Origin of the sequence: Microbacterium oleivorans, assembly GCF_023715745.1 — a bacterium.
Taxonomy (GTDB): domain Bacteria; phylum Actinomycetota; class Actinomycetes; order Actinomycetales; family Microbacteriaceae; genus Microbacterium; species Microbacterium oleivorans_D.
This window is the reverse complement of record NZ_JAMBOV010000001.1, coordinates 225,862-280,407: the sequence shown is the minus strand read 5'-3', so window position 1 is coordinate 280,407 and position 54,546 is coordinate 225,862. Positions and strand designations below refer to the sequence as shown.

The window sequence follows — 54,546 nt, the reverse complement described above, 5'->3', positions numbered from 1 at the left end:
AAGCGGTCGCCGAGACGGCCGGTGACCAGCAGCGGCACGGCGTACGCCAGCAGGTAGGCAGAGGTGACCCACACGACGTTGTCGAGGTTGCCGGTCGAGGGATCGAGCGCGGCTTTGATCGCGGGGTTCGCGACGGAGACGATCGTCGTGTCGACGAGGATCATGAAGAACCCGATGACGAGCGCCCAGAGGGCGGGCCAGGGGTTCGTGGGGGCGGCGGATGCGCCCGGGGCGCGGACGGTGGACGTGCTCTCGCTCATGCGCGTGCGGCTTCTCTCTGTGCCAGATAGCGGTCGGTGGCGGGGATGTCGATGACTCCCCAGACGGTGTCGGGACGACGGATGAACTCGACCGCTTCGTCGAGCCAGGTGATGTCGGCGTCGAGGACGGCCGCCTGGCGGTGGACCTCGATGAGGAACTGGGGGTGCGATCCGTGCGCGATCGCGTGTTCGTGGGCGCTCCGGTGCGTGTCCCGGGATGCCGCGAGCAGCTCCCGGCGCTGTGCGAAGAGCGCGAGCACCTCGTCGCGGGGCAGGTTGTGCGCCTCGGTGAGGGCGATGCGGAACCGATCCGGGTCGTCGATCGACACCAGTTCGCGGCGGATCCATGAGATGAGGTCGGCGGCACCGGCATCCGTCAACGCGTACGTCGTGCGCTCAGGACGATTACCATCGCGGTCGCTCCCGACCTGGGCGATGCGGCCCTGCCGTTCGAGTCGGGCCACCGTGTGATAGATCGTGCCGTGGGTGAGGGCGATCAATCGGTCCGCGCGACGATCGCGGAGCAGGCGCACCATCTCATACGCGTGCATGTCGTCCTCGTGCAGGAGCGCGAGGAGCATGACGGCGGTCGGCGTCAGCGTCGCCGTCTTCTGCGCCATGTGTCCTCCCCGCCGCGAATTAGTCCATGTGGACTATACGCCGCTTCGTCGACACCCGGATCACTCGGCCGGACGCAGCACCGCCCACGCCCGCGCGACGTCGTCGCCGCTCATCGAGATCTGGACGCCGACCATCCGGTCGACGCGGATTCCCGTCGCCCCGCCCGGGGCGCTGCACCCCTGCGTGACCGCGATCGGCCCACTGAAGTTCACGGGCGGCTCGTCCTCTCCGACGGCCGGCGAGAGGGACAAGGTGATGGTGGCGTCCCGGGGGATGCAGTCGAACTCGAGGACGTACTCCTGGTCCCTCACCGCACTGGCCGACACGCTCACGACGGACACGGGGTCGACGCCGACCGCATCGCTCTCGAAGACGAGGCGCGATGCCTCGAGCGGGTCCTGCTCCGGGACGGCGTAGGACGGGTCCGCCGACACCTCGGGCTCAGGTGTCGGCGTCGGGGTCGAAGTCGGCGCGGGCTCCGCAGACGAGGTCGCGGACGTCGACGGCGACGGGGCGGCATCATCCACCGCGGCCGTCGAGACGCAGCCGCTAAGTCCGATCGACACCGCGAGGGCGGTCAGGGTGAGCAGTCTGCGACGCATCCCGCCACGGTACGCGGTCGGCGCGCCCGACATAATGGGCTGGTGACGGATGCCGCGATCCCCCTGCCCGGATGGACCCACGTGTACTCGGGCAAGGTCCGCGACCTCTACCGGCCCGCCGACGGCGCCGATGACGGCCGCCTCCTCGTCGTCGCGAGCGATCGCGTGAGCGCGTTCGACCACGTCCTCGAGCCGGCCATCCCGGGCAAGGGCGCCCTGCTCACCGCGCTGTCGCTGTGGTGGTTCGATCAGCTCGCCGGCGCCGACGGCGGCCGCGCGGTCGCCAACCATCTGCTGCCCGGGCAGACGCCGCCGGCCGAGACGGAGGGCCGGGGAATGGTCGTGCAGTCACTCGAGATGCTCCCGATCGAGTGCGTCGTCCGCGGCTATCTGACCGGTTCGGGATGGGTCGAATACCAGGCCGACGGCACGGTCTGCGGCATCCCGCTGCCGGCGGGCCTCGGCAACGGCGACCGTCTGCCGGAACCGATCTTCACCCCCGCCTACAAGGCCCCGCTCGGCGAGCACGACGAGAACATCTCATTCGAGCGCACCGTCGAGCTCGTCGGGGCAGAGCGCGCCGCCCAGCTGCGCGACGCCTCGCTCGAGATCTACCGGCGAGCTGCGGCCCTCGCCGAGGCGAAGGGACTGATCCTCGCCGACACGAAGTTCGAGTTCGGCCTCGACGCGGATGGCGTCCTCACCCTCGCCGATGAAGTGCTGACGAGCGATTCGTCGCGGTACTGGGATGCCGAGACCTGGCGCACCGGCGAGAGCCCCGCCGCCCGCATGGCGAGCTTCGACAAGCAGATCGTCCGCGACTGGCTGGCCGCGAACTGGGACAAGCAGGGCACGCCGCCCGTCGTCCCCGACGAGATCGTCGCGCAGACAGCGGCCAAGTACCGCGAGCTGCTCAGACGCCTCACCTCCTGACGGCGTCGCTCCCGCGCACTCAGCCGACTCCCAGGTAGCCTGACCCAGGCCACCCCTGATCTGAGGAGTACGCGCATGCCCATCTGGACCCTGCACGGCGACGGACGTCGCGTCGCCCCCGGTGCCGTCGTCACCCCCCGCGAGCGCCTCGGCTGGGGCACCACGATCGCGATCGGAGCCCAGCACGTCGTCGCGATGTTCGGCGCGACGTTCCTCGTCCCTCTGCTGACCGGGTTCCCCGTCAGCACGACACTGCTCTTCTCGGGTCTCGGGACGCTCCTGTTCCTCCTCCTGACCCGGAACCGCCTCCCCAGCTACCTCGGGTCGTCGTTCGCCTTCATCGCCCCGATCACCGCCTTCGGGCCGGGCGAGGGCCAGCCGCTCGACAGCCCCGAGCAGATAGGGCAGGCACTGGTCGGAGTGTTCATCGCGGGCATCCTGCTCGCCGGCGTCGGCTTCCTCGTGCAGGCCACCGGGACGCGCTGGCTCGAGAAGCTCATGCCGCCGGTCGTGTCGGGGGCGATCGTCGCCCTCATCGGTCTCAACCTCGCACCGGCGGCCTGGAACAACTTCAGAACCGATGCAGTGCTGGCGACGATCACGCTCGTCGCGTGCATCCTCTTCGCCGTCCTGTTCCGCGGCATCCTCGGTCGCGTGTCGATCTTCCTCGGCGTCGTCGTGGGGTACGTCGCCGCGCTGATCATGGGGCGGGTCGACTTCTCCGGTGTGGCGGCGCTCATCGAGGACGGCGCCTGGATCGGGCTGCCCGCCTTCCACCTGCCCTCGTTCGGCGACCCGGTGGCGTGGAGTCTGCTCCCCATGTTCCTGCCGGTCGTCCTCGTGCTCGTCGCCGAGAACGTCGGGCACGTGCGCGGCGTCGCCACCATGACCGCGGACCCGACGGTGAACCACCGCACCGGTCGCGCGCTCCTCGCCGACGGCCTCGCCACCACCCTCGCGGGCGCCTTCGGGGGCTCGGGGACGACGACCTACGGCGAGAACATCGGCGTCATGGCGGCCACCCGCATCTACTCCACGGCGGCGTACTGGGTGGCGGGCATCATCGCCGTCCTGCTGTCCTTCTCACCCGTCGTGGGCGCTGTGCTCTTCACGATCCCGAACGGCGTGATCGGCGGCGTGACGACCGCGCTGTACGGCCTCATCGGCGTCATCGGGATCAAGATCTGGGTCGACAACCAGGTCGACTTCTCCCGCCCGGTCAACCAGTACACGGTCGCGGTCGCCTTCGTCATCGCGATCGCGAACTTCACGATGGACCTCGGGGTCCTCCAGTTCGGCGGCATCGTCCTCGGCACCCTCGCCGCGCTCGCGATCTACCACGGCGGCAACGCCATCGCCCGGGCGCGCAAGACCGGGGCGGATGACGGGGGCCCGATCGTCCCGATCGGCCAGCTGGGCGGCGACCCGGACTGAGCTCCGGCACCGCGAGCGCGGGAACAATCACGATGCGGCGGCGTTACTCATTCACATGAATGCGCCCGGACCGGACCGACTCGCGCCCGCGACCTCGATGGGCGCGGTGACCCTCCTCGTCGGAGACCTCGACGGGATGACTCGGTTCTACCGCGACGTGGTCACCCTGACGGTGCTGAGTGCGGAGGGCGACTCGGTGACGCTCGGTCGCGCGAACCGCCCCATCGTCGTGCTCCGCGCCGAGCCGGCGCTGCGTCACGCGCCCGCCGGAGCAGCCGGCCTCTTCCACACGGCGATCCTCTTCGAATCGCAGACCGCGCTGGCGGCGGCACTGTATTCGCTCGCCCGCCACGCGCCGCAGACCTTCACAGGCAGCGCGGACCACCTCGTCAGTCAGGCCTTCTACGCCACCGACCCCGAAGGCAACGGCATCGAACTCTACTGGGACCGCGATCGCAGCGCCTGGTCCTGGACCCACGGTCGGGTCGAGATGGCGACGCTCTTCCTCGACCCGAACAGCTTCATCCGCGAGCACCTGACCGACGCCGCAGCAGACGGCGCGACCGCCGACGACGCGGCATCCGTCGGTCACGTCCACCTGTCGGTGGGGGATGTCGAGACCGCCCGCTCCTTCTACGTCGACGCGCTCGGATTCGACGTCACGGCTGAGCTCGGCGGATCGGCGCTGTTCGTGAGTGCGGGCGGCTACCACCACCACATGGCGATGAACGTCTGGAACTCGCGGGGCGCCGGACCCCGCATGCCGGCGCTCGGCCTCGGCCGCGTCGACCTCGCGCTGCCCGACGGCGACAGTCTCGGCGAACTGGGTGAACGCCTACGGCACCACGGCGTCCAGGTCGCCGACGACGGTCGCACGATGACCTTCGCCGATCCCTGGCGGAACACCCTGCACGCGACCGCCCCGTGACGCCCGTCAGGCGGACTCGCGCACGACCAGCTGCGTGTCGAGCAGGGTCTCGCGCGGCGGGTATCCGCCCGACAGGAGGGTGAGCAGGGTGTCCGCCATCACCTCGCCCTGCTCGAGCGACGGCTGACGCACCGTCGTCAGCGCGGGGGAGACAGAGGTGGCGACGGGCGAATCGTCGTACCCGACGATCGCGACGTCGTCGGGAACGCGCATGCCGGCGCGCGTCAGCTCGGTCAGGACGGCTCCCGCCATCAGATCGCTCGCGACGAACAGCCCGTCGAATCGGGCGCCCGATCGGAGGATCCGCGTGACCGCGGCAGCGCCGCCCGCGGCGGTGAAGTCGCCGTCCTCGACCGCGACGGGCGACAGGCCCGCAGCATCCAGCGCCTCGTGGAATCCGGTCAGGCGGTCGATACCGCCCGGCATCGTCGTCGGGCCCGTGACCATGGCGAGCCGGCGCCGACCCCGGTCGAGCAGATGCTGCGTCGCCACACGGCCCCCCTCGACGTTGTCGACGTCGACGTAGAAGTCGCGCTCGCGCTGCCGGACGGGGCGACCGCCGTAGACGACCGGCATCGCGGCCGCGATGCGGTCGATGAACGCGTCGCTCGTGTGGTGCGACACGATGATCGCGCCATCGACCGCTCCGCTGCGCAGGTACTCGGTCGCCTTGTCGTTCGGGTCGTCGCTCGCGATGATCAGGTTGAGGACGTAGTCGGACTTCGAGATCCGCTTGTTGATGCCGCTGACGATCGCCGCGAAGAACGGGTCGCCGAAGAAGCGGGTCGTGTCCTCGGGGACGACGAGCGCGACGGCCATCGTCGCGCGACTGGCGAGCGAACGCGCGGCCCGGTTGGGGACGTAGTTGAGCTCGTCGATCGCGCGGCGGACGGCGGCGAGGGCGCCCGGACTGACCGCGGTCGATCCGTTCACGACGCGCGAGACCGTGGAGCGGGACACCCCCGCCGCCGAGGCGACCTCTTCGATCGTCACCGGGGGGTGGAGGACATCGGACACGGTCACCTCGCGGAGTGCAGTCATTCCATCGCTCGGGCGGCGATGACCCGACGATACTCCAGGGCGCTGTCTTTGAAGGTCCGTTCCTGCGTGGCGTAATCGACCCGGATGAGACCGAAGCGCTTGTCGTATCCCCACGCCCACTCGAAGTTGTCCATGAGTGACCAGTAGAAGTAGCCGCGGACGTCGACACCGGCGTCGGCGGCATCCAGGATCGCGGCGAGGTGACCGCGCAGGAACCCGACCCGGTCCTCGTCGCGGACCCGGAGGGCGCCATCCTGTTCGACGGTCTCGTCGTCGTACGCCGCGCCGTTCTCGGTCACGAACAGCGCCGTCCCGGCATCCTTCGCGTACTCGTCCCAGACCCGCTCGAGCAGGACGGTCAGCGCCTCGGGCTGCACCTCCCAGTGCATCGCCGTCCGCGGCAGTCCGCGCTCGTACCAATGGATGTCGTGGCCCGCCGGCCAGGGCGATCCCACCGCACGGTCGGTCGGGGCGTCGCCGGGCAGCGGAGGGTCTGCGGGAGCCGTGCCGCCGACGAACTCGCCGTGGTAGTAGTTCACGCCCAGGACGTCGAGCGACTGCGAGATGGTGTCGAGGTCTCCGGGCCGGACCGCGGCCTCGAAGCGGGAGACGGCGTCGGCGTCCACTGCGCGGATGTCCGCCACGATGTCCTCGGGGTAGCTCGCCCGGAAGATCGGGTCCAGGAACCAGCGGTTGAACTGCCCGTCGATGCGCCGGGCGGCGTCGACGTCCTCGGGCCTGGCCGGATCCGCAGCCTCGGCGACGGTGAGGTTCAGCGTGATGCCCAGGTTCAGCGCCGGATCGCGCCGACGCAGCTCGTCGACGACGAGACCGTGCCCCCGCAGCAGGTGGTGGGATGCCAGCATCCCGTCGGCGATGCTGAACCGCCCCGGAGCGTGGATGCCGCCGGTGTAGCTGAGGAAGGACGAGCACCACGGCTCGTTCAGCGTCGTCCAGTCCGCGACCCGGTCACCCAGAGAGTCATGGACCGAGAGTGCGTACTCGGCGAACCGCTCGCTGGTCTCGCGCGCCGTCCACCCGCCGCGCTCCTCGAGAGCCTGCGGGAGGTCCCAGTGGTAGAGCGTGAGCCAGGGGCGGATGCCGGCGCCCAGCAGCTCGTCGACGAGACGCTCGTAGAAGTCGATGCCCTTCGCGTTCACCGGCCCGCCGTCGGGTCGCACACGCGACCACGAGGTGGAGAACCGGTAGGTGTCGAGGCCGAGCTCCTTCATCAGGGCGACGTCGCCGCGGTAGCGGTGATAGTGGTCGCACGCGACGTCGCCGTTGTCCGCGTTGATCACGGCACCGGGGACGCGGCTGAACGCATCCCAGATGGACGCGGTGCGACCGTCTTCGAACGCGGCGCCCTCGATCTGGTAGGCGGCGGTCGCGGCGCCGAAGAGGAAGCCGGTCGGGAACGGGCGGAGGGTGGGGGCGGGCACGGGGGCAGAGTACTCCTGCGAAAGGACGTTCACCGGGAGCCCGTCAGCCCTTGACCGCGCCGGCCATGATGCCGCTGACCAGCTGCCTGCCCGCGAAGACGAAAAGCAGGATCAGCGGAACCGTCGCCAGGAGCACCCCTGCGAGCACCTTGCTGTAGTCGACGAAGTAGTTCGCCTGCAGCAGCGACAACGCCACCGGCAGGGTGGGGCTCTCGCGGTCGAGCACGATGAAGGGCCAGAAGAACTGGTTCCACGCGCCGACGAAGGTGAACAGGAACAGCATGGCGGCCGCTGGCCGAGCCGCCGTGACCCCGACGGTCCAGAAGGTGCGGATCTGGCTCGCGCCGTCGACACGAGCGGCCTCGATGAGCTCGTCCGGAACCGTCTGACCGATGTACTGCGTCATCCAGAACACCCCGAAAGCGCTCGTGAGGGCGGGGATGATGATGGCGCCGATCGTGCCGGTCCAGCCGAGGTCGGCGAACAGGATGTACAGCGGCACGACACCCAGCTGCATCGGGACGGCCATGGTGGCCACCACGAACGCGAGCAGCACCTTGCTGCCGCGGAACCGCAGCTTCGCGAAGGCCCACCCGGCGAGGGTCGAGAAGACGACGACGGATGCCGCGATCAGAGTCGAGCTGAGGACCGAGTTCCAGAGGGCGAGCCAGAAGTTGACGGCCGGGTCGTTCACGACCGACAGCGCGTTGGTGACGAAGTTCGCACCGGGGATCCACGACATCTGGGGGTCGTTGATCGTGAACTGGTCGCCGGATCCGATCAGGAACGACCAGTAGTAGGGGAAGATCGCCGAGACGGCGACGACGCCCAGCCCGACATAGACCCAGAAGCCGGCGCGGACGCCCCGGATGCGGGTGGTCCGCTCCCCGCGCCGACGTCGCGCGGCGTTCGGGATGTTCTCCTCGACGATGGCCAGGGGCGGTTCGCTGACGGTGGTCATCGCGCGGTGTCCTTTCGTGCGCGTCGCGGCATCTTGACGCCGCGGCCGCCCTCGTCCCGGACGAGACGGCGGGTGATGAGGAGGTTCAGGAGGCCGATCACCACGATGATGATGAAGAGGATCCAGGCGAGCGCCGCGGCGCGGCCGAAATTGAACTCGCCCCAGCCGATGTTGTAGAGGTACAGCGTGATCGTCAGCCACTGCTGCGCGGGACCGCCTTCGCCCGTGTTGTCGAACATCCGCGGCTCGTCGAAGATCTGCAGGCCGCCGATCGTCGAGGTGATGATGACGAAGATCAGCGTCGGACGCAGCGACGGCAGCGTGATGCTGAAGAACTGACGGAACGCCCCGGCACCGTCGACGGTCGCCGCCTCGTAGTACTCGCGGGGGACGGCCTGCATCGCGGCGAGCAGGATCAGGGCGTTGTAGCCGGTCCAGCGGAAGTTCACCATCGTGGCGATCGCGACGTGGCTCCAGAACGGGTCCTTGTGCCAGGCGATGGGGTCGAGCCCGACGGCGCTCAGGGCGTTGTTCACGAGTCCGTGGACGTCGCCGAACATGTTGCTGAAGATGAGGGCGACGGCGACGGGGGCCATCACGAAGGGCAGCAGGACGCTCATGCGCCAGAAGGTCTTGGCCCGGATGTTGCGATCGAGCATCGCCGCGATGAAGACGGCCAGGATCAGCTGCGGCACCGTCGAGAGCAGGAAGATGCTGAAGGTGTTGCGCAGCGCGACCCAGAACTTCGGGTCGTTAAGGATCCACGTGTACTGCTCGAACCCGACGAAGGTGCCGGAGTTGCGGATCAGGTCCCACTCCTGGAACGAGATGACCGCGGTGAAGGCGATCGGGAACAGGCCGACGATCGCGAAGAGGATGAAGAAGGGCGAGATGTAGAGGTACGGCGAGACCTTGACGTCCCACCGGCTCAGGCGCTGCCGGAACGAGAGCACACGGACTGGGCGATCCGCGGGCGCGGGCCGATCCTCCAGCGGGGTCCGGGGGCGGATGTCTGTGGTCGTCACGTGTCGTCTCCGTTGTCGGCGTGGATGGTGGGGAGACCGGCCGCTGCAGGGACGGCCGGCCTCCCGGTCAGGGACGGGTCAGAAGGCCTCGACCTCGGCCACCCAGGTGTCCCAGGCGGCGGACTCGGATTCCGAGCCGTCGAAGACGCGGTTGACCGCGTTCTGGAGCGCGTCGTGGTACTTGAAGTAGTTCGCGCTCTTGTAGGGCTGCACGGTGACCGCCTCGGCGCGGTCGGCGCCGATCTCGCCGGTCTTGGCGCCGCCGAAGTAGTCGTTGACGTATGCCGTCAGATCGGCGTTCTCGTACGCCTCGACCTGGCTGGGGAACGCGCCGACGTTGAGGAAGGCCTCGACCTGCTGCTCGGGAGCCGACAGCCAGTCCGCGAGCTTCTGAGCCTCGGCCACGTTCTTGCCGTTGGCGGGGATCGTCAGGTACGACCCGCCCCAGTTGCCGCCGCCGTTCGGGAACACGTTCGCGATCTTCCAGTTCGCCTGGTCGGGCGCGTAGCCGGAGATGATGCCCTGCATCCACCCGGGGCACAGCACCGTCGCGAAGTCGTCCCCCTGGAAGGAGGCCACCCAGTCGTCGCCCCACTGCGCCGAGTAGGCCGCGTTGGGGACGGCGCGCTCGACGACGCTCTTGTACGCGTCGGCGATCTCGGGGTTCGAGGTCGCGATGACGGTGCCGTCGGGCTCGTCGTAGGTGTACTCGATCTGGTTCACGATGCCCTGCAGGACCGAGTTCGCCGAGTCGATCATCGCCTTGCCAGAACCCTCGCGGTACTGGTCGGCGACGTCGAAGTAGTTGTCCCAGTCGCCGTCGAACAGCGCCTCGACCTCGGCCGGCTCGGACGGCAGGCCGGCCGCCTCGAAGAGGTCCGCGCGATAGCAGATCGCCTGCGGGCCAATGTCCGTGCCGTAGCCGATGAGGTTGCCGTCGGCGTCCGTCGCCGCCGCTTCCTTCCAGTCGAGCCAGCGTCCCTTGAGGTCGTCGGGCACCGGCGCGAGCAGGTCCGAGTACTGCATGGCCTCGGACAGCCAGTCGACCTCGACGGCCTCGATGTCGGCGAGTCCGCCCTTGCCGAGCTTCTGGAAGAAGTTCTTGCGGGCGTCGCCCGACTCGGCCGCCTTGTTGTGGACGATCGTGACGTTCGGGTTCTCGTCCTCGTACTTCTGGAGGAACTCGTCGGTGTAGCCGAAGTTGTTGAAGGTGGCGATGGTCAGCGTGACCTTCTCGCCGCTGTTCGCGGCAGGCTCGCCGCCACCGGCACAACCGGCGAGGACGATGGCGGACGTCGACGCGACGGCGGCGAGGACGCCGACGCGTCGCAGGGCGCGTGAGTTCACAGGACACTCCTTTGTGGTGTGGTGAGAGCGAGGTGGTGCACGATTTGGGAGCGCTCTCAGGGGTTGCGTGAGACGCTATGGGATCGCTCCCACGAGTGTCAAGAGAGCGCTCCCAGCGCGCGGGTCACGGTTTGGTCACGAGCCCGCGCCGGGAGACGCGACGGCGGCGCGCTGCGGGCTCTAGACTGGTCGCGCACCCCTGCCCGCGACATCCCGGAGCTTTCTGATGCCCACCATCGTCGTCGACGTCATGCCCAAGGCCGAGCTCCTGGACCCGCAGGGGAAGGCCGTCGCCGGCGCGCTGCAGCGACTCGGGCACGCCGGATTCGGCGACGTCCGCATCGGCAAGCGGTTCGAGCTGACGGTCGAGAGCGCCGATGAGCAGACCCTCGCCGCGGTCACGACGATCGCCGAGGAGATCCTGTCGAACTCGGTCATCGAGGACGTCGTGGGCATCGAGGTCGTCGAGTGACCGTCCGCATCGGCGTCATCACCTTCCCCGGCTCGCTCGACGACGGCGACGCGCGCCGAGCCGTCCGACTCGCCGGCGCCGAGCCCGTTGCGCTCTGGCACGGGTCGCACGACCTCGAGGGCGTCGACGCCCTCGTCCTGCCGGGCGGCTTCAGCTACGGCGACTACCTGCGTGCCGGCGCGATCGCCGCGCTCGCGCCGATCATGTCCGAAGTGAAGGATGCCGCCGCCAAGGGCATGCCCGTCCTCGGCATCTGCAACGGCTTCCAGATGCTCGTCGAGGCGCATCTGCTGCCCGGTGGCCTGATCCGCAACGCGCACCAGCAGTTCATCCGCCGCGACCAGCGCCTGACCGTCGAGAACGCCGACACGGCGTGGACGAGCGAGTTCCGCCGCGGCCAAGAGATCGTCATCCCGCTGAAGAACGCCGACGGCGGGTACATCGCCTCCGACGAGACCCTCAAGCGGGTCGAGGGCGAAGGCCTCGTCGCCTTCCGCTACGCGGGCGTCAACCCGAACGGCTCGATGGACGACATCGCCGGACTCACCAACGAGCACGGGAACGTCGTGGGACTCATGCCCCACCCCGAGCACGCGATCGAGCCCGGTTTCGGCCCCGACACCGCCGCTGCCATGCGGTCGGGAGTCGACGGTCTGCGCTTCTTCACCGCCGCGGTCTCGGCGGTCGTGCACACCGCCGCCTGATACCTCAGACGGTTCCGGCGGGGGGCCACAGGCCGATGATCACGGCCATCACCACCGCGACGGTCAGCTCGTAGCCGATCGTGATCACCGTGAGCGACGACGGCCGTCCCTCGAAGCCGTCGTGCGTGATGACCCGCGCGGCGGTGAACCCCGCCCAGAGCAGCACCGCCGTCACGATCGCCGCCCACAGGTACGACCCCGAGTAGAAGTGCCAGGCGATCGTCGTGGCGCCCGCCAGCACCCAGGCCGTCGCGAAGGTGACCGCCGTCGAGACACCGATCGCGATGGCGGCGGACCCCTTCGGGCGATCGGTCACCACGCGAGCCAGGCGCGCCCATCGCGGACCGAAGGTCTTCGGGCCGTACCAGACCGCACCGACCACCGTGCCCGCGACGGTGGCGAGGATGACGCTCCAGTAGTTGATCTCGGGAACCATGGGGACCTCCTGACGGCGACGGTCGATGTGAGGCGACAGTAGCGCCACAAGGGCGAAACGATGCGGAAATACGGCGGGTCTAGCGTCGGACACGCACCCTCGCATGTCACCCGCAGCATGATCAAGGAGTCCCCTTGCGCCGTCTCGCCCCCCTCGCCGCCCTCGCCGCAGCGGCCACCCTCGTCCTCGCCGGATGCGCCTCCGGCGGTGCACCGGCATCCTCCGGCGGATCGGAGGACCATGGCGAGATCAGCGTCCAGTACTCCTGGATCAAGAACGAGGAGTTCGCCGGCGAGTTCTACGCCTACGAGAAGGGCTACTACGAGGACGCCGGCTTCTCCGACGTCGTCGGCATCTCCGGTCCCGACACCGGCGTCGCGAAGCTCCTCTCCGGCACCGTGCAGGTCGCGCTGAGCGATGCGGCATCCGTCGGCGCGGCCGTCGCCGAGCAGGACGCACCCCTGAAGATCATCGGCGCCACGTTCCAGAAGAACCCCTTCACGATCCTGTCGCTCGCCGACGGCGCGAACATCCAGACGCCGCAGGACCTGGTCGGCAAGAAGATCGGCGTACAGGACTCGAACGCCTCGGTGTTCGCGGCCCTGCTCAACGCCAACGACATCGACCCTGCCGACGTCGAGGTGGTCCCGGTCGACTTCAACCCCACCCCCGTCATGAACGGCGAGGTCGACGGCTTCATGGCGTACCTGACGAACGAGGCCCTCACGGTCGAGCTCGCCGGCTACGACGTGACCAACCTCGCGTACGCCGAGAACGGCGTCCCCTACGTCGCCGAGACCTTCACGGTCACCGACCAGTACCTCGCCGAGAACAAGGAGCTGCTGAAGGACTTCCTCACCGCCGAGATCAAGGGATGGACGCACGTCTTCCAGGAGCCGGTGGAGGACACCGTCTCGCTCGTCGAGAAGTACTACAACCAGGCAGCCGAGGAGTCCGAGGACGGCCTGGAGTCGGTCTTCGGGGCGCTCGACCCCGAGAAGACGACGAAGGGCATCGAGGCGCAGAACCTGCTGATCTCGACCGACGAGACCGAGGCGAACGGCCTGTTCACGATCTCCGACGACCTGCAGCAGCAGACCGTGGACTCGCTCGCGGCTGCGGGCTGGGACGTCAGCGTCGAGGACCTCTTCGACACGACGATCATCGACGAGATCTACGCCGACGACGCCGAACTCAAGGATTACCTGCCCTGACATGACCAGCACCAACGTCGCGGATGCCGGTGCCCTCGCGGGTACCGGCATCCGCATCGACGGTCTCGCGAAGACCTTCCACACCGGTCGTGGCCGCACCGTCGAGGCCCTCTCCGACACCCATCTGCACACGGATCAGGGATCGTTCCTGTCACTGCTCGGACCCTCGGGATGCGGCAAGTCCACGATCCTGCGCATCCTGGCCGACCTCGAGCAGCCCACGAGCGGCGAGGTGCGTGTCGACGGCAAGACTCCCGCGCAGCTGCGGCGCGACCACGACCTCGGGATCGCTTTCCAGGATCACGCGCTGCTGCCCTGGCGGAGCGTGCTCGCGAACATCCGTCTGCCGTTCGAGGTGGCCGGCCGTACACCGGACCGCGACTACATCGACGAGCTCATCGGGCTCGTGGGCCTGCGCGGCTTCGAGAAGGCCAAGCCCGCGCAGCTGTCGGGCGGGATGCGTCAGCGCGTGTCGATCGCCCGGGCCCTGAGTCTCAAGCCGTCGGTGCTGCTGCTCGACGAGCCGTTCGGGGCCCTCGACGACATGACCCGGCAGAACCTGAACCTCGAGCTGCTCCGTATCTGGACGGAGAAGCCCGCGACGACGCTCATGGTGACACACGGCATCTCCGAGGCCATCTTCCTCTCCGACCGCGTCGCCGTGATGTCGCCGCGACCGGGTCGGATCACCGAGGTCATCGAGGTCGACCTCCCGCGCCCTCGCCTGCCCGAGATGCAGCGGACTCCCGAGTTCCACGCGCTTGTGGACCGGGCATCCGATCTGCTCTTCACGGGCGACGGCCGCGCGGCCGCAGAGTCATGACGAGCGCTCCCGCCGCGCGCCGCGGACGCCGCGCACCGCGCGGGACCGCCGCCGTCGTGGGGGTCGTCGCCCTGCTCGGCGCGTGGTGGCTGTTCTCCGCGACCGCGTTCGTCCCGGCACCGGGGACCACGTTCACCCCGGTACCCGACCCGTGGACCGTGTTCGCGACGATCGCCTCCGACGGGTTGCCCGCCTACTGGCCGGTGTTCCAGGTGACGATCTCCGAAGCCCTTCTCGGGTTCGCGTGGGGCAACGCGATCGCCCTGCTCCTCGCCTCGGTCGTCCTGCTCGTCCCGAAGGCCGAGACCGTCGTGACGCAGATCGCCGTGGTCAGCTACTGCCTGCCGGTCGTCGCCGTCGGCGGCATCGCCGTCGTGGTCCTGCCGGTCGCGAAGCGCGCGGGCGACCTGAGCGCCACGGCGGTCTTCCTCGCCGCCCTCGCCGTCTTCTTCACCACCGTCGTCGGCGCGCTCGTCGGGTTCAAGGCCGCCGACCGTGCCTCGCTCGACGTCGTCCGCGTCTACGGCGGCTCGCGCCTGACGCAGTTGCGCAAGGTGCGCCTGATCGCCGCGGCCCCGGCGATCCTCAACGCCCTCCAGATCGCGGTGCCGACGGCATTCCTCGGGGCGATCCTCGGCGAATACATGGGCTCGATCGACCAGGGCGTCGGGATCACCCTCATCAAGCTGCAGGGCGACCTCGACTCGCCCCGGGTCTGGGCGGTGTTCCTGCTGACCGCGCTCGTCGCTCTCCTCGGCTATGCGCTGCTGGGACTCCTGTCGCGGATCGTGACCCCGTGGGTCGCCGGAGCCCGCTCGTGAAGGGCGGCGGCCGCGCGCTGGGCCGTTCCAGTGCGAACGCGGCGCTGACGCTCGTCATCGTCGTCGCCGCCTGGTGGGCGGTGGTCTCCTTCACCGGGATCTCCCCGTACATCGCCAAGGGTCCCGTCGACGTGTGGGAGTTCCTGTTCACGGACGAGGATGCCGCGGCCCACCGCGACGCCCTCGGCCCGCTCGTGCGGCAGACCCTCGGCGACGCCGCGCTCGGCTTCGTGACCGGAATGGCGGCCGCCCTCGTCCTGGCCATCGTCTTCTCGCTCTCCCGTGCCGTCGAAGCGGGCGTGATGCCGCTCGCGCTGCTGCTTCGCAGCATCCCGCTCGTCGCCATCGCCCCGGTCATCATCCTCATCACGGGACGCGGCACCCCGGCATCCGTCGCCGTCATCGGCAGCATCGTCGTGCTGTTCCCCGCGCTCGCCTCGATCCTGTTCGGTCTGTCGCGTGCGTCGCAGCAGAGCCTCGACCTCGTCCGCGTCTACGGCGGCGGCCGATGGATGCAGCTGCGCAAGGTCGACGTGCCGGGTGCGCTGCCCTCGCTGTTCGCCGCGGCGCGAGTGTCGGTCCCCGGCGCAGTGACGGGTGCATTGCTGGCCGAGTGGCTGTCGACCGGAACGGGCATCGGCGGGGCGATCCAGAAGCTCACAGCGCAGGCGCGGTTCGACGACCTCTGGGCATCGGTCGCGATCATCACCCTCGTGACGCTCGTGCTCTACAACCTCGTGCAGATCGTCGAGAACGTCGTCCTCGCCCGGATGGGCATGGCGACGACGGTCGAGTGACCCGGCGGTAGCCTCGGGGCATGGCTTCCATCAGCGTCAGCGTGCCCACCGACCGTCTCGCCGAGGACCTCGCCGACATCGACGGCGCGGACGTGTTCGTCTGGAAGATGGATGCCGCCTCCCCCCGCCCGCGCATCGACATCGTGGTCCCGCCGTACATGGCCTCCGGCAGCCCCCTCCCCTGGCTCGAGGGCATCGAGGTCGGACTCGTCCAGGGTCAGTCGATCGGCTACGAGGGAATCGAGGAGCGCCTGCCCGCCGGTGTGCTGTTCGCCAACGCGACGACGGTGCACGAGACGTCCACGGCCGAGCTCGCCATTGCGCTGACACTGACGGCGCAGCGGGGCATCGACCGCTTCGTCCGCGCACAGGACGCCCGCGAGTGGCGCCCGTTCCAGGCGACCGGACTCGCCGACCGCCGCGTGCTCGTCCTCGGCTACGGCGGCGTCGGCAAGGCCGTCGCCGCGCGACTCGCGCCCTTCGAGGTCGACCTCGTCGCGGTCGCCTCGACCGCCCGCGACGAGGACGGGGTGCACGTCCACGCGGCCGAGGAGCTCCCCGAGCTCCTTCCGAGCGTCGACATCGTCATCGCGACTCTGCCCGGGGGTGCGGCGACGCGGCACATCGTCGACGACGCGTTCCTGACGGCGCTTCCCGAAGCCGCTCTCATCGTGAACGTCGGTCGCGGGTCGCTCATCGACACGGACGCCCTCGTCGCCCACGTGCGCACCCGTGGCATCCGTGCGGCACTGGACGTCACCGATCCGGAGCCGCTTCCCGCCGACCACCCGCTCTGGACGCTCGACGGCGTAATCATCGCCCCGCACGTCGGCGGCGCGACCGATGCGATGCACCCGCGGGTCGTTCGTCTGCTCCGCCGCCAGATCGGTCATCTGCTGGCGGGCGAGGAGCCGGAGAACGTCGTCATCCGGACGTGAGCGCCCCGCTCAGACGGTGAAGACGCTGTGGACGTCGCCGCAGACCGCGCGTCCCTGCAGCGCGGTCAGCTCCATGAGCACCGACGTGCCGGCGATCGTGTAGCCGAGCTGCTCGAGAAGCTGCTGACCGGCACGCAGCGTGCCGCCGGTGGCGAGGACGTCGTCGACGAGGAGGACGCGGGCGCCGGCGGCGAGGTCGTCCGTCATCTCGATCGTCGCGCTGCCGTACTCGAGGTCGTAGCTGACCGATCCCGCCGGACGCGGCAGTTTGCCGGCCTTGCGGATCGGCGCGAGTCCCGTCCCCGACGCGACCGCGATCGCGCCGGCGAGCAGGAAGCCGCGCGCCTCGACACCGGCGACCACGTCGAACGTGCCGAGGAACGGCTCGGCCATCGCCATCGCGATCGTGCGGAGGGCTGCGGCATCCGCCAGCAACGGCGAGATGTCCCGGAACAGGATGCCGGGCTCGGGGAAGTCGGGGATCGTCGCGATGAGCGATTCGGCTCGGGCGAGGGCGTCGGGATTCACTGGGTCGAGGGTACTCGCCTCACCCGATCAGCGCGGGCACCGAGTGCGCAAGCGCTTGCGCTAGGCTGACGCGCATGACTTCGACCCCCGTCTCCACCGTCACCTCGACGCTGGCCCCCATCGGCGAGAGCCGCCCCGGCGCCGAGTGGTGGCGCACCGCCGTGATCTACCAGATCTACCCCCGCTCCTTCGCCGACGCCTCGGGCGACGGCATCGGCGACCTGCCCGGCATCACGTCGCACCTCGACGACCTCGCCTCGCTCGGCGTCGACGCCGTCTGGCTGAGCCCGTTCTTCACGTCTCCGCAGAAGGATGCCGGTTACGACGTCGCCGACTACCGGGACGTCGACCCGCTCTTCGGCACGCTGGCCGACTTCGACGACATGCTCGAGGCGGCGCACGCCCGCGGCATCCGGGTCATCATCGATCTCGTCCCCAACCACTCCTCGGACAAGCACGTCTGGTTCCAGCAGGCCCTCGCAGCCGAACCCGGCAGCCCCGAGCGCGCGCGCTACATGTTCCGCGACGGCCAGGGCGAGAACGGCGAGCTGCCTCCCAACAACTGGGAGTCCGTGTTCGGCGGCCCGGCGTGGAGCCGTGTGCCGGACGGTCAGTGGTACCTGCACCTCTTCGACTCGTCGCAGCCCGACTTCGACTGGGACAACTCCGAGGTGCGCGGCGAGTTCGAGGCGACGCTGCGCTTCTGGCTCGACCGCGGTGTCGACGGCTTCCGCGTCGATGTGGCGCACGGCCTCATCAAGGCTGACGGCCTGCCCGACTACACCCCGCCGGCCGAGGCGGACTCGATGGGCGGCGCCGAGCCGGTCCCCTACTGGGGTCAGGACGGCGTGCACGAGGTGTGGCGGGAATGGCACCGCGTGCTCGACGAGTACGAGGGCGATCGCGCCCTGTGCGCCGAGGCGTGGCTGCCGACGGTCGACGAGACCGCGAAGTGGGTGCGCTCCGACGAGATGCACCAGGCCTTCAACTTCCCCTACGCGATGAGCGAGTGGGATGCCGCGCAGCTCCGCGAGGTCATCAGCGAGTCCCTGCGCGCTTTCCCCGCCGTGGGCGCCCCGGCGACGTGGGTGCTCTCGAACCACGATGTCATCCGCCACGCGACCCGCCTCGCGATGCCCGGTCACCCGCAGGGTCACGGTGTCGGGCCGAAGACCCCCGGAAAGCCCGACGCCGCCGCAGGCCTGCGCCGTGCCCGCGCCGCGACGGCGCTGATGCTCGCGCTGCCCGGCTCCTCCTACCTGTACCAGGGCGAGGAGCTCGGTCTCCCGGAGGCTATGGAACTCCCCGACGACGTCCGGCAGGACCCGACCTGGTTCCGCACCGACGGCGAGCGCTACGGCCGCGACGGATGCCGGGTGCCGCTGCCCTGGACCGCCGACGAGGGCGCCTTCGGCTTCAGCCCGACGGGCGAGAGCTGGCTGCCGCAACCGGCCGAGTGGAACGCGCTCGCCCGCGACGTGCAGGAGGACCAGCCGGAGTCGACGCTCTGGCTCTACCGCACGCTGCTCGCCACCCGCCGCGCTCACGAGCTCGGCTCGGGCGAGCTCGAGTGGCTGGACGAGTACGGCGACGACGTCGTCGCGTTCCGCAACGGCGATGTCACCGTCGTGGCGAACGTCGGGTCGACACCCGTCGCCCTGCCGGAGGGCACACTGCTCGTCGAGAGCGACGCGTTCCTCGGCCGCGACCTGCCCGCCGACACCACGGTGTGGATCGCCGCGGACTGACGTGACGGGCATCGACGACGTCGCCCGCGTCGCAGGCGTGTCGGCGGCGACCGTCTCGCGCGCGCTGAGCGGGCGCGGGCGCATCTCGGATGCGACCCGCGCCCGTGTGCGCGCCGCCGCGGCCGATCTCGGGTACGTCGTCTCGGCGGCGGCATCGGCTCTGGCCACAGGACACGCGGCGAACATCGGCGTCGTGGTGCCGCTGCTCGACCGATGGTTCTTCGCCAACGTGCTCGACGGGATCGCGAGTCGGCTCACCCCGCACGGGTACGACATGACGCTCTACAGCATGAGCGCGGACCGCTCGCAGCGCGACGGGGTCCTCGACGTCTCGCTGCGCCGCGGACGCGTGGACGGGCTGATCGTCCTCTCGCTCACCCTCGCCGACGACGAGGTGGACCGCCTGCTGGCGCTGGATCTGCCCGTCGTGGGGCTCGGGTCCACGAGCCCGCGCCTCCCGGCGCTGCGCGTCGACGACGTCGCCGTCGCGCGCCTCGCCACCGAGCACCTGCTCGGCCTCGGGCACCGGCGCATCGCGCACATCGGGGCCGGGTACCCCGGGGATCCGGGCCTCGACATCCCCTCCCTGCGTCGCCACGGTTTCATGGCGGCGATGGCGGATGCCGGCATCGCCGACGCTGCCTTCGCGCCGGGCGACTTCACGATCGACGCCGGATACCGCGCGACACACAAACTCCTGCAGAGCGCGGCACCGCCGACGGCGATCTTCGCGGCATCCGACGAGCTCGCGTTCGGTGCGCTCTTCGCCGCGCGCGACCAGGGTCTCGACGTCCCCGGGGATCTGTCGGTGGTCGGCGTCGACGGTCACGAGATGGGCGACTTCTTCGGGCTGACGACGATCGCCCAGTTCCCGCACGAGCAGGGCGAGCGGGCCGCCGACGCCGTCCTGGCCGCGGTCGACGGTCGCACCGAGCTCGGTGAGCTGGCGTTCCGCCTGGTCGAACGCACCTCGACGAGCGCTCCGCATGGAGGACTCACGGAGGTACCGGGCGCTCCCGCGCCGTAGGCTCGTGGGCATGCCTCTCGATCTCGAAGCGATTTACACCGATCTGCACCGGCATCCGGAACTGTCGTTCCAGGAGACCCGGACAGCCGGCGTCATCACGCGCGAGCTCGCGGCGCTCGGCCTCGAGTACGAGGAGGGCGTCGGCCGCACGGGTGTCGTCACCGTCGTCCGCAGCGGCGACGGCCCGGTCGTCTGGCTCCGTGCCGACATGGACGGTCTGCCGGTGGCCGAGCAGACCGGTCTCCCCTATGCGAGCACCGCTCGCGGCGTCGACCCCGCCGGCCAGGATGTGCCGGTCATGCACGCCTGCGGTCACGACATGCACGTCACCGCACTGCTGGGCGCGCTCGAGAAGCTGCAGGAGACGCGGGGGGAGTGGTCCGGCACCGTCGTCGCCGTCTTCCAGCCCGCCGAGGAGTACGGCGCCGGCGCCCAGGCCATGATCGCCGACGGCGTCTTCGACCGGTACCCGAAGCCGGACATCGTCCTCGGTCAGCACCTCACCCCGTTGCCGGCCGGCACGATCGGCGTGCGGCCGGGGACCCAGATGGCGGCATCGGACGGCATCACCGTCACCCTGCACGGTCGCGGCGGGCACGGCTCGCGCCCCCACTCGACGATCGACCCCGTCGTGATGGCGGCGGCCACCGTCATGCGCCTGCAGACGATCGTCTCCCGCGAGGTTGACCCGCGCGAGATGGCCGTCGTCACCGTCGGCGCGATCCACGCGGGGCTGAAGAACAACATCATCCCCGCCGAGGCGACCCTCGAGCTGAGCCTGCGCTACCCGAACGACGAGGCGCGGGCCGACATCCTCGCCCGCGTCGAGCGGGTCATCCGCGCGGAGGCCGCGGCATCGGGCGCGGAGCAGGAGCCGACCATCGCGACGCTCCACTCCCTGCCGCCGACGATCAACGATGAGGATGCGACGGCTCGTCTGACGGCCGCGCTCGACCGCGCGTTCGGCGAGGGCACGGTCGTCGATCCCGGCATGTTCACCGGCAGCGAGGACGTCTCGTGGTTCGCTCGCGAGTCCGGCGCCCCGCTCGTCTACTGGTTCTGGGGCGGTGTCGACCCGCAGCAGTACGCGGATGCCGCCGCTGCGGGCACGATCTCGCGCGACATCCCGACGAACCACTCCCCCTACTTCGCCCCCGTGCTGCACCCGACCATCGAGCGCGGCGTCGACGCCCTGACCGTCGCCGCGCGGGAGTTCCTCTCGTGAGCAACGACGACTGGCTGCCCTTCGCCCCCCTCGACCCGCAGGAGCACCGCGAGCCGGAGCGCCCCGAGAACCCGAACCGGGTCCCGATGATCCTGGGCGCGATCGCGGGCGTGCTGCTGGTCGCCGTGATCGTCGTCGTGAGCGCATACCTGCTCCGCGCGACGGAGCCCACGACGGCCGCGCCGCCCGCCGAGAGCTCCGCCGCCGCGCCGCAGCCGGCGCCGTCGACGCCGCAGGAGCAGCCGCAGCCCTCGGCGACGCCGACCGAGGAGCCTCCGGCGGCAGCGTCGACGATCGCGGTGAACGGCTCGGGCTTCACGATCACGACGGCGGACGGTGAGTTCACGCATCAGTGGGCGGATGACGCGGCCCCCGCGATCGCCGCGCTCACCGAGGCGTTCGGCACTGCTCCTGAAGAGGACTTCGTCAACGGCGACGCCGAGAACTGGGCCTACGACATCTACGTCTGGCCGGGCTTCCGCATGTACGACGTCTTCCTCGGCGACGGCGGTCGGTCGCGCAGCGAGGTGCCGGCCCCGACCTGGGTGACCGTCAGCGCGGGTCTGCCGGCCGACGTGCAGGTCACCAACGAGTTCGGCGTCACGGTCGGTCAGTCGATCGATCAGGCGCGCAGCAAGGGTCCCTTCGACGAGTTCGCGCTCACGAACGGACGCCTGCGCCTGACCTACGGCGAAGGCCGCGGCACGTTCTACAACAATGGCGAGCGCGTCTTCAGCGCCTTCGTCGAGTCGGACGAGTCCACGCAGAAGGTCGCGACGATCACCTACACGTTCCGCGCCCGCGGTCAGTGATCCTCGGCGTGCGTCACGTCCCCCGGTGAGACGCGCGCACGCGCGTCGATCAGCTGACGCCCCGTCACGAGCCCCGGGAGGCCGCGGCCGGAGCGCGTGGTGAACACGAGCACGAACGATACGAGCGCGAACAGCCCGGCGAGCGCGCCGCCATCGCCGAAGGACAGACCGAGCAGCAGGTACCCGCCGATGCCGCCGACGAACCGCAGCAGCCGCGCCACCCACTCCGGCTGACGCCCGCCCTCGTAGCGCAGCTCGACCGCCAGGTCGCCGATCGTGCGACCGGTGGCCAGGACCACGGTCGACCAGAGCAGGATCGGGGTCCATCCCGCGGCGATGTCGGCGATCGCAGCGTCGGCGACGAGGTCTTCACGACGCAGCGCGAACTGCAGGAAGAGCTGGACGACGGTGCCCGCTGCGCCCCCGACGATCGTGGCGCCGAGGAGGTCGCACACAGCGGCGAGCAGACGGCGCCCCCGCGTCACCGGGCGTGGGGCACCGGCATCCGCTGCTCTGCCGAGCCCGCGCAAGCGCGTCGGGACGAGCAGGCCGGCGACGGAGCCGATCACGGCGCCCAGGGTGTTGGTGGTCAGGTCGCCGACGTCGAAGAGGCGGTAACCGCAGGGGTAGAGGCCCCAGACCCCGGTGAGCTGCGTCAGCTCGATCAGGAGCGACAGACTCAGGCCCGCCGACAGCGCGACGAACACACCTCGCCGGGTCACGACCCGGAGGAGGAAGCCGAGGGGCACGAACAGCAGGACGTTGAAGACGACCTGCAGCAGCCGGACGTCGGTGAGGGCGGCGCCGTCGGCGAATGCGCCCACGACATCGTCGACGGTGGGTCCGAGCGAGAGCACGGCGCCCGCGCAGCGGTAGTCGTCGGAGGCGGGCAGCGGCAGCAGCGTGTAGGTCCACAGCGCCATGAAGTAGACGAGGGATGCCGCCCAGAAGCCCAGTCGGCCGAGGGTCAAACGTCCGCGCCGCCGGTAGCTGATCGCGACGATGGGGACGAACAGCAGGAGCCCGACGACGGCCCCGAAGAGGACGGCCACCACCGCGGGGAAGATCTGGCCGGTCACCCCTGGAGTCTAGGGATCGAGAGGCCCTCCGCCTCACGTTGCACTGCGTTCGCGGGAGGCGTAATGTCGCCCGCCGTGACCAGTGACAGCCGCGATCCGAACGCGGCCCCCTCCCCCGCCGTGAAGCGCATGCTGATCGGCGAACCCCTCGACACCGAGAAGCTCGAGGGACAGCTGCTGCCCAAGAAGCGGGCGCTGCCGATCTTCGCCTCCGACGCGCTGTCGTCCGTCGCGTACGCGCCGCAGGAACTGCTGATGATCCTGCTGCTCGGGGGGACGGCGTTCATGGCGTTCGCGCCGCCGGTCGCGGCCGCCGTCGTCGTGCTGCTCATCGTCGTCGTGCTCAGCTACCGCCAGCTGATCAAGGCCTACCCCTCGGGCGGTGGCGACTACGAGGTCGCCCGCACGAACCTCGGCGAGAAGGCCGGTGTCGTCGTGGCATCCGCCCTGCTCGTCGACTACGTGCTGACGGTCGCCGTGTCGGTCTCGTCCGGTGTGGACAACATCATCTCGGCGCTGCCGGCCCTCGACCCGTGGCGCGTCGAGCTGGCGGTCGGCTTCGTCATCCTGCTGGTCATCGTGAACCTGCGCGGTGTGCGCGAGGCGTCGCAGGCGTTCGCGATCCCGACCTACGTGTTCATCGGGTCCGTCGCCCTCATGATCGTGACCGGCCTGTTCCGCTGGGCGATGGGCGATGCCCCGGTCGCCTCGAGCGCGGACTTCACCGTCGAAGCCGAGAGCCTGTCGCAGGTGGCTTTCATCCTGCTCCTGCTGCGCGCCTTCTCGAGCGGCTGCTCCGCCCTCACCGGTGTCGAGGCGGTCAGCAACGGGGTGCCCGCGTTCCGGACGCCGAAGATCAAGAACGCGCAGACCACGCTCGTGCTCATGGGCGGCATCGCGATCGTGCTCTTCGCCGGTCTCACCGCGCTGGCTCTCATCGCGGGTGTGCACTACGCCGAGAACCCCTGCCGACTCGTCGGGTTCGACTGCGAGGCGGGCCCGCAGCCGAGCCTCATGGCCCAGGTCGCCGCCGCGACGTTCGGCGGCGACTCGATCCTCTTCTTCGTCATCCAAGCGGCGACCGCCTGCGTCCTGCTCCTCGCGGCCAACACCGCGTTCAACGGGTTCCCGCTGCTCGGCTCGGTACTCGCCCGCGACAGCTACGCCCCGAAGGCCCTGAACTCCCGCGGCGACCGTCTCGTCTTCTCGAACGGGATGCTGATCCTCGGCGGCGCCGCGATCGCGATCCTCATCGTGTTCCAGGCGAACCTGACGACCCTCATCCAGCTCTACATCATCGGTGTGTTCGTGTCGTTCTCGCTCGGGCAGATCGGCATGGTGCGCCACTGGCGGCGCGAGCTGCGACTGCTGAAGAACCGCCCCGCCGCGGTGCGCCGCGAGGCGATGTCGGGACTCGCGATCAACACGATCGGCGCCGCCTTCACCGTCGCCGTGCTCGCGATCGTGACGATCACGAAGTTCACCCACGGCGCGTGGCTCGTCTTCCTCGCGATGCCCGTCCTCGCGTTCCTCATGATCGGCGTCAACCGGTACTACCGCGACGTCGAGCACGAGATCGAGATGGACGACTCCGTGAAGTTCGGTTCGTCCGGCGACCTCGCCATCATCCTCGTCGGCAAGCTGCAGAAGCCCGTCGCGAAGGCGATCGACTACGCCCTGGCCGCGAAGCACGACAAGACCCTCGCCGTGCACGTGGCCGTCACGACCGACGACATCGCCGAGTTGAAGGCCGATTGGGAGTACCACCGGATGCCGGTGCCCCTCGTCGTCGTCGACTCGCCGTTCCGGCACTACGCCACCCCGCTGATCGGCTTCATCGAGAAGTACCGCGAGATGCACGGACCGTCGGTCGTGACCGTCTACCTGCCGCAGTACATCGTCGGCCACTGGTGGGAGACCCCGCTCCACAACCGCCGCGCGCGCCGCATCGCGCAGCAGCTGATGATGGTGCACGGCGTCACCGTGACCCTCGTGCCGTGGCTGCTGGATTCGTCCGAGATCGTCTACGGACGCCGCTCGCGACCACTCCCCGGCGACGACCGCGGCGGCCGCGTCGAGCAGCGTCATTACGGTTTGGTAGAGCATTCCGAAAACTGATGGATGAATGCGCGCGGACTGCCATGATGTGCGCATGGCCGAGTCCCGACGTCCCCGCAACCTCATTCCGCTGCTGACGCTCGCGGGTGTCCTCGCGATCGCCGTCGTCGTCGCGATCGTGCTGATGCTGAACCGGATGCCGGCCCCCGCCGCCGCACCGGGAGCGGGCTCGCCGTCGCCGGAGGCCTCCGGTGCGTCCGAGGCGGCGCCGACGCCCACGGAGACCGAGGCGGAGACAGAGGCCCCGACGGCGAGCGAGGTCGTGCTCGGGGCCGACGGCTTCACGATCGTCGCGGACGACGGATCCGAGCTGTACGCGTACGAGTGGCGCGGCGACGCGGACGCCGCCGTCGCGGCCCTCACCGAGGCGTTCGGCGCGGAGCCGTCCGAGTCGATCTACGAGGGCGACGGCACGCACTTCCCCGACTACACCTCGTACACGTGGGACGGGTTCACCTACTTCGACATGATCCCGACCGAGGGCGGCAAATCGCGGGACGAGTACTTCGTCCCCTCCTACGTGACGGTCACGGGCGCCGACGTGAGCGGCGTCGCGGTGACGCCCGAGTTCGACCTCGCGATCGGTCTCACCGCCGACGAGGTGCGCGCCCTCGGACCCGACCGGGAGGTCGAGATGTCCGACGGCGAACCGCGCTTCTTCTTCGCGATCGACCGCATCAACGGAACGCAGGGCGACGCCGAGCTCGACGGCTACTCGCCGTGGGTCAACACCGACCCCGTGGACGAGACGGTCGTGTCCATCACGTACCGCCCGTGGTCTGACCTCTGAGCCCGGCGCGACCGGCCCCGGGACCCGCCACCGGCGTAGCCTAGAGGGGTGACTTCTCCCGCCCTGTCCGAGACCGCGACGCTCGACGCTGCCCGGCTGCGCGCGGACTTCCCGATCCTCCAGCAGGAGGTGAACGGGCACCCGCTCGTCTACCTCGACTCCGGGGCGACGAGCCAGAAGCCCCGCCAGGTGCTGCAGGCCGAGTACGACTTCCTCACGCGCAGCAACGCAGCCGTGCACCGCGGCGCGCACACGCTCGCCGCCGAGGCGACCGATCTGTTCGAGGATGCCCGGGCCACCGTCGCGCGATTCGTCGGCGCCCGCGCCGAGCAGCTCGTCTGGACCAGCGGCGCCACCATGGGACTCAACCTCGTGGCGTACGCGATCGGCAACGCGACGCTCGGGCGGGGGGCACCGGCATCCGCTCGGTTCGCGCTCCAGCCCGGCGACGAGATCGTCGCGACCGCGACCGAGCACCACGCGAACCTCATCCCGTGGCAGGAGCTCGCGGCGCGGACGGGGGCGGTGCTCCGGCACATCCCCGTGCACGACGACGGCCGGCTCGACCTGGACGCGGCGGCCGAGATCATCGGCGAGCGCACCCGGATCGTGGCGTTCTCGCACGTGTCGAACGTGCTCGGGATCGTGAACCCCGTCGCCGAGATCGTCGCGCTCGCGCACGAGGTCGGTGCGCTCACGGTGCTCGACGCGTGCCAGTCCGCACCGCACATGCGCCTCGACCTGCCGGCCCTCGGCGTCGACCTCGCGGTCTTCAGCGGCCACAAGATGCTCGGTCCCTACGGCGTCGGCGGCCTCTACGGCCGGAGCGACGTGCTCGAGGCGCTGCCGCCGTTCCTCACCGGCGGATCGATGATCACGACCGTGACGCTCGACGAGGCGGGGTACCTGCCGCCGCCGCAGCGGTTCGAGGCGGGCACGCAGCCGATCGGTCCCGCGATCGGACTCGCCGCCGCGGTGTCGTACCTGGAGGACGCGGGGATGCCCGCCGTGCACGCGCACGAGGCGCGACTGGCGGCCCGCATGCGCGAGGGCCTCGTCGACATCCCCGGGATCCGTCTGCTGGGCGACGCCGAGGGCGGCGAGCGCGTCGGGCTCTGGAGCTTCACGGTCGACGGCGTGCACGCGCACGATGCGGGTCAGTACCTGGACGCGCAGGGCATCGCCGTGCGCGTCGGACATCACTGCGCGGCGCCGCTGCACAAGCGGTTCGGGGTGACGGCCTCGGTCCGGGCCTCGACCTCGCTGTACAACACCGACGACGACGTCGATGCGCTGGTGGATGCCGTGGGCGGCATCCGTTCCTACTTCGGAGTGAACGCATGAACGGTCTCGACTCGCTGTACCAGGAGCTCATCCTCGACCACTCGAAGCACCCGCACGGGCGCGGCCTGTCGCCCGAGGAGGGACGCACCGCGAGCTCGCACCAGCACAACCCGATGTGCGGTGACGACATCACGCTGCGCGTGCGCGTCGACGACGCGGGTGAGCGCATCACCGACCTGTCCTGGGAGGGGTCGGGCTGCTCGATCTCGCAGGCGTCCGCGTCGATGCTCGCCGCGCTGATCGAGGAGGACGGCGGCGACGCAGGTCTGCCGCGCGAGGAGGCTGTCACGCTGATCGACGGCTTCCGCGAGGCGCTGCGCTCCCGTGGCGCGATCCCCCTGGACGAGGAGAGGTTCGCCGACGCGGCGGCGTTGTCCGGCGTCTCGAAGTTCTCGGCCCGCGTGAAGTGCGCGATGCTCGCGTGGGTCGCGCTCGAGGACGCCCTCGCCCGGGCCTGAGCCGGCGGACGAGGGCGTCGCCTCGGAGCCGGGTTAGGCCGCCTGCAGCACCTCGCGCTCGAGGCGGGCGTAGGAGGTCTCCATGCCGTCCGCCATGCCGGTGGCGAGGATCATGTCGCGTGTCTCCTTGTCGGGGTACTCGATGAGCAGCGTCAGCAGAGTGGCACCGTCCTCCTCGTAGAACTGCAGGTCGTTCGTGGTCGAGGGGCCGTCCATGCCGATCATCTTCTCGGTGCTCACCGAGCGGCGCGGCTCATCGAGCAGCAGGGTGTCGCCTTCGAACCCGAAGCGGGTCTCGGGGTTGCCGCCCTCCTCCCAGACGTAGCGGTACTGGTCGCCGACGACGCACTCGACCAACGCCCAGCCGTCGGGCCCCAGCATCCACTTCCTCAGGAGTTCCGGATCGTGGTGCGCGCGCCACACGAGCTCGCGGGGACCGTCGACGAGCCGCGTGATGCGCACGTGCGCGTCGTCGAGGAGCTCGACGTTCGTGCCCTTGCCCTGGAACCACTCGCGCAGGTCGTGCAGCACGGTGTCGAGCTGGTCCATCGCCATGCGGGATCCCTCGACGGCGCCCATCGCGACGACCTGCTCCAGAGCCTCAGCCGAGGCGAAGTGAGTCACGTTGGACAGGCGCGAGCCGCCGGCGGTCTCGGTGAACGAGAAGACCATGCGCATCGAGGGGAACTCGGCGATGGGCTGCCCGTCCTCGTCGGCGAATGCGTCGAGCACCTCGAAGCTGCGACCCTCGTCGATGGCGAGGAAATCCCACGTCCCGCGGGACTTCTCGCCCTGCGGGCTGGTCATGGCGTAGTGAGCGCGGCCGCCGACGGTGAAGTCGAAGGCGGTGAAGGTGGCCGGCCAGCCGGGAGGACCCCAGAAGCGCTCGAGCTGACGCGGCTGGGTGAACGCCCGCCAGAGGCGGTCGACCGGGGCGTCGACGTCGGCGGTGAGGGTCATCGTGAGGTTCTCGGTGTCGGTCGTGATGTCGGTGACGGGCATGTCCTTCTCCTTCGTGGGACGGTCGGTCAGTTCTCGGGTTCGGCGAGGAGCGCGTCGAGGCGGTCGATGCGGGCGCGCCAGAGGTCTTCGTACTGCGCGAGGAGCGCGCGGGCGCGGGCGATCATGCCGGGGTCCGCTCGGACGAGCCGCTCGCGCCCTTCGGCACGCTTGACGACGAGTTCCGCCGCCTCGAGCACGGCGATGTGCTTCTGCACCGCCGCGAACGACATGTCGTAGTCCGCGGCGAGTGCAGAGATCGACTGCTCGCGCTGGAGCGTACGGCGCAGGATGTCCCGGCGCGTCGCGGTAGCGAGCGCGTGGAAGACGCGGTCGATCTGGTCATCGCTGAGCTCCGTTTGTGCAACCATTTGGTTGTACGTTAGGGCAGCGGATGCCGCGCGTCAAGCGGCGGCGGCGGCGCCGATACCAGCCCGCCGCCGTGGTCTACCGGCCGAGGCCGACTCGATCGATCTTGCGGTGGTAGCGCATGCCGGCGAGTCCTCCGAGGATCGCGCCGATCAGCGCGACCACCGCGGCGCCGATGGCGGTCAGGATGCCCGTCGTGGTCGCCGCCTCGGGATCGACGGGGATCCGCGGGAAGCTGTCGAGATTGCCCAGGAGATCCCACTGGCTGCCCGCCACGGCCGTCACGATGGCGACGACCACGGCGATGGCGATGGCCCAGATCCAGACGGCGATCCCCTGCTTCGCCCCGCTGAAGCGGGCCATCCGACCGGCGACGTACCCGCCCGCGAAGTACGAGACGAGCAGGACGATGCCGAGGAGGACAGCACCCAGGATGCTGGCGGTCCCCGCATTCCGGGTGGCCGTCTCGGCGGCCTCCTCCGGGGCGGTCCCCGTACTGGCGCCCACCCAGGTCCCGGTCGCGGCGACGAGTGCGGTGAGCAGGACGGCCGTGCCTGTGGCGGTGAGCCAGCCGAAGAACGCCGACCCGAACTTGAAGCCGCCGAACTCCGCCTTCTCACGCTGGAGGACGTCGTGGTGAAGGGTGTGTCCGGAATCGGACACCTGTGCCTCAGCCGGGGGCGTCGCCCCGCGGGCGGGAAGGTTCGCGGCGTCGCGATCGCGGTTCTCGGTGCTCATGGGGCGAGGATCCACCGCCTGCACCGCCGATCGACGAGGCTTGCCTGACCCGCGCTTCGGGCGTACTGTTCCGCCACCCTGCTGGACGAGGTCGCACCGGCGGTGGGGCCGAAATACCATCGCGGGCAGCACCGGAGCAATCCCCGCATCCCGTCCCGCCCGTGGCATCACACTGGCGACAGCAGCGGACTTCGCCGCAACACACCACAGAGAGTGTGCGCACTGAGGGCGCTCACTCCGTCGCCGGCAGCCGCAGATGCCGAGGACGATCGTGAAAGGTCACATCATGAACATCGGCAACGCACTGGAGAACGGGCTCGCGGCCGTGGTGACATTCGTCCCACAGGCTCTCCTGTTCCTCCTCATCCTCATCGTCGGACTCATCGTCGCCAAGCTGATCTCGAAAGCCCTCGAGAAGCTGCTCGAGAAGGTCGGCTTCGACCGTCTCGTGGAGCGCGGCGGTATCAAGAGGGCCCTCGCCAAATCCAAGCTGGACGCGTCCGACATCGTCGCCAAGATCGTGTACTACGCCCTGGTCCTGTTCGTCCTGCAGTTCGCGTTCGGTGTCTTCGGTCCGAACCCCGTCAGCGACCTTCTGGAGGGCATCATCGCCTTCCTGCCGAAGATCATCGTCGCGATCATCATCATCGTGATCGCGACGGCCATCGCCGCCGCCGTGAAGGGACTCATCCAGAACACGCTGAGCGGCCTCTCCTACGGCAAGGTCCTCGCGAACATCGCCGCCGTGTTCATCATCTTCCTCGGCGTCACCGCCGCGCTGAACCAGATCGAGGTGGCCACCTCGGTCACGACGCCGATCCTGATCGCCGTCCTGGCCATCATCGCGGGCGTCATCATCGTCGGTGCCGGCGGCGGCCTCATCAAGCCGATGCAGCAGCGATGGGAGGCCATCCTCACCAAGGGCGAGGAAGAGGCTCCGAAGATCGCCCAGCACGCGAAGGGCGCACCTCCCGTCGCCGTCCAGGCGGAGGAAGCAACGCGCACCCTCCGGCAGCAGACGCAGCCGGCGGCCCCGACGCAGCCGGCGGCCCCGACGCAGCCGGCCGCTCCGACTCGACCGACTCCGCCCGTTCCGCCCCGGCCGTGAACCCTGAGGGCCCTGCCTCCCAGGCAGGGCCCTCAGCTCAGGAGGCGCATGCCACGCACATCGTGGCCTGCGGGCGCACCTCGAGGCGCGCCTCGGGGATCGGCCGTCCGCACCGCTCGCAGACGCCGTAGGTTCCGGCATCCACCCGCGCCAGCGCGATCGCGACCTGCGCGAGTTCATCGCGCGTCGACATCCGGAGAGCATCGACGCGCTGCCACTCGCCCGAGAGCGTGGACCCCTCGGGGTCGTGCTCGTCGTCGGCCGTCGCGTCCGAGCGATCGACCCGCAGCGCCGCGTCATCGGCATCCAGCCGCGCGAGCTGTGCCTGCAGCTCACGCTCGCGCTCCCGCAGTCGCTCGATCGGATCCATCCGGTCAGCGTAGGCCTACCGACCGACGTCGGTGCCGTCAAGACCATCGCGACCGCGGCATCACACCCGCACAGTGGAAGCAACGGAAGGAGCCGTCATGGCCGACAACGAAGGCACCGAGAACGAAGGCGCGGAGCACGCCGACCCCGAGGAGATGCCGGACACCGACGAGCTCGAAGAGCCCAGCGTCGCCAAGGAGCCCGGCGAGGAGCCGAAGGCGCCGCCTCAGCAGGACGAGGAGCCCAGCCACCACGCCGTCGGCATCGGCGTCATCGACTCCGACCCGAGCGAGACGGACGAGCCGGGGGCTTAGGACGCTTCACGCCCGCTGTCGGCCAGTGTCCCGGTCACATCCTGGCCGGGAACGACGAAGCACTGCACCATCCGGTCGTGGCGCCCGCCCTTCCATTCGCCCTCGAGCGGCGTGAAGTACGAGAAGTCGACCGACGAGCCCTCGAAAGGCTCCCCCACGAAATCCTCGAACTCGGCGTAGCAGCCCTCGTCCGCGGCCTGGACGACGGCGTCGTCGCCCGGGTACGGCTGCCGCGGCAACGAGAACACGTGGAAGACCTCGTACGGATGCGGGTCGTCGCACGGGATCGCGCGGACCTGCGAGACCTTCCCTTCCCCATCGGGACCGCCCTCCCCGTCGGAGTCGGCGAAGCAGTCCCCCGCGACCAGTTCGAAGACGTCGAGGTCGCCGCCCACCGTGATCGTGCCGCTGGCATCGCGATAGACCATGCCGGACATCTCGTAGAAGCTCGCCTCGCTGCAGCCAGTGAGCATCGGAACGGCGAGCAGGAGCCCCGCACCACCGGCAACCGAAGATCGCCTCATGATGTCTTCGCTCCGCTGCCCTCGGCGCTGCCCGTGACCATCTCCTCCTCGTGGCCGAGGACGCACAGGACCTGGCGGTCGCCGCGACGCCATGACTGCTCGGCGGGCGTGTAGTACCAGAATTCGAGCGGCGAGTCCTCGTACGCCTCACCGACATAGGCCTCGAAGGCCGGGTAGCAGACCTCGTCCGCCGCCGACCAGACGTCTTCTTCACCGGGATACTCGTTGTCGGGGAACTCGTCCGCCGGGAACCGCGACTCCGGCAGAACGATGTCCGCGTACAGCTCGTACATGTGGGGCTCGTCGCAGGGCACCGGGTAGACCGCCGAGCTCCACGAGGGCGCCGACTCGTCGAGCTCGGGGATGTCGTAGCAGTCGCCCACATCGAGCGCGTCCAGGCTGGCCTGCAGGTGCGTCGACGGATCGTCGTCCGCCGGGGGGATGACCGGGCCGTTCTGAGCCTGCATCATCCCGCGAGCGACCCCGTACATCACCTCCGCACATCCCGCGAGCATCGGTGTGGCCACGAGGAGGATGACCCCCGCGGCCGCAGCGGCGGGAAGGCGCCCACGACGGGTTGCTGTCGACATGTGTTCCCCCAGGAGTGCGCGCCGAGCTGACGGCGCCAGCGTACCGCCCGGGGACCCATCCGCACACGATGCCGCCGATAGGATGGGGGCGTCCCCCGGCATCCCGAGTCTTGGAGCCCAGCCGCGTGAGCACCCCCGTCGCAGACACTGTTGAGAACGCCGTCGCCACGCCGGAGAAGGAGCAGCCGTACGCGGCGCTCGGCCTCAAGCCCGACGAGTACGACCGCATCCGCGAGATCCTCGGCCGCCGCCCCACCTCGGGCGAGCTGGCGATGTACTCCGTCATGTGGAGCGAGCACTGCTCCTACAAGTCCTCGAAGATCTACCTGCGCCGCTTCGGTCAGAAGGTCTCGGACGAGATGAAGGAGCGGCTCATGGTCGGCATGGGCCAGAACGCCGGCGTCGTCGACGTCGGCGAAGGCTGGGCCGTCACCTTCAAGGTCGAGTCCCACAACCACCCCAGCTACATCGAGCCGTTCCAGGGCGCCGCGACCGGCGTCGGTGGCATCGTCCGCGACATCATCTCGATGGGCGCGCGCCCCGTCGCCGTCATGGACCAGCTGCGATTCGGTGACATCGACGACCCCGACACCGCCCGCGTGGTCCACGGCGTCGTCAGCGGCATCAGCTTCTACGCCAACTGCCTCGGGCTCCCCAACATCGGCGGCGAGACCGTCTTCGACAAGGTCTACCAGGGCAATCCGCTCGTCAACGCGCTCGCGGTCGGCGTCCTCCGCCACGAGGACATCAAGCTCGCCAACGCCACCGGCGCCGGCAACAAGGTCGTCCTGTTCGGCGCCCGCACGGGCGGCGACGGCATCGGCGGCGCCTCGATCCTGGCATCCGACACCTTCGCCGACGGCGGCCCGACCAAGCGTCCCGCCGTGCAGGTCGGCGACCCCTTCGCCGAGAAGGTGCTCATCGAGTGCTGCCTCGAGCTCTACCAGGGTGAGCTCGTCGAGGCGATCCAGGACCTCGGCGCCGCGGGCATCTCGTGCGCCACGAGTGAGCTCGCCGCCAACGGCGGATCGGGCATGAAGGTCGACCTCGAGAAGGTGCTGCTGCGCGACCCGTCGCTCACGCCCGAGGAGATCCTCATGAGCGAGAGCCAGGAGCGCATGATGGCGATCGTCGCTCCCGAGAAGCTCGACGCCTTCCTCGCCGTCGTGCAGAAGTGGGATGTCGAGACGAGCGTCCTCGGCGAGGTCACCGGCGACGGCCGCCTGCAGATCTTCTGGCACGGCGAGCAGATCGTCGACGTCGACCCCTCGACCGTCGCAGTCGACGGCCCCGTCTACGAGCGTCCCGTCGCCTACCCGACGTGGATCGACGCGCTCCGCGACGACTCCGCCGCGCACCTCGAGCGCAGCGACGACCCGGGAGTCCTGCGCGAGCAGTTCCTGAAGCTGCTCGGCAGCCCGAACCTCGCCGACACCTCGTGGGTCACCAACCAGTACGACTACTACGTCATGGGCAACACGGCCCTCAGCTTCCCCGACGACGCCGGCATGATCCGCGTCGACGAGGAATCCGGCCTCGGCTTCGCCATCGCGACCGACTGCAACGGCCGCTACTGCCAGCTCGACCCGTACGCGGGTGCGCAGCTCGCCCTCGCCGAGGCGTACCGCAACGTCGCCGTCACCGGCGCCGAGCCCACCGCGGTCACGGACTGCCTCAACTTCGGCAGCCCCGAGAACCCCGAGGTCATGTGGCAGTTCGGGCAGGCCGTCGACGGTCTCGCCGACGCGTGCTTCGAGCTGGGCGTCCCCGTGACCGGCGGCAACGTCAGCTTCTACAACCAGACCGGCGACCAGCCCATCTTCCCGACCCCGGTGGTCGGTGTGCTGGGCATCATCGACGACGTCGCCCGCCGCATCCCCAGCGGCTGGCAGGATGCCGGCGAGAACATCTACCTCCTCGGCACGACCTCGACCGAGCTCGACGGCTCGGCGTGGGCCGACACCGTCCACAACCACCTCGGCGGCCGGCCGCCGAAGGTCGACCTGGCCGGTGAGAAGACCCTCGCGGGTCTGCTGCAGGCCGCGCGCGACGAGATGCTCGTCTCCAGCGCGCACGACCTCTCCTCCGGCGGCCTCGCGCAGGCTCTGGCCGAGGCGACGACCCGGTTCGGCGTCGGCGCCCGGGTCTGGCTGCGCGAGATCATGGAGCGCGACGGAGTGGATGCCGCGACCGCCCTCTTCAGCGAGTCGACCGGCCGCGTCATCGTGTCGGTGCCGCGCGAGGAGGACGTGAAGTTCCGCGGTCTGTGCGAGGGACGCGGGTACCCCGTCCTCCGCATCGGCGTGACCGACTCCGCACCCGAGGGTGAGCAGTCCACGCTCGAGATCCAGGACGTCTTCTCGATTGCGGTTCCCGAGCTGCGTCGAGTCGCGAAGGCGACGCTCCCCGCCGCGTTCGGACCCGTCGTCGACGAGGTTCCCGCGTGAGCGACGACCCGGAGTACGCCGAGTTCGTCGGGCGCAAGCGCGCCCGGACGAAGGTGATCGCGTGGACCGTGATCGTCTCGATGGTGCTCGTGGGCGGTGGGGCGACCGTCCTCACGCTCCTGTTCGGCTGACCCGGGTCATGGACGCCACCGCGCCTGCCCTGCCGGGTCGCGCGGTGCTGCAGCAGCGCTGGAGCGGCGCGTGCTTCCTGCACTGGCGCGTCCATCCGTCGCAGGTCGCGCCGCTGTTGCCGAAGGGGACCGAGCCCGACGTCTTCGACGGGTCGGCCTGGGTGGGCCTCATCCCGTTCGTCCTCAGCGAGTTCCGCTTCCTCCCGCTGCCGCCGGTACCCTTCGTGGGTCGTTTCGTTGAGATCAACGTCCGTACGTACGCGAAGGATGCCGCCGGCCGCCGCGGCGTCGTCTTCCAGACGCTCGAGGCCGAGCACCTGCTGCCGGTGCTGGGCGCACGGGCCGTCTTCGGACTGCCGTACCGGTGGGCGAAGGCCGCGGCGCGCACGGAGGGAGATGCGATCGAGTACGCGTCGCGACGTCATCCGGGGTTCGGCGATCGGGTGCGCACCCGCATCCGGGTCATCCCCGGAGCGGAGGCCGTCGACGACGACCTGAGCCGGTTCCTCACGGCGCGGTGGGGCTTCCACGAGCGGCACCTCGGACGAACGATCTGGGCCGCGAACGAACACGAGCCATGGCCGCTCGTGCGAGCGGAGGTCGACCGCCTCGACGACGGTCTGCTGGCGGATGCCGGTTTCCCCGGTCTCGCGGATCGCGCACCCGACTCCGTGCTCGCGATGCCGGCCGGGCACCCCGGTGTGGTCACCCGGTTCTCGGGTGCGCGGGTGGTCGGCAGCTGAGAGCGCTGTCACCCCGCGCGGCTAGCATGGCGGCATGCAGCTCTGGATCGTCGCGATCGGGGCCGCGGTGGCGGAGTTCTGGTGGGTCGCTCCCGCCGCGGTCGGCGCCGGCGCGGCCAGCGTCCTCGGGGTGCGACGCGGCCGGAGCACCCGTGCACGACGACTCGGCCTGACCGCCGCGCAGCGCGAACTCCAGCAGGCGCGCTCCGAGGCGGTGGGCGCGCGCGCCGCGGCGCGCGTCGCGCAGGCCGAGCTCGTCCGCGCCGAAGCCGAGCGTGCCGCCGGTCGTGCGCGGCCCGACGACGTGCGCACCGCGCGTCGCGCGCTCGAGACCGCTCAACGGGCCAGAGCCGCAGCGACCGCGACGATCCGCGTCGCCCGTGCCCGGGTGAGCGCCGAGCGCGCCGCCGTCCCCGCCCGCGGCACCGACCCGAAGCACCTCCCCCTCGCGCGTCTCATGGCCGCCCACGATGCGATCGCCGCACGCTGGATGGAGTACGAGACGGATGCCGCCCGCCGCCTCGCCTTCCCCGCCCTGAGTGACGTGCGCGTCCCTGCGACGGCCGAGTTCCTGCGCCTCGAGGGCGTCGCCCGCGAGCACCGCCCGGCATCCCCCACGGCGAAGCTGACCCCCGAGCAGTTCACGACCTACCGCGCGGCCGTCGACGACGTCGGCCGTGCCTTCGCCGCCGCCGAGCAGGAGGCCTGGCGCCGTGCCGGTCACCGGCCCGCCGACGCTCCGTCCGACGCTCCCGCCGCGCCCGTGTGGACGGTCATCGCGGGTGAGGCGATCGCGCGGTCGGTCGACGGCATCACTCGTGCGGCGGAGGGCGCGGCATCCGCTCTCGACGCCTACCGGTCGCGGCGCGGCGGTCGTGACGATCGACCCCGCACGTAAGGTGTAGCGGGTGGACGGATTCTGGGCCTTCGCCGGCAACTACTGGTGGCTCGTGTTCCCGCTCTTCGGTCTCGCCTCGGCCGCAAGCGGCTCGTGGGCGTCCGCCTCGAAGCGTAGGCACAAGCAGCGCCTGGAGATCATGAAGGCGAAAGCCGAGCTCACCGCCGCTCGCGCCGCAGCCAAGCGGGGAATCGGCTCGGCCTCCGCAGCCGAGGTCGAGGCGCCGTCGCAGTCGCTCGTCGATCAGCTCGACGACCTGCGTGCCGTGCACGACGAGGTCACCCACCGCTGGCTCGACTACGAGCTCGACGTCGCGAAGCTCATCGCCTTCCCGTCGATGAGCGACGGCCGCGACCCTCTCACCGCCGGCTTCCTGCGCGCCAAGAAGGTCGCCGACCGCGCGCGCCCGGCGGACGGCGTCACGCCTTCCGCCGAGCAGGTGCGGGAGTACCGCAAGGCGGTCACCGACTTCGAGGTCGCCTTCGACCTCGCCGAGCGGGAGGCACGTCGGGTGCGGGACTCCGGATTGACGGATGCCGAGCGCAAGCGGCTCGCCACGGCATCCCGCATGCTCGCCGTCGCGACCGACGAGGCCGCGACCCCCGCCGAGCGGCACCTCGCCTACCAGCGCGTGCGCGAGGAGATCGACGGCCTCATCGCCCTGTCGGACGACGCCGTCGAGGTGCTCGAGAAGAAGGTCGCGCAACCACTGACGGAGAGGCCATCGACCGAGCCGCCCACGGCCTGAACGACGAAGGGGACCCGGCCGCAGCCGGATCCCCAGGAGGTCACTGACGGATCAGTCGGTGACGATCGTGTCGTAGGCGTCGGGGTTCGCCTCGAGCCAGGCGTCGACCGCCTCAGCTTCCTTGCCCTCGCCGTACTCGTTGACGACCATGTCCTCGAGGGAGGCGTACTGCTCGTCGTCGAGGGCGATGCCGGCGATGTACTCCGCGGCCTCCGGGTACTCCTCGGCGAAACCGTCGGTGCCGAGGAAGTGCAGCGCCTCGGCGTCACCCATCGCGCCCTTCGGGTCCTCGAGGTCCTTCAGGCCGTACCGGTCGTTGGCCCAGAACGGCCGCCATGAGGTCACGACGATGTCGCGCTGCGCCGCCTCGGCGCTGTCGAGCTCGGTCAGCATCGCCGCCGTGGACGAGGTGACGAGCTGGTAGCTGTCGCCGAGACCGTACTCGGGGATCATCGACTCCTGCGTCTGCTTGGTCAGACCGGCGCCCGGCTCGATGCCGTAGATCTTGCCGCCGAAGCGGTCGGCGTTGTCCTTCAGGTCCTCGATGGAGTCGATGTCGACGTACTCGGGCACGGCGATCGTGAGCTTCGCGCCGCCGTAATACTCGCCGAGGTCATCGATCTTGTCGCCGTACTGGTCCATGTAGGACTTGTGGGTGAGCTCGGGCCAGGCCGACGGGTAGATGTCGACGTCGCCCTGCGCGAGACCGGCGTACAGCGGGCCGGCCTCGGTGAGCTCCTGCATCTTGACTGTGTAGCCAATCTTCTCGAGCTGGTCCTGCAGCAGGTACGCCGTGCTGAGGCCGTCGGTCCACGACGGCAGGTAGCCGAGCGTGATCGTCCCGAGGGAGGCGTCGCCGCCGTCCGAGCCGCCGGAGCTCGAGCCGCCGGCGACGTCGTTGCCCGTCGCACAGCCGGCGAGGGCGAGGGATGCCGCCGCCCCGATCGCGAGGATGCCGGTCAGGTGTCGCTTGTTCATGAATGCCTTCCGTATGTGATTGCTGGTTCCGTATCGTGCAGGTCAGGGAGGGGTCAGGCGGTTGCGGGGACCGGCTCCGGCGCGGAGGCCGGACGCGCGTCCTTGGGGCCGCGGCGGCGCGCGAGCGCGCCGAGCAGTGAGCCGCGCTGCTCCTTCAGCGCGCCGAGGGCGCCGGTGAGGCGGTCGAGGTAGACGGCGAGGATCACGACGCTGAGGCCAGCCTCGACGCCCTTCGCGATGTCGACGGTGGACATCGCCTGGACGATCTCCTTGCCGAGACCGTCGGCGCCGGCGATGCCCGCGATGACCGCCATCGACAGGGCGAGCATGATCAACTGGTTGACGCCCGCCATGATGCTCGGCATGGCGAGCGGCAGCTGCACCCCGCGCAGGATCTGCCCCGGTGTGGCACCGAAGGCGTGACCGGCTTCGACGGTCTCGCTGTCGACGCCGCGGATGCCGAGCTCGGTGAGCCGCACGCCCGGAGGCAGCGCGAAGATGACCGTCGCGACGACACCCGGAACGACGCCGATGCTGAAGAAGACGATCGCGGGGATCAGGTAGACGAACGCCGGCATGCTCTGCATGAGGTCGAGCACGGGGCGCAGGATCGCGCTGAACGTGTCGTTGCGCGCCGCCGCGATGCCGAGGGGGACGGCGATGACGACCGCGATGATCGCTGCGACGAGCACGAGCGCGAGCGTCTGCATCGAGGTCACCCACTGACCCACGCCGAGGATCAGGGCGAAGCCGATCACCGTGACGAGCGCGAAGCGCCACGAGCGCAGCAGCCAGGCGAGGGCGGCGAACAGGACGATCACGGCGACGATCGGGAGGGAGAGTAGCGCGTTCGCCAGCGCGTCGACGAACCAGCCGACGACCGCCGAGACGCCCGACAGCAGCCACCCGAGGGTGTCGCGGATCCAGGCGACGCCGGTCTCGGCCCACTCGCCGAGGGGGATGCGGAAGTCACCCATCAGCGCACCTCCTCCTTCTCGGACGCCGGAGCTCCGACAGCGAGCGCCTCGTCGATCTCGGCGCCCGGCACCGGATCGAGGACGACGGGGATCTCGGTCGTCTCGGTCGTCGACGGGCCGAGGGCGGTGAGCAGCGTGATGCGCGGGATGACGCCGACGAGGCGACCCTCGGCATCCGTCACCGCCAGCGGCAGCGGCGACTCTGCAGCGGGGACGAACAGATCCATCAGGACGTCGTCCTGATGGACGGCCTGCGGCACCGGCCGGAGCAGCGCGGAGATCGTCGTCTCGCCGCGGCGCACGAGCTTGAGCGCGTCGCGGTCGGTGAGCATGCCCAGGAGCTTCCGGCTGCGGTCGGTGACGTAGACAGCGGCCATCCGGGCGTCGCGCATGGTGCGCAGCGCCGTTCGCGGTCCTGCCGCCTCGGTCACCGAGACCGAGCCGGGGCGCTCCATGACGTTGGCGGCGGTCAGGACGCGGGCCCGGTCGACGTCCTGCACGAACTGCTCGACGTAGTCGTTGGCGGGGTCGGTGAGGATGTCCTCGGGCGTGCCGATCTGCACGATGCGGCCGTCGCGCATGACGGCGATGCGGTCGCCGAGGAACATCGCCTCGTTCAGATCGTGCGTGATGAAGACGATCGTCTTCTGCAGGGTCTGCTGCAGTTCGAGCAGTTGCTCCTGCATCTCGCGGCGGATGAGCGGGTCGAGCGCGCTGAACGCCTCGTCCATCAGCAGGATGTCGGTGTCGGCGGCGAGCGCGCGGGCGATCCCGACTCGCTGCTGCATGCCGCCCGACAGAGCGGACGGCAGCTTGTCGCCCCAGCCCTCGAGGCCGACGAGGGCGAGGATCTCCTCGGCCTTCGCGAGGCGCTCGGCCTTGCCGACGCCCTGCAGCTCGAGCGGGTAGGCCACGTTGGCCGCGACCGTGCGGTGCGGCAGCAGGGCGAAGTGCTGGAACACCATCGCGATGCGCTCGCGACGGATGCCGCGGAGCTTCGCCGCCGGGATGCCGGTGATCGGCTCGCCGTGGACGAGCACCTCACCGTCGGTCGCGTCGTGCAGCCCGTTGAGCATGCGGATGATGGTGGACTTGCCCGAGCCCGACAGGCCCATGATCACGAAGATCTCACCCTTCTCGACGCGGAAGCTCGCGTCGATCACGGCAGCGGTACCCGCATCGCGGACGGCGTCCCGGCGTTCTCCCGCCTGCAGGCGCTTGACGGCCTGGGCGGGAGATCTTCCGAAGACTTTGAACAGGTTCTTCGCTTCGACAGCGGCAGTTGTCACGTGCTTCCCTCGGCGGGCGCGCACGCGTCCGCATAGGTAGCGCCCGGGTGGCGGTCACCGGCATCCGCACGAGCGAAAACGTCACTCGAGTGCAGCGCTCCGACGACGAACATCGGGCTCGTCATCCAGACCGCCGACCATACGCCCGCTCGTCGTCGACACCTCAGGATGTCGGTTCGAAGGGGCGCGGACTGGTCGTCGAGGGCGCGAGGCCCTTCTTCGACGGTAACGAAGATGGTTGATCGGGATCAAATCGATCCATCAGGTTGCATGAACATTCGGCGGTGGGTATCACGCGCGCGCCAGGGGCGATCATCTCGGCCCGATCGGCGAGAATCGGAGAGGCCGGAAAAGGGGAGCAGCATGAGCGAGTTCGCACGACGCATGGATGCGACGACCATCGAACAGCTGCGAGCGACGGGCGCGACGAAGTGGTCAGCCGCCGACGGAACGCTGGGCGCGTTCGTGGCGGAGATGGACTTCGGGATCGATCGGAAGATCACCGAGGCCCTCCATCGCGCGGTCGACGACGGCGCGTTCGGCTACATGCCGCGCGGGATCAGCGCCGACCTGTCCGAGGCGACGGCCGAGTTCGTCGCCCGCCGGTACGGGTGGCAGGTGGCGGCATCCGACGTCCAACCGGTCCCCGACGTCATCATGGGTCTCGAGCTCGCCATGGAGCACTGCTCCGCGCCGGGCTCGAAGATCATCGTCCCGACACCGTCGTACATGCCGTTCCTGTTCGTGCCGCCGATGCGCGGGCGCGAGGTGATCGAGGTGCCGCTCGCCGTCCGCGACGGCCGCTACGAGTTCGACCTCGACGCCCTCCAGCGCGCCTTCGACGACGGGGGCAACCTCCTCCTGCTCTGCAACCCCTACAACCCGGTGGGGCGCGTGTTCTCGCGGGACGAGCTCCTCGCCATCTCCGCGGTCGTCGAGCGCAACGGCGGCCGCGTCTTCTCCGACGAGATCTGGGCTCCGCTCGTCTACAGCGGCGCGACCCACATCCCCTACGCGACGGTCTCGCCCGCCGCGGCGCAGCACACGATCACGGCGATGAGCGCGTCGAAAGCGTGGAACCTCCCTGGCCTCAAGTGCGCCCAGCTCGTGCTCACGAGCGACGCGGATCGCGAGACCTGGGAACGGCTCGGTCCCTTCGCCGGCCACGGCACGAGCAATCTCGGCGCCATCGCCAACGCGACCGCGTACCGTGACGGCGACCCGTGGCTCGCCGACCTCGTGCCCTACCTCGAGCAGAGCCGCGACACCCTCCTCGACCTGGTCGCCGAAGAGCTGCCCGGCGTATGGATGCCCAAGCCCGAGGGGACGTACGTCGGCTGGCTAGACTTCCGCGCCGTCGGGCTCGGCGACCGCCCGGCGGACTTCTTCACCCGCGAGGCGGGAGTGACCCTCACCGAGGGCTCGATGTGCGGGATCGCCGGAACGGGCTTCACCCGCCTCATCTTCGCGACGCCGAGGCCGATCCTCGAGCAGATCGTGCGCCGCCTCGGGCAGGCCGTCCGGTCCGCCTGAGTCCCACCCACCCTTCGCCGCGTGCGCGGATGCATCGGATGCCGCGCGCCGCGCCGCGGCATCCGTTCCCTCTCGGCGTGTCGTCGCGGATCCCTTGCATCCGCGCACGCACGAGAGTGTTGACACCTTCTTGGTTCCATGGTTACCTACTCATGTAACTAACCAACGAACATCGCGGGGTCGGAATGGTCGATGAAGGACGCCCGCTCTTCCAGCAGATCGCGGAGAGCATCGAGGACTCGATCATCGACGGCAGCCTGTCCGAACAGGACCAGGCACCGTCGACGAACGAGCTCGCCGCCTTCCATCGCATCAACCCGGCCACCGCAGCGAAGGGGATCACGATGCTCACGGACAAGGGAGTGCTGGTCAAGCGACGCGGCATCGGCATGTTCGTCGCCGACGGCGCGCGCGACCTCCTGCTCACTGAACGCCGCGCGGCCTTCGCCGATCGCTACCTCGATCCCCTGATCACCGAGGCCCGCAAGCTCGGCCTCGGCCCCGACGACCTCGCGCGCCTGCTGGCGGAGCGCGCCACCGCATCCGGAACGAAAGGAACCGCACGATGACCGCCGTCATCGAGGTGAAGAACCTCACCAAGCGCTACCGTGACACCACCGCCGTGGACGACATCTCGTTCACCATCGAGCGCGACTCGATCTACGGGCTGCTCGGCCGCAACGGCGCCGGCAAGACCACCGTCATGTCGATCCTCACGGCGCAGAACTTCCCGACCGCGGGCGAGGTCCATGTGTTCGGCGAATCGCCCTACGAGAACCCCGCCGTGCTCAGCCGCATGTGCTTCGTGCGCGAGAGCCAGAAGTACCCCGACGACGCGACGCCGCTGCACGCCTTCCGCATCGCACGCCTGTTTTACCCGCGCTGGGACCAGGCCCTCGCCGACACGCTCATCGCGGAGTTCCGACTGCCCGTGAAGACGCGGATCAAGAAGCTCTCGCGCGGTCAGCTCTCCGCCGTCGGCGTCATCATCGGCATCGCCGCGCGGGCCGAGGTCACCTTCTTCGACGAGCCGTACCTGGGCCTGGATGCCGTGGCCCGCCAGATCTTCTACGACCGGCTCCTCGAGGACTACGCGGAGCATCCGCGCACCATCATCCTGTCGAGCCACCTGATCGACGAGGTGTCGAACCTGCTCGAGAAGGTCATCGTGATCGATGCCGGCCGCATCGTCATGGACGAGGACACCGAGTCCGTCCGTGGGCGGGCCGCGACGATCGTCGGCGAGTCGACGGCCGTCGAGGCGTTCGTCGCCGGCCGCGAGGTCATCCACCGCGAGAGCCTCGGCCGCGTGACCAGCGCGACCATGATCGGCGAACTGAGCCGAGAAGACCGTGCCGAGATCGCGGCATCCGGTCTCGACGTCACTCCCGTCTCCCTGCAGCAGCTCATCGTGCGGCAGACGCAGAGCGCCGCCACCACCGACGAAGGAGCACTCCGATGAACCGCACCGTCAACGTCGTGCGCATGCAGCTGGTCAACCGCGCCACCTATGTCTGGGTGCCGTTGATCGTGCTGGGCGGCACGCTCGTGATCACGCTCGCCATCTTCGGTCTCATCGCGAGCAACGGGGTCGACGCGGAGATGTTCGGCGGCGGCGCCCAGGCACCCCTGTGGTACTTCGGCGTCGTCGGTGTGCAGGCGCTGACCCTGACCTTTCCGTTCTCGCAGGCGATGAGCGTGACGCGGCGCGAGTTCTACGTCGGCACCCTCCTGACGGCCGCGCTGACCGCTGTCGTCCTGGCCGCGCTGTTCATCGTGGGCGGACTCATCGAGCAGGCGACCGGCGGGTGGGGAATCGGCGGGTACATGTTCTACCTGCCGTGGGTGTGGTCGCAGGGGCCGGTCGTCGCAGGACTGTTCTTCTTCATCCTCGCGATGCTGTTCTTCGTGGTCGGATTCTGCGGCGCGACCGTCTACAAGCGCTGGGGCAACCTGGTGCTCACGATCGTCCTCGTCTCGCTGGGCTTCGTCCTCATCGGCGCCATGTGGCTGATCGGGCAGCTGCGGGCATGGGGCGACGTGTTCGGATTCTTCGGGTCGCTGACCCCCATCGCACTGACCGGCGTCATGGTCCTGGTCGGCGCGCTCCTCGCCGCTCTGTCGTACGGGATGCTACGCCGCGCGATCGCCTGAGCAGAGACCGGCCACCGGCGCGGCCGGGGATCGTATCGACGGTCCCCGGCCGCGCTACGATGCGGATCACCGACCCGACGCTGGGAGCACCATGGCACGTCTGAGCCCCGATCCGACCAACGATCTCGACGCCGTCCGGGTGGCCGTCGCGGAAGAACTGGGCGGAGCGGACGCGGAGTTCACGGCGCGACTCGAAGAGGCGCTTCCCGTCCTGCACGACCTGTTCCTCCAGCTCTACGGCGAGCGCGAGGACGGCCGGGAGGCGCTGGCAGCCGTGGTCGCGTCGGCGGCTGCGAGCTGGCGTGACCGCCCCGCCGATCTGAAGGCGCTCGATCGACGGCGGACCGCAGACCCGGGGTGGTACCTGTCGGAGAGGATGCTCGGCGGCGTCTGCTACGTCGACCGGTACGCGGGGTCGCTGCGCGGCATCCGGGATCGCATCCCCTACTTCCAGGAACTGGGGCTCACCTACCTTCACCTCATGCCGCTGTTCGCCTCACCCGAAGGGAACAACGACGGCGGGTACGCGGTGTCGAGCTACCGGGCCGTCGACGAGGAGCTCGGCACGATGGCGGACCTCGCGGAGCTCGCGGCCGACCTGCGCGAGGCCGGGATCTCGCTCGTCGTCGACTTCATCTTCAACCACACGAGCAACGAGCATGAGTGGGCGCGGAAAGCCGTCGCGGGCGTCCCCGGGTACGAGGACTTCTACCTGATCTTCCCCGACCGGACGATGCCCGATCGGTACGAAGAGACCGTCCGCGAGATCTTCCCCGACGACCACCCCGGCGCGTTCGTGCAGCTGCCCGACGGACGCTGGATCTGGGCGACGTTCTACCACTTCCAGTGGGACCTCAACTATGCGAACCCCGCGGTGTTCCGCGCCATGGCGGGCGAGATGCTGTTCCTCGCCAACCAGGGTGTGGAGGTGCTGCGGATGGACGCCGTCGCCTTCATCTGGAAGCGGCTCGGCACGACGTGCGAGTCGCTGCCCGAGGCGCACCTGCTGCTGCGCGCCTTCAACCAGGTGCTGTCGCTCGGTGCGCCGTCGGTGTTGTTCAAGTCCGAGGCGATCGTGCACCCCGACGAGGTCATCAGCTACATCTCGACCGAGGAGTGCCAGCTCTCGTACAACCCGCTGCAGATGGCGCTCGGGTGGGAGGCGCTCGCGACCCGCGACGGCCGCCTGCTGCAGAAGGCTCTCGACGAGCGGCATGCCCTGCCCGCGGGGACAGCCTGGGTCAACTACGTGCGCAGTCACGACGACATCGGCTGGACCTTCGCCGACGAGGATGCCGCGACCCTCGGGATCGACGGCTACTCCCACCGCCGGTTCCTCAACGACTTCTACGTCGGCCGGTTCCCCGGCACCTTCTCGCGCGGGGTGCCGTTCCAGGAGAACCCGAACACCGGCGACGCCCGCGTCACCGGGACGACCGCCTCGCTGGCCGGGGTCGAGGCGGGTGACCCGGGCGGCGAGGACCGCGTGATCCTCGCCCACGCGCTCGCGCTGTCGACCGGCGGCATCCCCCTGCTCTACCTCGGTGACGAACTCGGCCAGCTCAACGACTACAGCTACCGGGACGACCCGGCGCACGCGGACGACAGTCGGTGGGTGCACCGCCCCGCCGCCGATCCGGCCGCCTTCGCGGCGCGGCACGACCCGTCGACGGTCGCGGGCCGCATCCACTCACGCCTGACAGCGCTGATCGAGGCGCGTCGGCGGACGCCGGAGTTTGCCGACATCCCGCTGACGCCGTTCCACACCCCGCATCTGTCTGTCGTCGGTTTCCAGCGCATCGGTGGGGGCGTCGTGCTCGTGCTCGCGAACGTCGGCGACGACGCGGTGACGATCGACGCGCAGACGCTGTCGGGGTTCCGCGCCGACGCCACCGACGTCGTCACCGGCGATGGCGTCGACCTGTCGGGCGGGCTCGAGCTGCCGGCGCACGGGTTCCGTTGGCTGCGGGTGCGGCCGGTCTGACGCCGCCTGTCATGGGATGCAACGGATGCCGCGCGCCGCGCCGCGGCATCCGTCGCTGGGTCGGCGTGTCGCCGCGGATCCATTGCATCCGCTGACGGGACGTCAGACCGTGCGCACCGTCCCGCCGTCGACGACGTACTCGGCGCCGAGGATGGCGGACGCCCGGTCCGACACGAGGTATCCGATGAGGTCCGCCACCTCCTCGACCTCGGCGAAGCGTCCGAGCGGGACGCCCCCGAGCGAATCCATGACCCGCTGCTTCGCCTCGTCCCGCGTGATCCCGTTCGCCTCGGCGATGCGGTCCGCGAAGACCTCGTACCCCGCGGTGCGGATGCCGCCGGGGCTGACAGCGTTCACCCGCACACCCCGGGGGCCGACCTCGTTCGCGAGGCCCTTGCTGTAGGTCCGCAGTGCCGCCTTCGCGGCGGCGTAGGGCAGGGTCGCCTCGTGGAGCGGCTGCTCACGCTGGATCGACGTCACGTGCACGACGACTCCCGAACCCTTCTCGAGCATCGCCGGGATCAGCGCGCGGTCGATCCGCACCGCGCCCAGCAGGTTCAGCTGGAGCTCGGCGATCCACTGCGCGTCATCCGCGGCGGCGAAACCGCCGGGAGGCGTCGAGGACCCGCCGACGACGTGCACGATGATCTCGGCACCTCCGGCCTCGGTCAGGGCCGCGGCCACCCGGTCGGTGCCGTCGGCCGTCGCGGTGTCGGCGGCGACGAACCGGTCGGGGTGGGCATACCCCTCCGGCATCGACCGTGCCGTGACGTAGACATCGGCACCGAGTTCGCGCAGTCTCGCGGCGACGGCTGCGCCGGTACCCTTCGTGCCGCCGGTGACCAGTGCGCGGCGCCCGTCGAGGCGTTCGCGATCCGTGTTCGACATGCGTCTTCCCATCTCTCGTTCTTTCATGTCCTGCAGGACAGTAACACAACTACTGTCCTGTGAGACATGAATTCGGGAGGGAGGTCAGTCCCGGGCGGGCAGCAGGCCTCGCTCCAGCATCCGCTCCGCCGATGCGATCGCATCGGTGACGAAACGGGCGGTGAGCGCCGTGTACTCGCGGACGTCCTCGTGGGACCACCCCTCGAGGACCTCCGCGATCATGCGGTCTCCGAGGGCGTAGACACCGTGCGCGGCCGCCTCGCCGGCCTCGGTCAGGGTGATCAGGGTCGCCCGACCGTCGGCGGGGTCCGTCGACCGGGTGACCCAGCCGGCAGCCTCGAGACGGCGGATGATCTTGCTCACGTGCGACGCCCCGGTGCCGAGCACCTCGGACAGCGCGGTCGGGCGCATCGGCCCCCAGGCCAGGAGGTGCCGCAGCGTCGCGTGCGACTGCTGATCGATGCTCTCCCCTGTCTGGGCGAGCACCTTGCCCTGGAAAGCGGGCGAGTCCCACAGCAGGATCAGCGCGCTGAGGTTCGCCAGCAGATCGGAGCGGTACGGGAAGTCATCGGCCGTGCGGGGCCGGCGTGAGTCCGGGTCGGGTGTCTGTGCCACGCCAGAACTCTAGCGGCGCGGAGGGGAATTTATTGTCCCGAGCGACAGTTCTTGGTATTACTGTCCTGTGGGACGGTAATTCACACACAGACCACGAGGCGACTTGTGGATGAAGGGATGGACATCATGAGCAAGACACTCCAGATGCAGGAACTGCCCACCGCGGCGCGGGGGTTCGTGGACGCCTGGCAGGCGCACGACGCGGGCGGGGTGAAGGCGCTGTTCACCGAGGATGCGGTGGTGTCGGACGAAGGCCGCACGCACCGCGGGCGGGCGGAGATCGACACCTGGGTCGACGAGACGATCGACCTCTTCACGACGACCGTCACGTTCCTCGGCGCCCGTGAGGTCGACGACATGGTCGGCGCGTCGTACCGGCTCCAAGGGGACTTCCCCGGCGGCGTGGTGGCGCTCGAGTATCAGTTCTGGACCGACGACAGCGGCCGGATCACCAAGCTCGACTTCGCCGACACCGCGTTCTGACGACGCCGATGCGTCACGGGATGCAACGGATGCCGCGCGCCTCGCCGCGGCATCCGCTGCACCGTCGGCGTGTCGCCGCACATCCATCGCATCCGCGAATGCCTGCGGAGCACAGACCGGGCTCAGCGCTCCTCGGCGGCCTCGGTGTGGTGACGGATGACCTCGGCCACGACGAAGTTGAACCATTTCTCGGCGAACTCGGGGTCGAGGTCCGCCTCGAGAGCGAGACGACGCAGGCGCGCGGTCTGCTGCTCCTCGCGGGACGGGTCGGATGCAGGCATCCCGTGCTCCGCCTTGAGGACGCCGACCTGCTTCGTGCAGCGGAATCGCTCGGCGAGCATGAAGACGAGGGCCGCATCGATGTTGTCGATGCTGGATCGCAGGATCTGCAGCTGGGCGTTCGGGTCGGTCATGATTCCTCCGGCGTCGAGCGTATCGCGGCGGGCGCAGCCGCTCAGCCGTGCAGGAAGTCCTTGCGCGCCGGCACGGGCTCGGGCGCGAGCCACACCTTCACGATCACCCCGACCTCGGACGGCGCGGTCTCGGGCAGCGTGACCCGGAGCGCATCGACGTCCTGCGACCACTCGACGGCACCGGCGCCGAGCACGGTCAGCTCGGCGATCCGGTGACCCAGCAACCCGCTCCCGCGACCCCACGAGCGAATCGTCGCCACGCCGTCCTCCGGCCACCGCAGCACGACCGCGTAGACGTAGTCGCCCGTGACGTCGGTGCGCGTCGTGAAGCGCACGTCCGCCGACGTGAACGGCGCGAAGCCGTCGTCGATCATCGACCCCGCGACCACCTCGGTCGGCCCCTCGCCGGGAATGAGCCACGGACGCGAGCCGAAGATCGCCTCACCGTTGACCGTCAGCCAGTCGCCGATGCCCTCGAGCAGCGCCCGCTCGGGTTCGGCGATCGTCCCGTCGGCCTTCGGCCCGATGTTCAGCAGCAGGTTGCCGTTCTTCGCCACGACGTCCACGAGCTCCCCGACGAGGTCGTCGAGGGTCTTGTAGTCGTGGTCCTCGATCCAGCCCCACGACGTCTTGCCGACGGAGGTGTCGTTCTGCCAGACGTCGGGACGGATGCCGCTCATCGCGCCGCGTTCGATGTCGTAGACGGCGCTGCCCTCGGCGAACGCGGTCCACTTGTAGTTGATGACGACGCCACGGCCCCACTCGTGGCCGCGGTTGTAGTAGTACGCCGCGAGCTGCCGGATGTACGGCTCGAACGCGGGCTGCTCGAGCCACCAGTCGAACCACAGCACCTGCGGCCGATACCGGTCGATGATCTCGACCGTCCGCAGCAGCCAGTCCTCCAGGAACAGCTCGTTCGGGGCGGTCTCCTCGCGCTGCGCGGGACCGTAGAAGTCGGAGAACCGCGCGTCCCGGACGTCGGAGTCGAACCGCATCCCGCCGTTCATGAAGAACCAGTGCTCCGCCCGGTGCGAGGACGCCCCGCGCACCATCCACGTGTCGTCGACGGCCGTCATCAGGTCGCCGAACACATCGCGGCGGGGGCCCATCTGCGTCGCACTCCACCGCGAACGCGCCGTGTCGTACATCGTGAAGCCGTCATGGTGCTCCGCCACGGGCACGACGAACTGGGCGCCCGCGCGGCGGAACAGCTCCGCCCACTCGGCGGGGTCGTAGCGCTCCATCGTGAACGACGGGATGAAGTCCTTGTACCCGAACTCGTCGTGCGGGCCGTAGGTCTCGCGGTGGTGCGCGAAGGCGCCGTCGGCTTCGAGGTACATCGTGCGCGAGTACCACTCGCCCTGGGCGGGCACAGACGGGATGCCCCAGTGCACGAAGATCCCGAACTTCGCGTCGCGGTACCAGCGCGGCGGTTCGTACGCGCCGAGCGACTCCCACGTCGCCGAGTACGGGCCCGCGTCGACGACCGCCTGGACGGCGGCGAGGGCGGCGGCGTTGTCGCTCACATCGACGCGCGGAGGGAGGGATGCCGGGTCGAGCGGCTCGAGGGGGGATGCGGCCATTCCTCGATCCTTCCGCCCTCGCTCCGCGGAATGCAACGTTTACCGCGAAGGTGTCAGATGTCGACGCGGCGCCCGAAGCGGCGTTCCCCGCGCGGCCGCGGCGAGCAGGTCGCCGCCGTCCGCAGTCGGACGATCTCGTGCGGCTGCAGCCCTGCCGCCTCGCCGAACTGCTCGACCGAGACGAACCCGCCCTGCGTGGTGCGCGCCCGCACAGCACGGCGGGCCTTGGTCCGGTTCATCCCGGGCAGCTCCGCCATCTCGTCCGCCGACGCCGTCTGCACGTCGACGGGCTCGGACGGCTCGCTCGTCTGCAGCAGATCGGCCGACGTCGCACCGACGGCCTCCGCGAGCCGGTTCTGCTGCGGCTGCGGCGCGGGCTTCGACGCTCGCTTCGAGCCTCGACGGCTGCGGCGGGACGGACGAGCGGATGCCGCGACGGGTTCCTCCGCTCGGCGCCACGCGGCGGGGCGCGCCTTGCTCGCCCGAGCGACGCGTCGCTCCCACAGGGTCCGCAGCCAGGCCGGGTTGAGCGCGAGGGCGACCACGATCCCGGCGAGGTGGACGATCGCGCCCACGACGGCACTGAAACCGCCCCACAGCTCGATCGCAACCGTGAACCCGAGCACGCCGCTCGCGATACCGGCGATGAATGCCGCGCGCCGACGCGACACCGCGCCGACGATGAGGAAGCCGATCCATGCGAACCCGGGTCCGAAGAACACCGGCACGAGCCACGAGCTGACGCCGAGCATCCACCCCCAGGTCGGCACCGCGTCGCGCGGCGATGTGCTCACGCCTGGTCCCGGACGTTCAGCACCATCGTGACCGTGTCATCCTCGTCGCGGGTCTCGGAGACCAACTCGAACCCGGCCTGGTCGGCGCGGGCGCGGATGCGCTCGGCGACGGCCTGCTGCACGTGCCGTGCGTAGGCGGCATCCAATCGGGTCATGAGGTCGGCCGCCTCGGCCTCGGACACCTCATGCCCGTCGAGGCGCGACAGGTGGGCGCCCCACACGTCGTCCTCGGTGCGCGACATCACGAGCTCGAACCCGTCGACGGTCGCACTCAGCTCGCCGTCCACGAGCGATGCGTCGGTCGCGCCCAGGTCGCCGAGGGCCGCGGCGAGGAGGTTCGCGTCCTTCATCCGCGTCTGCACCGCGATCGGGACGGCTTCGGGCCGCGCCCCCGGCTCGGTCGTCGCGTCCTTGTTCTGCGCGACCGCACCGATCACACCGGTGCCGCCGAGGGCGGCCGCTGCGGCGAGCGCCGCGGGGACGAGGATCAGCGAGATGCTCATCGGGAGGGTTCCTTCCTGAGGGATGCGGCGCGGTCTCCGCGCACGCCCAGATCGTCCAGCAGCGCGGCGAGCGCCGCATCCGTCGCCCAGCCGTTCACCGCGACGGAGCCGTCGGCGCCGATGCGCACCTCGAGGGCGTCCCCACCGCCGTCGCGGGCGATCCGCTCGACCTCGACCGCGTACCGCGGAGTGAGGGCGCGGATCGACTGGTTGCGCGACCCGATCCACGGCCGGCGCGTGTCGGGCGAGTCTGCGAGATACGGACCGTCGCAGAGCAGATCGGTTGCGGCGAGCAGTCGAGCGAGATCAGGGCGATCCCGACCCCACTCCCGCAGCCGCTCGAGGGTGTAGCCCGAGAACGCCATCACGCCGAGGCCGGCGACGCGGAAGGCCTCGGCCACGACGGCGAGCGCAGCGGCCTGATCGAAGGGCTCGCCGCCGAGGAGGGTGATCCCCTCCGCGCCGGCGGACACGGCGGCATCGACCCACTCCGCAGCGAGCGCGGCCGGGTCGTCCAGGTGCGCGCCGCGGGTCGCCCAGAGGTGCGGGTTGAAGCACCCCGGGCAGTGCACGGCGCAGCCCTGCACCCAGACCGCGGCGCGAACGCCCGGGCCCTCTGCCGCGGTCGCGGAAACGAACCGCGACCACCGCAGGAGCTCTGCACCCGTCGGGGGCGGCGCCGTGCCGAGGAGGCTCCGCTCCCCGCCCACGCCGCGAGATTCCGCGACGATCATCGTCCCCGGTCCTGCTGCCGCAGCTCGTCCTCGGCTGTCGCGGCGACCCGGGTGTAGTCCGCCGTGAACTGCGACGAGGCCGTCTCGGCGTCGAGCAGCGCCTCGAGCTGCTCGATGTAGTCGAGGCACTCCGGGCCGGTCATGCCGAACGTCTCTGCGGCGACGGACCCGTCCGCCTTCAGCTGCACCACGAGCTTCTTCATGCCGACTCCCCTCAGTAATCCACAGTCCGACCACCGCGACGCGATGACAGGATGCCGTCAGCCTCGTCGCTCGCGGGGGTGTCGTGCGCGTCGAGGTCTTCTGCCCCGGTCGCGCGCACGGCGCGCTGGGCAGCCCACGCACGGATGCGCTGGACCTCCTCGGCCTGCGTGACCGCGAGCGGGATCATCGACGCGACCACTCGCGTGACGATGTCGGCGGTGATGGTCTCTCGGCCACCGAACCCCTCATAGAGCGCGGCCACGACGGCCTGCTCGATCTCGGCACCGGAGTGGTTCTCGCTCGCGGCGACCAGCGACGAGACCGCACCGCGGTCCTGGGCGACCGCGGTGAGCCCGTTCGCAGGCGTCGCGTGCGCCGCGAGCTGCAGCGACCAGATCGCCTCACGCTCGACGGCCGTGGGCAGGTCGACGAAGAAGATCTCGTCGAAGCGACCCTTGCGCATGAACTCGGGCGGCAGGGCGTCGATGTTGTTCGCCGTCGCGACGACGAAGACGGGATGGCGCTTCTCCTGCATCCACGTGAGGAACGTTCCGAACACGCGCGCCGTCGTGCCCGAGTCGCCCTGGCCGGTCGTGTTCGAGAAGCCCTTCTCGATCTCGTCGACCCACAGGATGCAGGGCGCCACCGCCTCGGCGGTCGCGATCGCGGTGCGCAGGTTCTGCTCGCTCGACCCGACCAGCCCGGAGAAGATGCGCCCGATGTCGAGGCGCAGCAGCGGCAGCCCCCACGACGCCGCCGTCGCCTTGGCGGTGAGCGACTTGCCGCAGCCGGGCACACCCGTGATGAGCACCCCCTTGGGAGCCGGCAGGCCGTACTCGTGGGCGCTCGGCAACCACGAGCCGTTCCGGCGCTCGAGCCACCGCTTGAGATTGTTGAGCCCGCCGACGTCGTCGAGGTCGATGTCGGCGGTGACGAATTCGAGCACGCCGGATTTGCGCACCACCTGACGCTTCTCGTCGAGCACGATGCCGATGTCGTCGGCCGTGAGCCGTCCGTCGTTGACCATCGCGCGCGCGAAAGCGTTCTCGGCCTCGGCCATTGTCAGCCCGAGCGCCGCCTGCACGAGCGCCTCGCGGGCCGCGTCGTCGGCGGCGACCCTGATCTCGCCGGCGTTGTTGTCGATCATCGTGTCGAGCAGGTCGCGGATCTCCGCGGCGGTCGGCAGGGGGAAGTCGAACAGGTGCGTCAACTCGTCGAGCTCGGGCGGGATCACCCGCACGGGAGCGGTGATGACGAGGGTGCGCGAGACATCGCCGTGCCGGAACTCGAGCGCGGTCTCGCGGACGGTGCGGACGATGGCGGGGTCGCCCTGCCGGTGCTCGCCGCCGAAGTAGGCGTGCAGGTCGCAGAAGATGAACACGCTCGGGTCGGTGACCCCGGCGGCGTGCTGCAGCGCCCGCGCCGGGTTCGTCGTGTTCGAGATGCTCTTGCCGTCCGGGCCGATGAGCCCGAGCGCCGAGGTCCAGGTCCATACCGCGCGGCGGTTG

60 protein-coding genes (2 of these 60 cut by a window edge) are annotated in these 54,546 nt (G+C 70.0%); 31 read left to right on the top strand and 29 right to left on the bottom strand.

Features of this window, described 5'->3' with window-relative positions:
- The 3 genes in view from M3190_RS01405 to M3190_RS01395 are tightly spaced (at most 60 nt apart) and all read right to left on the bottom strand, a layout consistent with a single transcriptional unit that may run on beyond the window.
- Window positions 1-260, bottom strand: the 5' end (the start) of a protein-coding gene (locus M3190_RS01405) for an MFS transporter (protein WP_251577568.1). The gene continues 1,231 nt to the left of window position 1, outside the view; 260 of the gene's 1,491 nt are visible here — the first part of the coding sequence; it begins with the start codon at window positions 258-260; its stop codon lies off the left edge, out of view.
- A complete protein-coding gene (locus M3190_RS01400; protein WP_251577566.1) occupies window positions 257-880 on the bottom strand; it encodes a PadR family transcriptional regulator in 624 nt (207 codons plus the stop codon). Before M3190_RS01400 ends, M3190_RS01405 begins: the two co-directional genes overlap by 4 nt.
- A gap of 60 nt (window positions 881-940) precedes the next feature.
- A complete protein-coding gene (locus M3190_RS01395; RefSeq protein ID WP_251577564.1) occupies window positions 941-1,483 on the bottom strand; it encodes a hypothetical protein in 543 nt (180 codons plus the stop codon).
- A 42-nt stretch (window positions 1,484-1,525) separates the two neighbouring features.
- On the opposite strand from M3190_RS01395, the gene M3190_RS01390 reads away from it, so the two are divergent.
- The 3 genes from M3190_RS01390 (at window position 1,526) to M3190_RS01380 (ending at window position 4,778) form a co-directional block, all read left to right on the top strand.
- Window positions 1,526-2,416, top strand: a complete 891-nt coding sequence (locus M3190_RS01390; protein ID WP_251577562.1) for a phosphoribosylaminoimidazolesuccinocarboxamide synthase — start codon at window positions 1,526-1,528, stop codon at window positions 2,414-2,416.
- A gap of 75 nt (window positions 2,417-2,491) precedes the next feature.
- Window positions 2,492-3,850: a uracil-xanthine permease family protein gene (locus M3190_RS01385; protein WP_251577560.1), complete on the top strand. Its 1,359-nt coding sequence runs from the start codon at window positions 2,492-2,494 to the stop codon at window positions 3,848-3,850.
- A 55-nt stretch (window positions 3,851-3,905) separates the two neighbouring features.
- On the top strand, window positions 3,906-4,778 hold the full coding sequence (locus M3190_RS01380) for a VOC family protein (RefSeq protein ID WP_251577558.1): 873 nt from the start codon (window positions 3,906-3,908) through the stop codon (window positions 4,776-4,778).
- Between the two features lie 6 nt (window positions 4,779-4,784).
- Here the strand turns inward: M3190_RS01380 and M3190_RS01375 are convergent, their stop codons facing one another.
- The 5 genes from M3190_RS01375 to M3190_RS01355 all read right to left on the bottom strand — a co-directional run bounded on the left by M3190_RS01375 (window position 4,785) and on the right by M3190_RS01355 (window position 10,594).
- A complete protein-coding gene (locus M3190_RS01375) occupies window positions 4,785-5,819 on the bottom strand; it encodes a LacI family DNA-binding transcriptional regulator (RefSeq protein WP_251577556.1) in 1,035 nt (344 codons plus the stop codon).
- Complete coding sequence (locus tag M3190_RS01370) at window positions 5,816-7,261, bottom strand: GH1 family beta-glucosidase (RefSeq protein ID WP_251577554.1); 1,446 nt, start codon at window positions 7,259-7,261, stop codon at window positions 5,816-5,818. Before M3190_RS01370 ends, M3190_RS01375 begins: the two co-directional genes overlap by 4 nt.
- A gap of 43 nt (window positions 7,262-7,304) precedes the next feature.
- A complete protein-coding gene (locus tag M3190_RS01365) occupies window positions 7,305-8,222 on the bottom strand; it encodes a carbohydrate ABC transporter permease (protein WP_251577552.1) in 918 nt (305 codons plus the stop codon).
- Window positions 8,219-9,247, bottom strand: a complete 1,029-nt coding sequence (locus M3190_RS01360; RefSeq protein ID WP_251577550.1) for a carbohydrate ABC transporter permease — start codon at window positions 9,245-9,247, stop codon at window positions 8,219-8,221. The genes M3190_RS01365 and M3190_RS01360 overlap by 4 nt, the downstream gene beginning before the upstream one ends.
- Window positions 9,248-9,325: 78 nt before the next feature.
- Complete coding sequence (locus M3190_RS01355; protein WP_251577548.1) at window positions 9,326-10,594, bottom strand: ABC transporter substrate-binding protein; 1,269 nt, start codon at window positions 10,592-10,594, stop codon at window positions 9,326-9,328.
- Window positions 10,595-10,820: 226 nt separating this feature from the next.
- On the opposite strand from M3190_RS01355, the gene purS reads away from it, so the two are divergent.
- Complete coding sequence (gene purS, locus M3190_RS01350; RefSeq protein WP_251577546.1) at window positions 10,821-11,066, top strand: phosphoribosylformylglycinamidine synthase subunit PurS; 246 nt, start codon at window positions 10,821-10,823, stop codon at window positions 11,064-11,066.
- Entirely contained in the window at window positions 11,063-11,770 is a 708-nt protein-coding gene (gene purQ / locus M3190_RS01345) for a phosphoribosylformylglycinamidine synthase subunit PurQ (RefSeq protein WP_251577545.1), read from the top strand. The genes purS and purQ overlap by 4 nt, the downstream gene beginning before the upstream one ends.
- Before the next feature lie 4 nt (window positions 11,771-11,774).
- Here the strand turns inward: purQ and M3190_RS01340 are convergent, their stop codons facing one another.
- Window positions 11,775-12,206 (bottom strand): DUF1761 domain-containing protein, encoded by a 432-nt coding sequence (locus M3190_RS01340; protein WP_251577543.1) that lies wholly within the window; start codon window positions 12,204-12,206, stop codon window positions 11,775-11,777.
- A 134-nt stretch (window positions 12,207-12,340) separates the two neighbouring features.
- Between M3190_RS01340 and M3190_RS01335 the strand changes: the two genes are divergently transcribed.
- Genes M3190_RS01335 through M3190_RS01315 form a run of 5 tightly spaced genes read left to right on the top strand, consistent with a single transcriptional unit; the run spans window position 12,341 to window position 16,799 of the window.
- Window positions 12,341-13,420: an ABC transporter substrate-binding protein gene (locus tag M3190_RS01335; protein WP_251577541.1), complete on the top strand. Its 1,080-nt coding sequence runs from the start codon at window positions 12,341-12,343 to the stop codon at window positions 13,418-13,420.
- Window position 13,421: 1 nt separating this feature from the next.
- Complete coding sequence (locus M3190_RS01330; RefSeq protein WP_251577539.1) at window positions 13,422-14,243, top strand: ABC transporter ATP-binding protein; 822 nt, start codon at window positions 13,422-13,424, stop codon at window positions 14,241-14,243.
- Entirely contained in the window at window positions 14,240-15,064 is an 825-nt protein-coding gene (locus tag M3190_RS01325; protein WP_251577537.1) for an ABC transporter permease, read from the top strand. The genes M3190_RS01330 and M3190_RS01325 overlap by 4 nt, the downstream gene beginning before the upstream one ends.
- Window positions 15,040-15,861: an ABC transporter permease gene (locus M3190_RS01320; RefSeq protein WP_251577535.1), complete on the top strand. Its 822-nt coding sequence runs from the start codon at window positions 15,040-15,042 to the stop codon at window positions 15,859-15,861. The genes M3190_RS01325 and M3190_RS01320 overlap by 25 nt, the downstream gene beginning before the upstream one ends.
- 20 nt (window positions 15,862-15,881) lie before the next feature.
- Window positions 15,882-16,799 (top strand): 2-hydroxyacid dehydrogenase, encoded by a 918-nt coding sequence (locus tag M3190_RS01315; RefSeq protein WP_251577534.1) that lies wholly within the window; start codon window positions 15,882-15,884, stop codon window positions 16,797-16,799.
- Between the two features lie 9 nt (window positions 16,800-16,808).
- On the opposite strand, the gene M3190_RS01310 is transcribed toward M3190_RS01315, so the two are convergent.
- Complete coding sequence (locus tag M3190_RS01310; protein ID WP_251577533.1) at window positions 16,809-17,327, bottom strand: adenine phosphoribosyltransferase; 519 nt, start codon at window positions 17,325-17,327, stop codon at window positions 16,809-16,811.
- 74 nt (window positions 17,328-17,401) lie between these two features.
- On the opposite strand from M3190_RS01310, the gene M3190_RS01305 reads away from it, so the two are divergent.
- From M3190_RS01305 to M3190_RS01290, 4 genes are read left to right on the top strand one after another with little or no spacing between them, the layout of a single operon-like run.
- Window positions 17,402-19,075 (top strand): glycoside hydrolase family 13 protein, encoded by a 1,674-nt coding sequence (locus M3190_RS01305; RefSeq protein WP_251577531.1) that lies wholly within the window; start codon window positions 17,402-17,404, stop codon window positions 19,073-19,075.
- 1 nt (window position 19,076) lies between these two features.
- Window positions 19,077-20,102 (top strand): LacI family DNA-binding transcriptional regulator, encoded by a 1,026-nt coding sequence (locus M3190_RS01300; protein WP_251577529.1) that lies wholly within the window; start codon window positions 19,077-19,079, stop codon window positions 20,100-20,102.
- A 10-nt stretch (window positions 20,103-20,112) separates the two neighbouring features.
- Complete coding sequence (locus M3190_RS01295; protein WP_251577527.1) at window positions 20,113-21,327, top strand: amidohydrolase; 1,215 nt, start codon at window positions 20,113-20,115, stop codon at window positions 21,325-21,327.
- Entirely contained in the window at window positions 21,324-22,139 is an 816-nt protein-coding gene (locus M3190_RS01290; RefSeq protein WP_251577525.1) for a hypothetical protein, read from the top strand. The genes M3190_RS01295 and M3190_RS01290 overlap by 4 nt, the downstream gene beginning before the upstream one ends.
- On the opposite strand, the gene M3190_RS01285 is transcribed toward M3190_RS01290, so the two are convergent.
- Complete coding sequence (locus M3190_RS01285; protein ID WP_251577522.1) at window positions 22,133-23,218, bottom strand: VanZ family protein; 1,086 nt, start codon at window positions 23,216-23,218, stop codon at window positions 22,133-22,135. The genes M3190_RS01290 and M3190_RS01285 overlap by 7 nt on opposite strands.
- A gap of 63 nt (window positions 23,219-23,281) precedes the next feature.
- Between M3190_RS01285 and M3190_RS01280 the strand changes: the two genes are divergently transcribed.
- Genes M3190_RS01280 through sufU form a run of 4 tightly spaced genes read left to right on the top strand, consistent with a single transcriptional unit; the run spans window position 23,282 to window position 27,928 of the window.
- Window positions 23,282-25,336, top strand: coding sequence for an APC family permease (locus M3190_RS01280; RefSeq protein WP_251577521.1), 2,055 nt, complete (start codon window positions 23,282-23,284; stop codon window positions 25,334-25,336).
- A gap of 34 nt (window positions 25,337-25,370) precedes the next feature.
- Window positions 25,371-26,126, top strand: a complete 756-nt coding sequence (locus tag M3190_RS01275) for a hypothetical protein (RefSeq protein WP_251577519.1) — start codon at window positions 25,371-25,373, stop codon at window positions 26,124-26,126.
- Window positions 26,127-26,174: 48 nt separating this feature from the next.
- Window positions 26,175-27,470, top strand: a complete 1,296-nt coding sequence (locus tag M3190_RS01270) for an aminotransferase class V-fold PLP-dependent enzyme (RefSeq protein WP_251577516.1) — start codon at window positions 26,175-26,177, stop codon at window positions 27,468-27,470.
- Window positions 27,467-27,928, top strand: a complete 462-nt coding sequence (gene sufU, locus M3190_RS01265; protein ID WP_251577514.1) for a Fe-S cluster assembly sulfur transfer protein SufU — start codon at window positions 27,467-27,469, stop codon at window positions 27,926-27,928. The genes M3190_RS01270 and sufU overlap by 4 nt, the downstream gene beginning before the upstream one ends.
- A 33-nt stretch (window positions 27,929-27,961) precedes the next feature.
- Here the strand turns inward: sufU and M3190_RS01260 are convergent, their stop codons facing one another.
- The 3 genes from M3190_RS01260 to M3190_RS01250 form a co-directional block, all read right to left on the bottom strand.
- Entirely contained in the window at window positions 27,962-28,930 is a 969-nt protein-coding gene (locus M3190_RS01260) for an SRPBCC family protein (protein ID WP_251577512.1), read from the bottom strand.
- 26 nt (window positions 28,931-28,956) lie between these two features.
- On the bottom strand, window positions 28,957-29,298 hold the full coding sequence (locus M3190_RS01255; RefSeq protein ID WP_251577510.1) for an ArsR/SmtB family transcription factor: 342 nt from the start codon (window positions 29,296-29,298) through the stop codon (window positions 28,957-28,959).
- A gap of 76 nt (window positions 29,299-29,374) precedes the next feature.
- Window positions 29,375-30,034: a hypothetical protein gene (locus M3190_RS01250; protein WP_251577508.1), complete on the bottom strand. Its 660-nt coding sequence runs from the start codon at window positions 30,032-30,034 to the stop codon at window positions 29,375-29,377.
- Between the two features lie 286 nt (window positions 30,035-30,320).
- Here M3190_RS01250 and M3190_RS01245 point away from each other — a divergent pair, with 286 nt between their 5' ends.
- A complete protein-coding gene (locus M3190_RS01245; protein ID WP_251577506.1) occupies window positions 30,321-31,142 on the top strand; it encodes a mechanosensitive ion channel family protein in 822 nt (273 codons plus the stop codon).
- A gap of 37 nt (window positions 31,143-31,179) precedes the next feature.
- On the opposite strand, the gene M3190_RS01240 is transcribed toward M3190_RS01245, so the two are convergent.
- The gene (locus M3190_RS01240) at window positions 31,180-31,512 is read right to left on the bottom strand and encodes a TraR/DksA family transcriptional regulator (RefSeq protein ID WP_251577504.1); all 333 of its coding nucleotides are present in this window, start codon (window positions 31,510-31,512) and stop codon (window positions 31,180-31,182) included.
- Window positions 31,513-31,609: 97 nt separating this feature from the next.
- Here M3190_RS01240 and M3190_RS01235 point away from each other — a divergent pair, with 97 nt between their 5' ends.
- The gene (locus M3190_RS01235) at window positions 31,610-31,825 is read left to right on the top strand and encodes a hypothetical protein (RefSeq protein WP_251577502.1); all 216 of its coding nucleotides are present in this window, start codon (window positions 31,610-31,612) and stop codon (window positions 31,823-31,825) included.
- Here M3190_RS01235 and M3190_RS01230 read toward each other — a convergent pair.
- Both M3190_RS01230 and M3190_RS01225 read right to left on the bottom strand, forming a co-directional pair.
- A complete protein-coding gene (locus tag M3190_RS01230; RefSeq protein WP_251577500.1) occupies window positions 31,822-32,349 on the bottom strand; it encodes a septum formation family protein in 528 nt (175 codons plus the stop codon). The genes M3190_RS01235 and M3190_RS01230 overlap by 4 nt on opposite strands.
- A complete protein-coding gene (locus M3190_RS01225; RefSeq protein WP_251577498.1) occupies window positions 32,346-32,939 on the bottom strand; it encodes a septum formation family protein in 594 nt (197 codons plus the stop codon). The genes M3190_RS01230 and M3190_RS01225 overlap by 4 nt, the downstream gene beginning before the upstream one ends.
- A 68-nt stretch (window positions 32,940-33,007) precedes the next feature.
- Between M3190_RS01225 and purL the strand changes: the two genes are divergently transcribed.
- The 5 genes from purL to M3190_RS01205 are packed head-to-tail and all read left to right on the top strand — an operon-like array spanning window position 33,008 to window position 37,906.
- A complete protein-coding gene (gene purL / locus M3190_RS01220) occupies window positions 33,008-35,386 on the top strand; it encodes a phosphoribosylformylglycinamidine synthase subunit PurL (protein WP_251577496.1) in 2,379 nt (792 codons plus the stop codon).
- Entirely contained in the window at window positions 35,383-35,517 is a 135-nt protein-coding gene (locus tag M3190_RS15305; protein ID WP_285875672.1) for a hypothetical protein, read from the top strand. The genes purL and M3190_RS15305 overlap by 4 nt, the downstream gene beginning before the upstream one ends.
- Before the next feature lie 8 nt (window positions 35,518-35,525).
- Window positions 35,526-36,260, top strand: a complete 735-nt coding sequence (locus tag M3190_RS01215; protein ID WP_251577494.1) for a YqjF family protein — start codon at window positions 35,526-35,528, stop codon at window positions 36,258-36,260.
- 34 nt (window positions 36,261-36,294) lie between these two features.
- Window positions 36,295-37,158, top strand: coding sequence for a hypothetical protein (locus M3190_RS01210; RefSeq protein WP_251577492.1), 864 nt, complete (start codon window positions 36,295-36,297; stop codon window positions 37,156-37,158).
- 10 nt (window positions 37,159-37,168) lie between these two features.
- Window positions 37,169-37,906 (top strand): hypothetical protein, encoded by a 738-nt coding sequence (locus M3190_RS01205; RefSeq protein WP_308222229.1) that lies wholly within the window; start codon window positions 37,169-37,171, stop codon window positions 37,904-37,906.
- Window positions 37,907-37,957: 51 nt separating this feature from the next.
- On the opposite strand, the gene M3190_RS01200 is transcribed toward M3190_RS01205, so the two are convergent.
- The 3 genes from M3190_RS01200 to M3190_RS01190 are packed head-to-tail and all read right to left on the bottom strand — an operon-like array spanning window position 37,958 to window position 41,150.
- Window positions 37,958-38,884 carry a glycine betaine ABC transporter substrate-binding protein gene (locus tag M3190_RS01200; RefSeq protein ID WP_251577490.1) on the bottom strand — a complete coding sequence of 309 codons (927 nt, stop codon included), beginning with the start codon at window positions 38,882-38,884 and terminating at the stop codon, window positions 37,958-37,960.
- Window positions 38,885-38,937: 53 nt separating this feature from the next.
- The gene (locus M3190_RS01195) at window positions 38,938-39,861 is read right to left on the bottom strand and encodes an ABC transporter permease (RefSeq protein WP_251577488.1); all 924 of its coding nucleotides are present in this window, start codon (window positions 39,859-39,861) and stop codon (window positions 38,938-38,940) included.
- The gene (locus tag M3190_RS01190) at window positions 39,861-41,150 is read right to left on the bottom strand and encodes a quaternary amine ABC transporter ATP-binding protein (RefSeq protein ID WP_251577486.1); all 1,290 of its coding nucleotides are present in this window, start codon (window positions 41,148-41,150) and stop codon (window positions 39,861-39,863) included. The genes M3190_RS01195 and M3190_RS01190 overlap by 1 nt, the downstream gene beginning before the upstream one ends.
- Before the next feature lie 363 nt (window positions 41,151-41,513).
- Here M3190_RS01190 and M3190_RS01185 point away from each other — a divergent pair, with 363 nt between their 5' ends.
- From M3190_RS01185 to M3190_RS01165, 5 genes are all read left to right on the top strand, one after another.
- Window positions 41,514-42,683: a MalY/PatB family protein gene (locus M3190_RS01185; RefSeq protein WP_251577484.1), complete on the top strand. Its 1,170-nt coding sequence runs from the start codon at window positions 41,514-41,516 to the stop codon at window positions 42,681-42,683.
- A 185-nt stretch (window positions 42,684-42,868) separates the two neighbouring features.
- Window positions 42,869-43,252, top strand: a complete 384-nt coding sequence (locus M3190_RS01180) for a GntR family transcriptional regulator (RefSeq protein WP_251577481.1) — start codon at window positions 42,869-42,871, stop codon at window positions 43,250-43,252.
- Window positions 43,249-44,145, top strand: coding sequence for an ABC transporter ATP-binding protein (locus M3190_RS01175; protein WP_251577479.1), 897 nt, complete (start codon window positions 43,249-43,251; stop codon window positions 44,143-44,145). Before M3190_RS01180 ends, M3190_RS01175 begins: the two co-directional genes overlap by 4 nt.
- Window positions 44,142-44,837 carry a hypothetical protein gene (locus M3190_RS01170; RefSeq protein WP_251577478.1) on the top strand — a complete coding sequence of 232 codons (696 nt, stop codon included), beginning with the start codon at window positions 44,142-44,144 and terminating at the stop codon, window positions 44,835-44,837. Before M3190_RS01175 ends, M3190_RS01170 begins: the two co-directional genes overlap by 4 nt.
- Before the next feature lie 91 nt (window positions 44,838-44,928).
- Window positions 44,929-46,821: an amylosucrase gene (locus tag M3190_RS01165; RefSeq protein ID WP_251577476.1), complete on the top strand. Its 1,893-nt coding sequence runs from the start codon at window positions 44,929-44,931 to the stop codon at window positions 46,819-46,821.
- Between the two features lie 102 nt (window positions 46,822-46,923).
- On the opposite strand, the gene M3190_RS01160 is transcribed toward M3190_RS01165, so the two are convergent.
- Together M3190_RS01160 and M3190_RS01155 are read right to left on the bottom strand one after the other, a co-directional pair.
- Entirely contained in the window at window positions 46,924-47,709 is a 786-nt protein-coding gene (locus M3190_RS01160) for an SDR family oxidoreductase (RefSeq protein ID WP_251577474.1), read from the bottom strand.
- Between the two features lie 84 nt (window positions 47,710-47,793).
- Entirely contained in the window at window positions 47,794-48,324 is a 531-nt protein-coding gene (locus M3190_RS01155; RefSeq protein WP_251577472.1) for a MarR family winged helix-turn-helix transcriptional regulator, read from the bottom strand.
- Between the two features lie 126 nt (window positions 48,325-48,450).
- Between M3190_RS01155 and M3190_RS01150 the strand changes: the two genes are divergently transcribed.
- Complete coding sequence (locus M3190_RS01150; RefSeq protein ID WP_251577470.1) at window positions 48,451-48,807, top strand: nuclear transport factor 2 family protein; 357 nt, start codon at window positions 48,451-48,453, stop codon at window positions 48,805-48,807.
- Window positions 48,808-48,929: 122 nt separating this feature from the next.
- Here M3190_RS01150 and M3190_RS01145 read toward each other — a convergent pair whose 3' ends face one another.
- The 7 genes in view from M3190_RS01145 to M3190_RS01115 are tightly spaced (at most 53 nt apart) and all read right to left on the bottom strand, a layout consistent with a single transcriptional unit that may run on beyond the window.
- On the bottom strand, window positions 48,930-49,220 hold the full coding sequence (locus tag M3190_RS01145; protein WP_251577468.1) for a chorismate mutase: 291 nt from the start codon (window positions 49,218-49,220) through the stop codon (window positions 48,930-48,932).
- Between the two features lie 41 nt (window positions 49,221-49,261).
- The gene (locus M3190_RS01140; RefSeq protein ID WP_251577466.1) at window positions 49,262-50,803 is read right to left on the bottom strand and encodes an alpha-L-fucosidase; all 1,542 of its coding nucleotides are present in this window, start codon (window positions 50,801-50,803) and stop codon (window positions 49,262-49,264) included.
- 53 nt (window positions 50,804-50,856) lie between these two features.
- Entirely contained in the window at window positions 50,857-51,597 is a 741-nt protein-coding gene (locus M3190_RS01135) for a ComEA family DNA-binding protein (protein WP_251577464.1), read from the bottom strand.
- Window positions 51,594-52,100, bottom strand: coding sequence for a hypothetical protein (locus M3190_RS01130; RefSeq protein ID WP_251577462.1), 507 nt, complete (start codon window positions 52,098-52,100; stop codon window positions 51,594-51,596). The genes M3190_RS01135 and M3190_RS01130 overlap by 4 nt, the downstream gene beginning before the upstream one ends.
- Window positions 52,097-52,834, bottom strand: a complete 738-nt coding sequence (locus tag M3190_RS01125; RefSeq protein ID WP_251577460.1) for a 4Fe-4S single cluster domain-containing protein — start codon at window positions 52,832-52,834, stop codon at window positions 52,097-52,099. The genes M3190_RS01130 and M3190_RS01125 overlap by 4 nt, the downstream gene beginning before the upstream one ends.
- Complete coding sequence (locus M3190_RS01120; protein ID WP_251577458.1) at window positions 52,831-53,037, bottom strand: DUF2997 domain-containing protein; 207 nt, start codon at window positions 53,035-53,037, stop codon at window positions 52,831-52,833. The genes M3190_RS01125 and M3190_RS01120 overlap by 4 nt, the downstream gene beginning before the upstream one ends.
- Before the next feature lie 11 nt (window positions 53,038-53,048).
- Window positions 53,049-54,546, bottom strand: partial view of an AAA family ATPase gene (locus M3190_RS01115; RefSeq protein WP_251577456.1) — the 3' portion only. The gene runs 119 nt beyond the window's last position; 1,498 of the gene's 1,617 nt are visible here — the last part of the coding sequence; its start codon lies off the right edge, out of view; it ends in the stop codon at window positions 53,049-53,051.

Excerpts from the sequence above, each read along its gene's own strand:
- M3190_RS01400 (WP_251577566.1), bottom strand. The coding sequence starts at position 880 with ATGGCGCAGAAGACGGCGACGCTGACGCCGACCGCCGTCATGCTCCTC.
- M3190_RS01395 (WP_251577564.1), bottom strand. The coding sequence starts at position 1,483 with ATGCGTCGCAGACTGCTCACCCTGACCGCCCTCGCGGTGTCGATCGGA.
- M3190_RS01385 (WP_251577560.1), top strand. The coding sequence starts at position 2,492 with ATGCCCATCTGGACCCTGCACGGCGACGGACGTCGCGTCGCCCCCGGT.
- M3190_RS01380 (WP_251577558.1), top strand. The coding sequence starts at position 3,906 with ATGAATGCGCCCGGACCGGACCGACTCGCGCCCGCGACCTCGATGGGC.
- M3190_RS01375 (WP_251577556.1), bottom strand. The coding sequence starts at position 5,819 with ATGACTGCACTCCGCGAGGTGACCGTGTCCGATGTCCTCCACCCCCCG.
- M3190_RS01365 (WP_251577552.1), bottom strand. The coding sequence starts at position 8,222 with ATGACCACCGTCAGCGAACCGCCCCTGGCCATCGTCGAGGAGAACATC.
- purS (WP_251577546.1), top strand. The coding sequence starts at position 10,821 with ATGCCCACCATCGTCGTCGACGTCATGCCCAAGGCCGAGCTCCTGGAC.
- M3190_RS01340 (WP_251577543.1), bottom strand. The coding sequence starts at position 12,206 with ATGGTTCCCGAGATCAACTACTGGAGCGTCATCCTCGCCACCGTCGCG.
- M3190_RS01330 (WP_251577539.1), top strand. The coding sequence starts at position 13,422 with ATGACCAGCACCAACGTCGCGGATGCCGGTGCCCTCGCGGGTACCGGC.
- M3190_RS01325 (WP_251577537.1), top strand. The coding sequence starts at position 14,240 with ATGACGAGCGCTCCCGCCGCGCGCCGCGGACGCCGCGCACCGCGCGGG.
- M3190_RS01315 (WP_251577534.1), top strand. The coding sequence starts at position 15,882 with ATGGCTTCCATCAGCGTCAGCGTGCCCACCGACCGTCTCGCCGAGGAC.
- M3190_RS01305 (WP_251577531.1), top strand. The coding sequence starts at position 17,402 with ATGACTTCGACCCCCGTCTCCACCGTCACCTCGACGCTGGCCCCCATC.
- M3190_RS01295 (WP_251577527.1), top strand. The coding sequence starts at position 20,113 with ATGCCTCTCGATCTCGAAGCGATTTACACCGATCTGCACCGGCATCCG.
- M3190_RS01280 (WP_251577521.1), top strand. The coding sequence starts at position 23,282 with ATGTCGCCCGCCGTGACCAGTGACAGCCGCGATCCGAACGCGGCCCCC.
- M3190_RS01275 (WP_251577519.1), top strand. The coding sequence starts at position 25,371 with ATGGCCGAGTCCCGACGTCCCCGCAACCTCATTCCGCTGCTGACGCTC.
- sufU (WP_251577514.1), top strand. The coding sequence starts at position 27,467 with ATGAACGGTCTCGACTCGCTGTACCAGGAGCTCATCCTCGACCACTCG.
- M3190_RS01260 (WP_251577512.1), bottom strand. The coding sequence starts at position 28,930 with ATGCCCGTCACCGACATCACGACCGACACCGAGAACCTCACGATGACC.
- M3190_RS01255 (WP_251577510.1), bottom strand. The coding sequence starts at position 29,298 with ATGGTTGCACAAACGGAGCTCAGCGATGACCAGATCGACCGCGTCTTC.
- M3190_RS01250 (WP_251577508.1), bottom strand. The coding sequence starts at position 30,034 with ATGAGCACCGAGAACCGCGATCGCGACGCCGCGAACCTTCCCGCCCGC.
- M3190_RS01245 (WP_251577506.1), top strand. The coding sequence starts at position 30,321 with ATGAACATCGGCAACGCACTGGAGAACGGGCTCGCGGCCGTGGTGACA.
- M3190_RS01240 (WP_251577504.1), bottom strand. The coding sequence starts at position 31,512 with ATGGATCCGATCGAGCGACTGCGGGAGCGCGAGCGTGAGCTGCAGGCA.
- M3190_RS01235 (WP_251577502.1), top strand. The coding sequence starts at position 31,610 with ATGGCCGACAACGAAGGCACCGAGAACGAAGGCGCGGAGCACGCCGAC.
- M3190_RS01230 (WP_251577500.1), bottom strand. The coding sequence starts at position 32,349 with ATGAGGCGATCTTCGGTTGCCGGTGGTGCGGGGCTCCTGCTCGCCGTT.
- M3190_RS01225 (WP_251577498.1), bottom strand. The coding sequence starts at position 32,939 with ATGTCGACAGCAACCCGTCGTGGGCGCCTTCCCGCCGCTGCGGCCGCG.
- purL (WP_251577496.1), top strand. The coding sequence starts at position 33,008 with ATGCCGCCGATAGGATGGGGGCGTCCCCCGGCATCCCGAGTCTTGGAG.
- M3190_RS01215 (WP_251577494.1), top strand. The coding sequence starts at position 35,526 with ATGGACGCCACCGCGCCTGCCCTGCCGGGTCGCGCGGTGCTGCAGCAG.
- M3190_RS01210 (WP_251577492.1), top strand. The coding sequence starts at position 36,295 with ATGCAGCTCTGGATCGTCGCGATCGGGGCCGCGGTGGCGGAGTTCTGG.
- M3190_RS01200 (WP_251577490.1), bottom strand. The coding sequence starts at position 38,884 with ATGAACAAGCGACACCTGACCGGCATCCTCGCGATCGGGGCGGCGGCA.
- M3190_RS01195 (WP_251577488.1), bottom strand. The coding sequence starts at position 39,861 with ATGGGTGACTTCCGCATCCCCCTCGGCGAGTGGGCCGAGACCGGCGTC.
- M3190_RS01185 (WP_251577484.1), top strand. The coding sequence starts at position 41,514 with ATGAGCGAGTTCGCACGACGCATGGATGCGACGACCATCGAACAGCTG.
- M3190_RS01180 (WP_251577481.1), top strand. The coding sequence starts at position 42,869 with ATGGTCGATGAAGGACGCCCGCTCTTCCAGCAGATCGCGGAGAGCATC.
- M3190_RS01175 (WP_251577479.1), top strand. The coding sequence starts at position 43,249 with ATGACCGCCGTCATCGAGGTGAAGAACCTCACCAAGCGCTACCGTGAC.
- M3190_RS01170 (WP_251577478.1), top strand. The coding sequence starts at position 44,142 with ATGAACCGCACCGTCAACGTCGTGCGCATGCAGCTGGTCAACCGCGCC.
- M3190_RS01165 (WP_251577476.1), top strand. The coding sequence starts at position 44,929 with ATGGCACGTCTGAGCCCCGATCCGACCAACGATCTCGACGCCGTCCGG.
- M3190_RS01160 (WP_251577474.1), bottom strand. The coding sequence starts at position 47,709 with ATGTCGAACACGGATCGCGAACGCCTCGACGGGCGCCGCGCACTGGTC.
- M3190_RS01150 (WP_251577470.1), top strand. The coding sequence starts at position 48,451 with ATGAGCAAGACACTCCAGATGCAGGAACTGCCCACCGCGGCGCGGGGG.
- M3190_RS01145 (WP_251577468.1), bottom strand. The coding sequence starts at position 49,220 with ATGACCGACCCGAACGCCCAGCTGCAGATCCTGCGATCCAGCATCGAC.
- M3190_RS01140 (WP_251577466.1), bottom strand. The coding sequence starts at position 50,803 with ATGGCCGCATCCCCCCTCGAGCCGCTCGACCCGGCATCCCTCCCTCCG.
- M3190_RS01130 (WP_251577462.1), bottom strand. The coding sequence starts at position 52,100 with ATGAGCATCTCGCTGATCCTCGTCCCCGCGGCGCTCGCCGCAGCGGCC.
- M3190_RS01125 (WP_251577460.1), bottom strand. The coding sequence starts at position 52,834 with ATGATCGTCGCGGAATCTCGCGGCGTGGGCGGGGAGCGGAGCCTCCTC.
- M3190_RS01120 (WP_251577458.1), bottom strand. The coding sequence starts at position 53,037 with ATGAAGAAGCTCGTGGTGCAGCTGAAGGCGGACGGGTCCGTCGCCGCA.